The sequence below is a fragment of the Neoroseomonas lacus genome (assembly GCF_014644535.1).
Lineage (GTDB): Bacteria > Pseudomonadota > Alphaproteobacteria > Acetobacterales > Acetobacteraceae > Neoroseomonas > Neoroseomonas lacus.
Genome location: NZ_BMKW01000004.1, coordinates 340,328 through 395,063, shown reverse-complemented (window position 1 = coordinate 395,063; position 54,736 = coordinate 340,328). Strand labels below are relative to the sequence as shown.

57 protein-coding genes (2 of these 57 cut by a window edge) are annotated in these 54,736 nt (G+C 68.5%); 32 read left to right on the top strand and 25 right to left on the bottom strand.

Annotation, left to right across the window (positions count from 1 at the left end; genetic code table 11):
• Both IEY36_RS10465 and IEY36_RS10460 read left to right on the top strand, forming a co-directional pair.
• A protein-coding gene (locus IEY36_RS10465; RefSeq protein ID WP_188966991.1) for a Bug family tripartite tricarboxylate transporter substrate binding protein crosses the window boundary here: on the top strand, positions 1–439 show its 3' portion. 533 nt of this gene lie to the left of the window's left edge; the window shows 439 of its 972 coding nt (coding positions 534–972); its start codon lies beyond the left edge, outside the window; the stop codon is at positions 437–439.
• A gap of 130 nt (positions 440–569) precedes the next feature.
• Positions 570–1,991, top strand: coding sequence for a DUF1254 domain-containing protein (locus IEY36_RS10460; RefSeq protein ID WP_188966990.1), 1,422 nt, complete (start codon positions 570–572; stop codon positions 1,989–1,991).
• Positions 1,992–2,045: 54 nt separating this feature from the next.
• Here the strand turns inward: IEY36_RS10460 and IEY36_RS10455 are convergent, their stop codons facing one another.
• A complete protein-coding gene (locus IEY36_RS10455) occupies positions 2,046–2,744 on the bottom strand; it encodes an alpha/beta fold hydrolase (RefSeq protein ID WP_188966989.1) in 699 nt (232 codons plus the stop codon).
• A gap of 398 nt (positions 2,745–3,142) precedes the next feature.
• On the opposite strand from IEY36_RS10455, the gene IEY36_RS10450 reads away from it, so the two are divergent.
• The 3 genes from IEY36_RS10450 to IEY36_RS10440 all read left to right on the top strand — a co-directional run bounded on the left by IEY36_RS10450 (position 3,143) and on the right by IEY36_RS10440 (position 8,032).
• Positions 3,143–4,915: a DEAD/DEAH box helicase gene (locus tag IEY36_RS10450; RefSeq protein WP_456307047.1), complete on the top strand. Its 1,773-nt coding sequence runs from the start codon at positions 3,143–3,145 to the stop codon at positions 4,913–4,915.
• Positions 4,916–5,112: 197 nt separating this feature from the next.
• Positions 5,113–6,309: an acyl-CoA dehydrogenase gene (locus IEY36_RS10445; RefSeq protein ID WP_188966988.1), complete on the top strand. Its 1,197-nt coding sequence runs from the start codon at positions 5,113–5,115 to the stop codon at positions 6,307–6,309.
• A 430-nt stretch (positions 6,310–6,739) separates the two neighbouring features.
• Positions 6,740–8,032 carry a class I SAM-dependent RNA methyltransferase gene (locus IEY36_RS10440; protein ID WP_188966987.1) on the top strand — a complete coding sequence of 431 codons (1,293 nt, stop codon included), beginning with the start codon at positions 6,740–6,742 and terminating at the stop codon, positions 8,030–8,032.
• Here IEY36_RS10440 and IEY36_RS10435 read toward each other — a convergent pair.
• Positions 8,005–8,907 carry an FkbM family methyltransferase gene (locus IEY36_RS10435; protein ID WP_188966986.1) on the bottom strand — a complete coding sequence of 301 codons (903 nt, stop codon included), beginning with the start codon at positions 8,905–8,907 and terminating at the stop codon, positions 8,005–8,007. The genes IEY36_RS10440 and IEY36_RS10435 overlap by 28 nt on opposite strands.
• A 301-nt stretch (positions 8,908–9,208) precedes the next feature.
• Between IEY36_RS10435 and IEY36_RS10430 the strand changes: the two genes are divergently transcribed.
• The 7 genes from IEY36_RS10430 to IEY36_RS10400 all read left to right on the top strand — a co-directional run bounded on the left by IEY36_RS10430 (position 9,209) and on the right by IEY36_RS10400 (position 15,147).
• On the top strand, positions 9,209–10,186 hold the full coding sequence (locus tag IEY36_RS10430; protein WP_188966985.1) for an MBL fold metallo-hydrolase: 978 nt from the start codon (positions 9,209–9,211) through the stop codon (positions 10,184–10,186).
• A 77-nt stretch (positions 10,187–10,263) separates the two neighbouring features.
• On the top strand, positions 10,264–10,590 hold the full coding sequence (locus tag IEY36_RS10425; protein WP_188966984.1) for a hypothetical protein: 327 nt from the start codon (positions 10,264–10,266) through the stop codon (positions 10,588–10,590).
• Positions 10,591–11,121: 531 nt separating this feature from the next.
• Positions 11,122–11,757 (top strand): TetR/AcrR family transcriptional regulator, encoded by a 636-nt coding sequence (locus IEY36_RS10420; protein WP_229681240.1) that lies wholly within the window; start codon positions 11,122–11,124, stop codon positions 11,755–11,757.
• Positions 11,754–12,701: an HlyD family secretion protein gene (locus tag IEY36_RS10415; protein ID WP_188966983.1), complete on the top strand. Its 948-nt coding sequence runs from the start codon at positions 11,754–11,756 to the stop codon at positions 12,699–12,701. The genes IEY36_RS10420 and IEY36_RS10415 overlap by 4 nt, the downstream gene beginning before the upstream one ends.
• Positions 12,698–13,618, top strand: coding sequence for an ABC transporter ATP-binding protein (locus IEY36_RS10410; RefSeq protein WP_188966982.1), 921 nt, complete (start codon positions 12,698–12,700; stop codon positions 13,616–13,618). Before IEY36_RS10415 ends, IEY36_RS10410 begins: the two co-directional genes overlap by 4 nt.
• Positions 13,615–14,754 (top strand): ABC transporter permease, encoded by a 1,140-nt coding sequence (locus IEY36_RS10405; protein ID WP_188966981.1) that lies wholly within the window; start codon positions 13,615–13,617, stop codon positions 14,752–14,754. Before IEY36_RS10410 ends, IEY36_RS10405 begins: the two co-directional genes overlap by 4 nt.
• An 84-nt stretch (positions 14,755–14,838) precedes the next feature.
• Positions 14,839–15,147, top strand: a complete 309-nt coding sequence (locus IEY36_RS10400) for a putative quinol monooxygenase (RefSeq protein ID WP_188966980.1) — start codon at positions 14,839–14,841, stop codon at positions 15,145–15,147.
• Here IEY36_RS10400 and IEY36_RS10395 read toward each other — a convergent pair whose 3' ends face one another.
• Genes IEY36_RS10395 through IEY36_RS10360 form a run of 8 tightly spaced genes read right to left on the bottom strand, consistent with a single transcriptional unit; the run spans position 15,148 to position 21,642 of the window.
• Complete coding sequence (locus IEY36_RS10395; protein ID WP_188966979.1) at positions 15,148–15,516, bottom strand: HesB/IscA family protein; 369 nt, start codon at positions 15,514–15,516, stop codon at positions 15,148–15,150. It lies immediately after the preceding gene.
• 11 nt (positions 15,517–15,527) lie between these two features.
• Positions 15,528–15,914: an SUF system Fe-S cluster assembly protein gene (locus IEY36_RS10390; RefSeq protein ID WP_188966978.1), complete on the bottom strand. Its 387-nt coding sequence runs from the start codon at positions 15,912–15,914 to the stop codon at positions 15,528–15,530.
• Complete coding sequence (gene sufU / locus IEY36_RS10385) at positions 15,907–16,380, bottom strand: Fe-S cluster assembly sulfur transfer protein SufU (RefSeq protein WP_456307046.1); 474 nt, start codon at positions 16,378–16,380, stop codon at positions 15,907–15,909. The genes IEY36_RS10390 and sufU overlap by 8 nt, the downstream gene beginning before the upstream one ends.
• Complete coding sequence (locus IEY36_RS10380) at positions 16,377–17,624, bottom strand: aminotransferase class V-fold PLP-dependent enzyme (protein WP_188967035.1); 1,248 nt, start codon at positions 17,622–17,624, stop codon at positions 16,377–16,379. Before IEY36_RS10380 ends, sufU begins: the two co-directional genes overlap by 4 nt.
• Positions 17,624–18,916 carry a Fe-S cluster assembly protein SufD gene (gene sufD, locus IEY36_RS10375; protein WP_188966977.1) on the bottom strand — a complete coding sequence of 431 codons (1,293 nt, stop codon included), beginning with the start codon at positions 18,914–18,916 and terminating at the stop codon, positions 17,624–17,626. The genes IEY36_RS10380 and sufD overlap by 1 nt, the downstream gene beginning before the upstream one ends.
• Positions 18,913–19,659: a Fe-S cluster assembly ATPase SufC gene (gene sufC / locus IEY36_RS10370; protein ID WP_188966976.1), complete on the bottom strand. Its 747-nt coding sequence runs from the start codon at positions 19,657–19,659 to the stop codon at positions 18,913–18,915. The genes sufD and sufC overlap by 4 nt, the downstream gene beginning before the upstream one ends.
• A gap of 1 nt (position 19,660) precedes the next feature.
• Positions 19,661–21,157, bottom strand: a complete 1,497-nt coding sequence (gene sufB / locus IEY36_RS10365) for a Fe-S cluster assembly protein SufB (protein ID WP_188966975.1) — start codon at positions 21,155–21,157, stop codon at positions 19,661–19,663.
• A 14-nt stretch (positions 21,158–21,171) separates the two neighbouring features.
• Entirely contained in the window at positions 21,172–21,642 is a 471-nt protein-coding gene (locus IEY36_RS10360) for an SUF system Fe-S cluster assembly regulator (RefSeq protein ID WP_188966974.1), read from the bottom strand.
• A 132-nt stretch (positions 21,643–21,774) separates the two neighbouring features.
• Here IEY36_RS10360 and IEY36_RS10355 point away from each other — a divergent pair, with 132 nt between their 5' ends.
• The gene (locus tag IEY36_RS10355) at positions 21,775–22,659 is read left to right on the top strand and encodes an alpha/beta fold hydrolase (RefSeq protein WP_188966973.1); all 885 of its coding nucleotides are present in this window, start codon (positions 21,775–21,777) and stop codon (positions 22,657–22,659) included.
• A gap of 175 nt (positions 22,660–22,834) precedes the next feature.
• Here the strand turns inward: IEY36_RS10355 and IEY36_RS10350 are convergent, their stop codons facing one another.
• Genes IEY36_RS10350 through IEY36_RS10330 form a run of 5 tightly spaced genes read right to left on the bottom strand, consistent with a single transcriptional unit; the run spans position 22,835 to position 27,122 of the window.
• Positions 22,835–23,290 (bottom strand): GNAT family N-acetyltransferase, encoded by a 456-nt coding sequence (locus IEY36_RS10350; protein WP_188966972.1) that lies wholly within the window; start codon positions 23,288–23,290, stop codon positions 22,835–22,837.
• Positions 23,287–24,585, bottom strand: a complete 1,299-nt coding sequence (locus IEY36_RS10345; RefSeq protein ID WP_188966971.1) for an SAM-dependent methyltransferase — start codon at positions 24,583–24,585, stop codon at positions 23,287–23,289. Before IEY36_RS10345 ends, IEY36_RS10350 begins: the two co-directional genes overlap by 4 nt.
• A gap of 4 nt (positions 24,586–24,589) precedes the next feature.
• Entirely contained in the window at positions 24,590–25,549 is a 960-nt protein-coding gene (locus tag IEY36_RS10340; RefSeq protein WP_188966970.1) for an ABC transporter substrate-binding protein, read from the bottom strand.
• 48 nt (positions 25,550–25,597) lie between these two features.
• On the bottom strand, positions 25,598–26,365 hold the full coding sequence (locus IEY36_RS10335; protein ID WP_188966969.1) for an ABC transporter permease: 768 nt from the start codon (positions 26,363–26,365) through the stop codon (positions 25,598–25,600).
• Positions 26,355–27,122: an ABC transporter ATP-binding protein gene (locus tag IEY36_RS10330; protein WP_188966968.1), complete on the bottom strand. Its 768-nt coding sequence runs from the start codon at positions 27,120–27,122 to the stop codon at positions 26,355–26,357. Before IEY36_RS10330 ends, IEY36_RS10335 begins: the two co-directional genes overlap by 11 nt.
• 123 nt (positions 27,123–27,245) lie before the next feature.
• Between IEY36_RS10330 and IEY36_RS10325 the strand changes: the two genes are divergently transcribed.
• From IEY36_RS10325 to IEY36_RS10310, 5 genes are read left to right on the top strand one after another with little or no spacing between them, the layout of a single operon-like run.
• On the top strand, positions 27,246–28,160 hold the full coding sequence (locus IEY36_RS10325; RefSeq protein ID WP_188966967.1) for an SDR family NAD(P)-dependent oxidoreductase: 915 nt from the start codon (positions 27,246–27,248) through the stop codon (positions 28,158–28,160).
• Positions 28,161–28,169: 9 nt separating this feature from the next.
• Positions 28,170–28,619 (top strand): hypothetical protein, encoded by a 450-nt coding sequence (locus IEY36_RS10320; RefSeq protein ID WP_188966966.1) that lies wholly within the window; start codon positions 28,170–28,172, stop codon positions 28,617–28,619.
• 13 nt (positions 28,620–28,632) lie between these two features.
• Positions 28,633–30,684, top strand: a complete 2,052-nt coding sequence (locus IEY36_RS10315) for an acetate--CoA ligase family protein (protein WP_188966965.1) — start codon at positions 28,633–28,635, stop codon at positions 30,682–30,684.
• Positions 30,685–30,705: 21 nt separating this feature from the next.
• Complete coding sequence (locus IEY36_RS30590; RefSeq protein ID WP_229681239.1) at positions 30,706–31,518, top strand: nitroreductase family protein; 813 nt, start codon at positions 30,706–30,708, stop codon at positions 31,516–31,518.
• Positions 31,511–32,182, top strand: coding sequence for an NUDIX hydrolase (locus tag IEY36_RS10310; RefSeq protein ID WP_229681238.1), 672 nt, complete (start codon positions 31,511–31,513; stop codon positions 32,180–32,182). The genes IEY36_RS30590 and IEY36_RS10310 overlap by 8 nt, the downstream gene beginning before the upstream one ends.
• Positions 32,183–32,475: 293 nt before the next feature.
• On the opposite strand, the gene IEY36_RS10305 is transcribed toward IEY36_RS10310, so the two are convergent.
• Positions 32,476–32,673, bottom strand: a complete 198-nt coding sequence (locus IEY36_RS10305; RefSeq protein WP_188966963.1) for a hypothetical protein — start codon at positions 32,671–32,673, stop codon at positions 32,476–32,478.
• Between the two features lie 144 nt (positions 32,674–32,817).
• Here IEY36_RS10305 and IEY36_RS10300 point away from each other — a divergent pair, with 144 nt between their 5' ends.
• Positions 32,818–33,657 (top strand): transporter substrate-binding domain-containing protein, encoded by an 840-nt coding sequence (locus IEY36_RS10300; RefSeq protein WP_188966962.1) that lies wholly within the window; start codon positions 32,818–32,820, stop codon positions 33,655–33,657.
• The gene (locus IEY36_RS10295) at positions 33,657–34,397 is read left to right on the top strand and encodes an amino acid ABC transporter ATP-binding protein (RefSeq protein WP_188966961.1); all 741 of its coding nucleotides are present in this window, start codon (positions 33,657–33,659) and stop codon (positions 34,395–34,397) included. The genes IEY36_RS10300 and IEY36_RS10295 overlap by 1 nt, the downstream gene beginning before the upstream one ends.
• 8 nt (positions 34,398–34,405) lie before the next feature.
• Here the strand turns inward: IEY36_RS10295 and IEY36_RS10290 are convergent, their stop codons facing one another.
• Entirely contained in the window at positions 34,406–34,990 is a 585-nt protein-coding gene (locus IEY36_RS10290; protein ID WP_188966960.1) for a hypothetical protein, read from the bottom strand.
• Between the two features lie 83 nt (positions 34,991–35,073).
• On the opposite strand from IEY36_RS10290, the gene IEY36_RS10285 reads away from it, so the two are divergent.
• From IEY36_RS10285 to IEY36_RS10275, 3 genes are all read left to right on the top strand, one after another.
• Positions 35,074–35,754 (top strand): amino acid ABC transporter permease, encoded by a 681-nt coding sequence (locus IEY36_RS10285; protein WP_188966959.1) that lies wholly within the window; start codon positions 35,074–35,076, stop codon positions 35,752–35,754.
• Between the two features lie 5 nt (positions 35,755–35,759).
• Complete coding sequence (locus tag IEY36_RS10280) at positions 35,760–36,434, top strand: amino acid ABC transporter permease (RefSeq protein ID WP_188966958.1); 675 nt, start codon at positions 35,760–35,762, stop codon at positions 36,432–36,434.
• 73 nt (positions 36,435–36,507) lie between these two features.
• Complete coding sequence (locus IEY36_RS10275; RefSeq protein WP_188966957.1) at positions 36,508–37,476, top strand: Bug family tripartite tricarboxylate transporter substrate binding protein; 969 nt, start codon at positions 36,508–36,510, stop codon at positions 37,474–37,476.
• 86 nt (positions 37,477–37,562) lie between these two features.
• On the opposite strand, the gene IEY36_RS10270 is transcribed toward IEY36_RS10275, so the two are convergent.
• Both IEY36_RS10270 and IEY36_RS10265 read right to left on the bottom strand, forming a co-directional pair.
• Positions 37,563–38,030 (bottom strand): DUF3237 domain-containing protein, encoded by a 468-nt coding sequence (locus IEY36_RS10270; RefSeq protein ID WP_188966956.1) that lies wholly within the window; start codon positions 38,028–38,030, stop codon positions 37,563–37,565.
• 43 nt (positions 38,031–38,073) lie between these two features.
• Positions 38,074–38,490, bottom strand: coding sequence for a rhodanese-like domain-containing protein (locus IEY36_RS10265; protein WP_188966955.1), 417 nt, complete (start codon positions 38,488–38,490; stop codon positions 38,074–38,076).
• A 150-nt stretch (positions 38,491–38,640) separates the two neighbouring features.
• On the opposite strand from IEY36_RS10265, the gene IEY36_RS10260 reads away from it, so the two are divergent.
• The 5 genes from IEY36_RS10260 to IEY36_RS10240 all read left to right on the top strand — a co-directional run bounded on the left by IEY36_RS10260 (position 38,641) and on the right by IEY36_RS10240 (position 46,154).
• A complete protein-coding gene (locus tag IEY36_RS10260; protein ID WP_188966954.1) occupies positions 38,641–39,264 on the top strand; it encodes a TetR/AcrR family transcriptional regulator in 624 nt (207 codons plus the stop codon).
• Positions 39,265–39,322: 58 nt separating this feature from the next.
• Positions 39,323–40,405 (top strand): efflux RND transporter periplasmic adaptor subunit, encoded by a 1,083-nt coding sequence (locus IEY36_RS10255; RefSeq protein WP_188966953.1) that lies wholly within the window; start codon positions 39,323–39,325, stop codon positions 40,403–40,405.
• A 12-nt stretch (positions 40,406–40,417) separates the two neighbouring features.
• The gene (locus IEY36_RS10250) at positions 40,418–43,489 is read left to right on the top strand and encodes an efflux RND transporter permease subunit (RefSeq protein WP_188966952.1); all 3,072 of its coding nucleotides are present in this window, start codon (positions 40,418–40,420) and stop codon (positions 43,487–43,489) included.
• A 102-nt stretch (positions 43,490–43,591) separates the two neighbouring features.
• Positions 43,592–45,220: a long-chain-fatty-acid--CoA ligase gene (locus IEY36_RS10245; RefSeq protein WP_188966951.1), complete on the top strand. Its 1,629-nt coding sequence runs from the start codon at positions 43,592–43,594 to the stop codon at positions 45,218–45,220.
• 79 nt (positions 45,221–45,299) lie between these two features.
• Entirely contained in the window at positions 45,300–46,154 is an 855-nt protein-coding gene (locus IEY36_RS10240) for an alpha/beta hydrolase family esterase (RefSeq protein WP_188966950.1), read from the top strand.
• Here IEY36_RS10240 and IEY36_RS10235 read toward each other — a convergent pair.
• On the bottom strand, positions 46,147–46,977 hold the full coding sequence (locus IEY36_RS10235) for a sulfite exporter TauE/SafE family protein (protein WP_188966949.1): 831 nt from the start codon (positions 46,975–46,977) through the stop codon (positions 46,147–46,149). The two genes, IEY36_RS10240 and IEY36_RS10235, sit on opposite strands and share 8 nt — an antisense overlap.
• Positions 46,978–47,051: 74 nt before the next feature.
• Here IEY36_RS10235 and IEY36_RS10230 point away from each other — a divergent pair, with 74 nt between their 5' ends.
• Both IEY36_RS10230 and cuyB read left to right on the top strand, forming a co-directional pair.
• The gene (locus IEY36_RS10230; protein ID WP_188966948.1) at positions 47,052–47,813 is read left to right on the top strand and encodes a sulfite exporter TauE/SafE family protein; all 762 of its coding nucleotides are present in this window, start codon (positions 47,052–47,054) and stop codon (positions 47,811–47,813) included.
• On the top strand, positions 47,810–48,517 hold the full coding sequence (gene cuyB / locus IEY36_RS10225) for a cysteate racemase (protein WP_188966947.1): 708 nt from the start codon (positions 47,810–47,812) through the stop codon (positions 48,515–48,517). Before IEY36_RS10230 ends, cuyB begins: the two co-directional genes overlap by 4 nt.
• Positions 48,518–48,790: 273 nt before the next feature.
• On the opposite strand, the gene IEY36_RS10220 is transcribed toward cuyB, so the two are convergent.
• From IEY36_RS10220 to IEY36_RS10210, 3 genes are all read right to left on the bottom strand, one after another.
• Positions 48,791–49,003, bottom strand: coding sequence for a dodecin (locus IEY36_RS10220; RefSeq protein WP_188966946.1), 213 nt, complete (start codon positions 49,001–49,003; stop codon positions 48,791–48,793).
• A gap of 474 nt (positions 49,004–49,477) precedes the next feature.
• Complete coding sequence (locus tag IEY36_RS10215; RefSeq protein ID WP_188966945.1) at positions 49,478–49,717, bottom strand: hypothetical protein; 240 nt, start codon at positions 49,715–49,717, stop codon at positions 49,478–49,480.
• A 90-nt stretch (positions 49,718–49,807) separates the two neighbouring features.
• Positions 49,808–50,881 carry a tartrate dehydrogenase gene (locus tag IEY36_RS10210; protein ID WP_188966944.1) on the bottom strand — a complete coding sequence of 358 codons (1,074 nt, stop codon included), beginning with the start codon at positions 50,879–50,881 and terminating at the stop codon, positions 49,808–49,810.
• A gap of 128 nt (positions 50,882–51,009) precedes the next feature.
• On the opposite strand from IEY36_RS10210, the gene IEY36_RS10205 reads away from it, so the two are divergent.
• Positions 51,010–51,369 (top strand): hypothetical protein, encoded by a 360-nt coding sequence (locus IEY36_RS10205; protein WP_188966943.1) that lies wholly within the window; start codon positions 51,010–51,012, stop codon positions 51,367–51,369.
• Positions 51,370–51,610: 241 nt separating this feature from the next.
• Here the strand turns inward: IEY36_RS10205 and glcE are convergent, their stop codons facing one another.
• Positions 51,611–52,795 carry a glycolate oxidase subunit GlcE gene (gene glcE, locus IEY36_RS10200; protein WP_229681237.1) on the bottom strand — a complete coding sequence of 395 codons (1,185 nt, stop codon included), beginning with the start codon at positions 52,793–52,795 and terminating at the stop codon, positions 51,611–51,613.
• Positions 52,796–53,038: 243 nt separating this feature from the next.
• Positions 53,039–54,487, bottom strand: coding sequence for an FAD-linked oxidase C-terminal domain-containing protein (locus tag IEY36_RS10195; protein ID WP_188966942.1), 1,449 nt, complete (start codon positions 54,485–54,487; stop codon positions 53,039–53,041).
• Positions 54,488–54,614: 127 nt separating this feature from the next.
• Between IEY36_RS10195 and IEY36_RS10190 the strand changes: the two genes are divergently transcribed.
• Positions 54,615–54,736: the 5' portion of a hypothetical protein gene (locus IEY36_RS10190; protein ID WP_188966941.1), read on the top strand. Its footprint extends 256 nt past the window's final position; the window shows 122 of its 378 coding nt (coding positions 1–122); the start codon lies at positions 54,615–54,617; the stop codon falls past the right edge of the window.

Genomic DNA, 54,736 nt, shown 5'->3' with positions numbered 1-54,736 from the left:
CTGCGAATTCATTCATTACCGCGGCAGCCCGGACGCGCAGCGCGACCTGATCGCCGGGCGCGTGCCTGTGATGTTGGACGGGCTGCCGACCTCCCTGCCCGGCATCACCAGTGGCCGGACGCGCGGCGTGGCGGTGACCTCGCTGCAGCCGAGCGCGCTGGCGCCGGAACTGCCCGCGATCGCCTCGCGCCTGCCAGGGTTCGAGGCGCTGTCCTGGATCGCGGTGGGGGCACCGGCCGGGCTGCCGGAACCGCTCGCTGCAAGAATTGAGGCGGCAGTGGCCCAGGCGATGGCCGACCCGGCGCTGCTGGCGCGCTTCCGGGCGCTGGGGGTGGAGCCGGTGGCATCGGGTCGGGTGACACTGGCGGCGCGCATCACTGCGGAAGATGCGCGGTGGGGGGCGCTGATCCGCGAGGTCGGCATTACGGTGGAGCCGTGATGCGCCGGCGTGCCGGAAACGGATAGGGCTTCAGGGATGCGGCACCGTTGCGGCGCTGCTACGGTTGCGATCACGGCACGGGTCACCACGACGCCGAGTCCACGCCGCTGTCACAATCGAGGCCCGTCGCATGAAGAAACGCGACCTGATCCGCGCATCCGCCCTGGCCGGCGCCACTCTCGGCCTGCCGCGCCTCGCGGTCGCGCAGGCCAGCCGCCCCGGCATCGTCGGCGCCTTCGAAATCGCCGAGGCGGCCTTGGTCTTCGGACTGCCGATCGTGATGAACTACACTGTAATGTACGAGTTCGCGATCGACCGGAACAGCGGGCAGTTCAAGGCGCCCTTCAACACCATCTGGAACGATGCGCAGGTCTTCACCTGGCGCGACACCGCCGTTCCGACGCCGAACAGCGACACGCCCTATTCGATGAGCTGGCTCGACCTGCGCGCCGAGCCGGTGGTGATCTCGGTCCCCGACGTGCCGGCCGGGCGCTACTTCTCGGTCCAGGTCTGCGACGGCAACACCTACAATGTCGGCTACATCGGCAGCCGCACCACGGGTCAGGGCGCGGGCACTTGGATGGTCGCCGGCCCCGAATGGCAGGGGGCGACGCCGCTCGGCATCAAGGGCGTGATCCGTTCCACGACACAATTCGCGCTGACGATCTTCCGTACCCAACTCTTCGGCGCGGACGACATGCCGAACGTCGTGGCCGTGCAGCGCGGCTACAAGGTGGAGCCTCTCTCGGCCTTCCTACGCCAGCCCGCCCCGCCGGCCGCGCCCGAGATCAGCTGGCCGCGCATCAACGCCGAGCTCGCCAAGCGCCACTTCTTCGACTACCTGGCCTTCGCGCTGCAGTTCAACGCGCCGCAGCCCAACGAGGCGGCAGTCCGCGCGCAGCTGGCGACGATCGGCATCACCGGCACAGGTGCCGCGCTGCCGTCCTCGCTGATCGACCGGCTCGAGCTCACCGCCGGCGCCATCGAGGGCGAGCGCAAGGTGGAGGCCGCGGTTGCCGCCGCCGGCGTGGCGATGAATGGCTGGCGCGTCACGCCGATCCCCGGCGCGCCCGAGGCCTATAACGGCGACTGGATGCTGCGCGCGGTCGCCGCCAAGGCCGGCATCTACGGCAATTCCACCGAGGAGGCGACGTATCCCTTCACGCGCCGCGACGCGGCGGGGGCGGAACTCGATGGCAGCAAGGGCCGCTACACGCTGACCTTCGCAGCGAACCAGCTGCCGCCCGTCAACGCCTTCTGGTCAGTGACGATGTACCATGGTGGGAACCAGTTGCTGGTCCAGAACCCGATCGACCGCTACCTGATCAACACGCCGATGCTGTCGCAGATGAAGCGCAATGCGGATGGCGGGGTGACCCTGCACATCCAGAAGGACGATCCCGGGGCCGAGCTGCGGCCGAACTGGCTGCCGGCACCGAATGGGCCAATCTACATCGTCATGCGCCTCTACTGGCCGAAGACCGAGCAGCCGTCCCTGCTGCCGATCGGCCAGGGCCAATGGCAAGCGCCCGGGATCGTGCGCGTCGGATGACGGTCACCGAGCGCGCGTCGGCCCAGGGCCGCGCGAGGTGGATGCGGCCCGCGCCTAGGCAGTGAGCCAGGCGGCGAGCGCGGCGTTCACCGCCTCGGGCGTCTCCATCGTCGGCAGGTGCCCGGCATCGGTGAAGTGGCGCAGCCGCGCGCCGGGGATCAGCGCGGCCATCTCAGCGGCGAGCGGCGGCGGGGTCAGCGCGTCGTCCTGGCCCACGCCCACCAGCGTCGGCACCGCGATGCGCGACAGATGCGGCCGGGAATCGATGCGGTGCATGATCGCTTCCTGCTGGCGCAGGAAGGCTTCCTTGCCGACGCGTTCGGCCATCTCCATCACCTCGTCGGCGAGCGGACCGTCGAGGCGCGAAGGGTGGATGAGCGAGGGCAGCAGCCGTGGCGTGACCCCGCGGAACTGGCCGGAACGGGACAGCGAGATCAGGCCGCGGCGGCGGCGCTTCTGTTCGTCGGTGTCGGCGCGGGCGCCGGTGTCGAACAATGCCAGGCGCGTCACCCGCCCGGGCGCCTGACGCATGATCTCGAGCGCGACATAGCCGCCCATCGACAGGCCGGCGAGGGCGAAGGGGCCCGCCAGCGCAGCGAGGGCGCGGGCGGCCATCGCCTCGATCCGGTCATCGAGAGTGAGGTCGGCGACCACGGGTATCGCGAGCGGCGCCAGGGCGGCGACCTGATCGCGCCACAGCCGGGCGTCGCAGAGCAGGCCGGGCAGCAGGAGCAGGGAGGCAGGGCGGGTCATGGACCGGCTCTATCGCGGCGCGGCCGGCCCGTCCATGTGGCGCGAGGCGCGGAAAACCTTGATCTTCCGCCCAAAGCGGCGCATATCCGGCGCGCTCGTGGATTGGCGGGCCGGATAGCCGGCCCCGGAGTGCGCCCTGACCGGGGCTCGGCCACCCACCGCACCCCGCTATCGGCCCCGCTACGGCGGGCCCATGGAAAAGAGCACCGTTGAACGAGCTTCCTCTTACGGCCGCGGAAGCGGCCGACGCCCCGGCTCAGCCGGATACCGCCCCCGAGGCCATTGTGGCTGTGACCGGGACCGACACCGCGCCCCCCGCGGCCGAGCCGGTTGCCGCCGAACCGCCCGCCAGATCCGCGCCGGTGGAGCCGCCGGCTACCCAGCCTGACCTGCTCGCCTTGGCTGGTGCGCCAGCCGTCGAGGTCATCGCCGCGCCGGATACCGAGGATGACGTCCCGGAGTATTCCGAAGAGGAAGATGAGGAGGAGGACGAGCGCCCGCGCACGACCTTCGCCGATATCGGCCTGTCGCCGGAGTTGCTCCGCGCCGTCGAGGAATCGGGCTACATCCACCCCACGCCGATCCAGGAACACGCGATCCCCTGGGTGATGATGGGCCGCGACGTGCTGGGCTGCGCGCAGACCGGCACCGGCAAGACCGCATCCTTCGTGCTGCCGATGCTCGACATCCTGACCGGCAGCCGGGCCAAGGCGCGCATGCCGCGCTCGCTGATCCTGGAGCCGACGCGCGAACTCGCGCTGCAGGTCGCCGAGAATTTCGAGAAATACGGCAAGTACCTCAAGCTCAACCATGCCCTGCTGATCGGCGGGGAGAGCATGAACGACCAGCGCGACGTGCTCGAGAAGGGCGTCGATGTGCTGATCGCGACGCCGGGCCGGCTGCTCGACCTGTTCGACCGCGGCCGCATCCTGATGGCGGATGTGAAGTTGCTGGTGATCGACGAGGCCGACCGCATGCTGGACATGGGGTTCATCCCCGATGTCGAGCGCATCGTCTCGATGATCCCGAAGATCCGCCAGACGCTGTTCTTCTCCGCCACCATGGCGCCCGAGATCCGTCGCCTGGCCGATGCCTTCCTGTCGAACCCAAAGGAGATCACCGTCTCGGCGCCGGCCTCCGTCGCAACGACGATCGTGGCCGGCCTGGTCTATGTGCAGCCGCACGATAAGCGCGAGGCACTGCGGCGCATGATCCGCGTCGAGAAGGTGCAGAACGCGCTGATCTTCTGCAACAAGAAGATCGAGGTCGACATCCTTTACAAGTCGCTGAAGAAGCACGGCTTCTCCGTCGGCGCGCTGCATGGCGACATGGACCAGTCCACCCGCTTCGCGACGCTCAACGCCTTCAAGGCGAATGAACTGCAGCTGCTGGTGTGTTCCGACGTCGCGGCGCGCGGCATCGACATCGGCGGGTTGAGCCACGTCTTCAACTTCGACGTGCCGTTCCGCGACGAGGACTACGTGCATCGCATCGGCCGCACCGGTCGTGCGGGCCGCGAGGGCCACGCCTACACCATCGCGACCGCCGATGACGCGCGCAACGTGGCGGCGATCGAGAAGCTGACCGGCAAGCCGATCCCGCGCATGGCCGTCGAGGGTCTCGACGTCGTGCCCGAGGAAGAGATCGAGGAAGCGCGCAACGCGCCCAAGGGTCGTGGCCGCGGCCGTTCCGCCGGGCCGGCCAAGGGCCGTGGCGGTGATCGCCGTGAGGGCGGGCGGTCTTCGTCCACCCGGCGTGACGGCCCCACGCGCGAACGTGCGCCGCGTGCCGCCGCGGCCCGCGAGGCCGCCCCTGCGCGTGAGCGCGAGGAGGTGGTCGCGGAGGCTCCGCGCCCTCGTCGCGAGCGGGCCGAGCGTCCCGAGCGGACGGAACGCCCCGAGCGAGGCGACCGCGCCGAACGCAGCGCACGCATCGAGCGCGAGACCGCCGAGCCGGCGCGCCAGGACCGTGATCCGCGCCGCGAGCGGGAGCGCGACCGTGAGGCGCCGCGCGGCGAGCGCCGGTATCGCCAGGAGGATCTTGGCCCGTCGGTGGTGGGCTTCGGCGACGCCGTGCCGGCCTTCATGCTGATCCCGTTGCCGCGCCCGCGCGCTGACAAGCCTTCCGACGCGCCGGTCGCCGACAGCGCACCCGAGACCGAGGCTGCCTGACTGTGACGGCTGCAGGTGCGAAGGCGCCGAAGGTCTGAATCACGCTGTCAGACAATTGGTTGGAGCGTGATGCATGAACGAAGGTGAACGCATCACGCTCTAGGTCTACACGTACCGGGCGTGATATGCGCCCGGCTCCACCATGACCCGTATGCCGGACGGAGTATTCCCGCCGGCCGATTGCCGGAGGACGCCCCATGAACGTCGTCGCCAAGCCCGCCCGTGCGCAATTCGTGTGGGACGACCCGCTGCTGCTCGATGAAGCGCTCACCGAAGACGAGCGCATGATCCGCGACAGCGCGCGGGATTTCTGCCAGGAAAAGCTGCTGCCGCGCGTCCAGGAAGCCTTCCGCAAGGAACACTTCCACCGCGAGATCATGAATGAGTTCGGCGAGATGGGCTTCCTCGGCGCCACGCTGGACAGCCATGGCTGCGCCGGTGTCGGCTATGTCGCCTACGGGCTGATGGCGCGTGAGGTCGAGCGCGTCGATTCCGGCTATCGCTCGGCCTTCTCCGTGCAGTCCTCGCTGGTGATGTACCCGATCCACGCCTTCGGGTCGGAAGCCCAGAAGGACAAGTACCTGCCCAAGCTGCGCACCGGCGAATGGGTCGGCTGCTTCGGCCTGACCGAGCCCGATGCCGGCTCCGACCCGTCCTCGATGCGCACGCGCGCGAAGGCGGTCGATGGCGGCTACATCCTGTCCGGCTCCAAGACCTGGATCACCAATTCCCCGATCGCCGATGTCGCCGTGGTCTGGGCGAAGGATGATGACGGCGTGCTGCGCGGCTTCGTGCTCGAACGCGGCATGAAGGGGCTGACCTTCCCCAAGATCGAGGGCAAGTTCTCGCTGCGCGCCTCCGTCACCGGCATGATCATGATGGATGACGTGTTTGTGCCGGAGGAGAACAAGCTGCCGGGCGTGAAGTCGCTGGCGGGGCCGTTCCAATGCCTCAATCGCGCGCGCTACGGCATCGCGTGGGGCTCGCTTGGTGCGGCCGAGGATTGCTGGCACCGCGCGCGCGACTACACGATGAATCGCAAGATGTTCGGCAAGCCGCTGGCGGCGACGCAGCTCATCCAGAAGAAGCTCGCCGACATGATGACCGAGATCACCCTCGGCCTGCATGCCGTGCTGCGTGTCGGCCGGCTGATGGACGAACACAAGGCGGCGCCGGAGATGATCTCCCTGGTGAAGCGCAACAATTGCGGCAAGTCGCTCGATATCGCCCGCGTCGCCCGGGACATGCATGGCGGCAACGGGATCGTGGACGAGTACCATGTGATCCGTCACGTGATGAACCTCGAGACGGTCAACACCTACGAAGGCACGCATGACGTTCATGCGCTGATCCTCGGCAGGGCGCAGACCGGTCTGAACGCTTTCGGCGGCTGAACCGAGGCTGCTCCGTTCGGCGGGCATGCACCCCCTCGAGCGGCGCCACTTGGCGCGAGACTGTTCCAGGTTCCGGTTGCCGGTTTCCTGGAGCAGATCCCGATCGGGTGAAATCGCCTGATCGGCTGACGATGTTCGCCAGAACCATTGGCCAGAAAGGGTTCCGTGGGCCGTCGGGAACGGCAGCGGCCCTAGAGCCGCTGGCCGGCGCCGGTGCGGGCGTTCACGTCGTCATGCTGCCGGCTGGCGCGATGACAATGGTCTACGCCGACAGGCTTCCGCTGACCCGACCCGGCATCACGCGAATGAGTGACGCTGGTGATCGCAACAGGGTTGGCGCGGCTACACTCCCGGCGGAAGCGCCCCGGCCGCTCACCTTTCGCGACGGCGCCCGGGCGCGCCGCCGCATTCTCATCGAGGCCCCCACATCATGCGCCTGACAGTCACTGCCATCGGCGCCGGCGGCGACGGCATCGCCCGCACGGAGGCCGGCCCGGTCTTCATTCCCCGCGCCCTGCCGGGCGAGGTGGTGGAAGCGCGCCTGATCGGCAAGCGCGGCGATGGCCAGGCCGGCGTGGTCGAGGCGATCCTCACCCCCTCCCCCGACCGGGTCGCGCCGCCCTGCCCGCATTTCGAACAGGGCTGCGGCGGCTGCGCCGTGCAGCATTGGGCGCCGGCCGCCCAGGCCGGCTGGAAGCGCGACCGGCTGCGCGAGGCGCTGGCGCGCGCCGGCTACCCGGATGCCGCCGTGGCGGAGACCATGACCACCCCGCCCGGCCGCCGCCGGCGTGCCGACTTCGCGGTGCGGCGCGGGCCGGATGGCGTCGCCCTCGGCTTTCACCTGGCCGGCAGCGCGCAATTGCTCGACCTCGCCGGCTGCACGGTGCTCGACCCCCGCATCACCGCCCTGATCGGCCCGCTGCGCGAGATGCTGCGCCGGCTCGCGGCGCTGCGGCGGGACGGCTCGGTAGTGGTGAACTTGCTCGATACCGGGCCTGACCTAGTGCTGCGCACCGATGGGCCGTTGACCGCGGCCGAGCGGGTGACCCTCGCCCATTTCGCGACGCAGGCCGGCATCCCGCGGATCGCCTGGGCGCTAAAGGATGGCGTGGCGGAAGTGGCCGTGCAGAGCGGGCCGGCGACCATCCTGCTGTCGGGGGCCGAGCTTACTCCTGCCCCGGGCGCCTTCCTGCAGGCGAGCCCGGAGGGGGAGGCCGCGATCATCGCCGCCGTGCTGGCGGCATTGCCGGCCAGGCTAGTCGGGCGCGGCCGGATCGCCGACCTGCATGCGGGGCTTGGCACGCTGTCGGTACCGCTCGCCGCGCGCGGGCGCGTCACCGCCTTCGAGAGTGAGGCCAGCGCCGTCGCCGCGCTCGGCACCGCCGCCGGGCGCGCCGGTGTGCGCGTCACGGCGCAGCGGAGGGATCTCGACCGCCAGCCGTTGACGGTGGCGGAACTCGCCGGCTTTGCCGCGGTGGTGTTGGACCCGCCCTATGGCGGCGCGCCGGAACAGGTGCCGCTGCTGGCGCGCAGCGCGGTGCCGGTGGTGATTTATGTGTCGTGCAACCCGGCGGCGCTGGCCCGCGATGCGAAGGCCTTCGCGCAGGCGGGCTGGGCGTTGTCAGCGGCGACGCCGATCGACCAGTTTGTGCATTCGGCGCAGCTGGAGGCCGTGGTGGCCTTCACGCGGACGCCTCAGCGCGGTTCGATGCGCGACAGGTAGAGCGTGGTGACACGGCGGCGGGCGAGCACGTCCTCGACCGTGCAGGGCTTCGCCAGGGAATCGCCGTCGACAAAGCGCAGCGGGTAGCGGGCCGACAGGGCTTCGAGCAGCGCCGGCGCCTCGGCGCAGAGATTGGCGTCGAAGTCGAGCATGATGCGCAGGCCGGGGCTGCGGTCGAGCAGGCCGCCAAGACCGGCGACGACGCGGTCAGGCTGCGCGGTGGCGCCGATGCGCAGGAAATCCACGCTGCCGGGCTCGATGTCCTGCAACGCCTTGGCCGGCGCGGTGCAGTGGGTGCGGCTGGCTTCGGTGGTGAAGGCGCTGGCGAAGCGGCCGTTCTGCGGTCCGACCAGCAGGGCCGGCACGTTCATCGTGGCGTGCGGTGCCTCGGCGGCGGCGACGCGCTCGGTGGTGATGATGCGGCCGAGGCCGTTCACATGGACGTTGCGCCGCAGCAGCCAATGCAGCCAGGGATTGGCCTCGAGCGCCACGACCCGGCCCTCGCTGCCGACCAGGTCCGCCAGCACCAGGCTCCAATAACCGTAGATGGCGCCGACATCGTAGGCGGTCTCGCCACGGGCGACGTTGCGGCAGACGAATTCCGTCACCCAATACTGCCAATAGCCGTCGAGCAGGAGATGGGGCGCGATACCGACATCGGCGGCGTCGACGAACATCTTGAAGCGGCCAAGGACGCGACACAGCACGGAGCCATCGGGCAGCGGCACGGTCTGGGTTCGGTCACGGATGAGCGCCTCAATCTCGCGTCGATTGCCGGTACGCAGCAATTCCTCGAGCGTCGCGATGTCGCGGCGGCCGACCTCGGCGCGCACGGCCTCCATGGTCGCGCGCAGCACGGCGATCTCGCCACGCATGCGGAACAATTCCTCGTGCGTTCCATGGATCGCCCCGCGGCTCTGGCGGGGCGTTGTTGCGAAGAGCCAGGACAGAAAGCGTGGTACGACGCCTGCACGAGGAGCTTCGTCCAATTCCATCGGTAGCGGTGGATTGTCCTTCGGCACCGGTATTCCTTGGTCTTTTGCAGGATGTTGTCTGCCCAGCAGTAAAATCTCACCACAGGGCGATGGTTGCAAGGCATTGCGCCATAGTGGCGTCTTGTTTGACGGCAACCCCGAACCATCCTGAACAGTGATCCATCACGAGGGAGTCAGCCTGATGGCCATGAATCGCCGCCACGCCTTGTTCGCCGGCACGGGGCTCGTCGCCGCGCCGCTGCTGTTCCGCCCTGCCGCCGCACAGGTGCCCGCGGTAGCGGCCGCGCCGGCCCAGGGGCCGGGCTTCTATCGGTTCCGCGTCGGCGGGAACCTGGTGACGATGGTGCATGACGGATTCTTCGCACGGCCGCTGGAAGGCTTCGTGCGCAATGCGCCGTTGCCGGAGGTGCAGGCCGCGGCCGCGGCGGCCTTCCTGCCGGCCGATCGCCAGGTGATCCCGTTCACCATCACCTTCGTGCAGCGCGGCGACACCATCGCCGTGTTCGACGCCGGCAATGGCGTGACGCCTGCGGGGGCGACGAATGGGCGAATGATCGCCAACATGGCCGCGGCCGGGATCGACCCGGCCCGCGTGACGCATGTGATCCACAGCCATTTCCATGGCGACCACGTCAACGGGTTGCTGAACGCGGCGGGCGGTCGCGCCTTCCCCAACGCCCAGGTGCTGGTGCCCGCCCCGGAATGGGCGTGGTGGACCGATGCCGGCAACACCACCCGCAGCCCCGAAGGCCAGCGCGGCACCTTCGCCAATGCGGCGCGGTGCTTTGCGCCCTATCAGGGCAGCGTGACACCGTTCCAGACCGGGGCCGAGGTGATCCCAGGTATCACCGCCATTGCCGCGCCGGGCCATACGCCGGGCCACACCATCTTCCGCATCGCCGATGGCGACCAGCAGATGATGTTCGTCGCGGATATCACCAATCGCCCGGAGATCATGATGGCCCATCCGGAGTGGCAGATCGTCTTCGACTTCGATGCCGACTTGGCGGCGGCATCGCGGCGGCGCGTGCTCGACATGGTGGCGACCGACCGCATTCGCATCACCGGCTACCACTTCCCCTTCCCGGCCAACGGGTATGTGGCGCGGGCAGGCGCCGGCTACCGCTTCGTTCCGGCGGATTGGTCGAGCGCCGTCTGATCGCCATGCGGTGGTAAGGCTGATGTGGCGGAAGGGGGGCCGGCCGGTCTAGGCTTCGTGGCCCAGAGGATCCTGCGATGCGACCCTTCCGCCCTCTCGTCTTCACGTTGATCACATCCTTGGCGCTGCTGCTGGCGCGGCCGGCGGCGGCTGATTCGATCGACGGGCATTGGTGCACGGAACGTGGCATGCGCCTGAGCATCAGCGGTCCGAGCATCGTCACCCCCGGCGGCGCACGGATGCAGGGCGAATATGGAAGGCATGACTTCGCCTATGATGCGCCACCCGGCGAACCGGGCGGCGGCGGCCGCGTTGTCATGCGCCTCCGCGGGGAAGATCTGATGCAGGTACAGGCGGCCGGGCTTGATCCGCTGTGGCGGCGCTGCGGACCGGCGACGAGCTAGGGTCCTCGCCGCCCCCATTCGTGGAGTTCCAGCGCGTGGGGCGAAAAGGCAGGCCGTTGCCGACAAGGGCCGGAAGCCGGAGAACGAGGCCCGTAGAGCGTCAGGCGGCAGGACATGACGGCGGTTCACCGGCGTCGGTACCGCTTCGGCCCGCGTGATGCGTGCATCTCGACCGCCAGGCGTCACGCCAATTGGACAGGGTTCGCGCCGGCCGGCCGCTGATCCGCCGCCGATCATGGCAAGGCAGGTGGCGTCGCGCTGGCCGACGGGGCGTCATGCGCCCGCCTGCCGCACCTCGGCCATCAGGCGTCGTCCTTCCTGCCGGCGTTGATATGCGGCGGCTTTGTCCGGCCGGATGGCGCTGCGTGCGCGTGTGGCCGATGTGGCGCGCGGTCGTTTCCTGTCGTTCGATCACACATTCCGCGTCACGGCGCGGGCCGCGCTGGGCGCAGCACGTCGGGCGACGGGTTTCACTTGACGCAATTGACCCTCCTCTCTAATGACTATCCAGTCAGTCATTAGAAGGCCGTCATGCTGGCCGCCCCACGTCCCCGACAGCGCCGCAAGGAAGCCCGACCGGCCGAATTGCTCGATGCCGCGCTCGACACCTTTCGAGAGAAGGGCTTCGCCGCGACGCGCATGGAGGACATCGCCTCCCGCGCCGGCGTGTCGAAGGGCACGATCTACCTCTACTTCCCCTCCAAGGAAGCGGTCTTCGAGGCGCTGGTGCGCAGCAACCTGTTGCCGGTGATCGAGCGCCTCCAGGCGGCGATGACGACCGAGGCCGGTTCCGCCACCGCCCGGCTGGGGATATTGGTGCAGGCCTTCTCGCGGGTGACGGCGGACCCGCGCCTGGTCGCCTTGCCCCGGCTGGTGCTGGCCGAGGCCGGCAATTTCCCCGACATGGCCCGCTTCTATCGGCGGGAAGTGGTGGCGCGTGGCCTCGCCCTGGTCGCCGGCATCCTCGAACAGGGGATGGCGGCGGGCGAGTTCCGCCCGCTCGACCCACAGCTCACGGCCCGGTTGTTTCTTGCCCCCATGGTCCTCAGCGCGCTGTGGCGCGCGACCTTCGCCGCGGTGGAGGATGCCCCACTGCCGACGGAGAGCATGCTCGGGCTGCATCTTGAGCTGTTCCTGCGTGGCATCGCCCCGGAGGCCGCGTCATGAAGCGGATGGCCTGGCTGCTCGTGGCACTGACGATCGCCGGCTGCGACAAGCCGCCGGACGAAGGCAGTTTCCAGGGCTATGTCGATGCGGACTACCTGCGCATCGCGGCCCCCGAGGCCGGTTGGCTGACCGCGGTGCCGGTGGCGAATGGGGCGCAGGTCGCCGCCGGCGCGCCGTTGTTCAGCCTGGACGACGCCCTGCAACGCGCGACGGCGGCGCAGGCCCGCGCCACGCTGGAGAAGGCGGAAAGCGACCTCGCCGACCTGCTCAAGGGCGCACGGCCGGAGGAGATCGCCTCGATCGAGGCGCAGCTCGCCGAGGCGGAGGCGTCGCTTGAACTGGCCCGCCAGCAGCTCGCGCGGCAGGAGACGCTGGCGCGCACCCGGGTTGCGTCAGAACAGACGCTCGACCAGGCGCGCGCGGCGGCCGAACAGGCGGAGGCTCGACGCAACCGCATCCGCGCCGACCTGGCGACCGCGCGACTGCCGGCGCGGGCGGACCGCATCGCCGCAGCCCGCGCGGCGGTCGAGGCGGCGCGGGCGGCCCTCGAACAGGCCGAGTGGCACCTGACGCAGCGCAGCGTCAACAGCCCCGCCGCCGGCGTGGTGGATGACGTCGTGCGGCGCAGCGGCGAATGGGTGCCCGGCAGCGGCACCGTCATCAGCCTGCTGCCGCGCGATGCGACCAAGGTGGTGTTCTATGTGCCCGAGGCTAGGCGCAATGCGGCACGGTTGGGCGAGACGGTGGCGGTCGAATGCAGCGGCTGCCCGCCCAGCCTGACGGCGCGCATCAGCCGCGTGGCGCAGGAGGCCGAATACACGCCGCCCGTCATCTACAGCCGCGAGACGCGGGCCAAGCTGGTCTGGCGCATCGAGGCGGTGCTTGCCGACGTCCCCGGCGCGCCGTCGCCTGGTCAGCCGGTGAGCGTGCGCCTCCGGCCATGACTGCGCCCGTCATCTCCGTCCGCGGCCTGACCAAGCGCTATGGCGACAAGGCGGTGGTGGACGGCTTCGACCTCGATGTCGAACGCGGGCAGATCCATGGCTTCCTCGGACCCAATGGCAGCGGCAAGACGACCACGATCCGCATGTTGTGCGGGTTGCTGGTGCCCGATGGCGGGTCGGGGACATGCCTCGGCCACGACATCCTGACGCAGTCCTGGGAGATCAAGCAACGCGTCGGCTACATGACGCAGCGGTTCAGCCTGTATGAAGACCTGACCATTCGCGAGAATCTCGACTTCGTCGCGCGGCTCTACGGGCTGGCGCAGCGGCGGGCGATGGTGACGGAAGCGCTTGACAGGCTGGGCCTGGCGGCGCGCAGCGGGCAGCTCGCCGGCACACTGTCGGGCGGGTGGAAGCAACGCCTCGCGCTCGCGGCCTGCGTGCTGCACAAGCCGGACCTGCTGCTGCTCGATGAGCCCACCGCCGGCGTCGATCCCAAGGCGCGGCGGGAATTCTGGGACGAGATCCATCTGCTCGCCGAAGGCGGCATGACGGTGCTGGTCAGCACCCATTACATGGATGAGGCGGAGCGCTGCCACCGCATCGCCTATCTTGCCTATGGCAAACTGCTGGCGGTCGGCAGCGTGGCGGAGGTGGTGCGCGGCTCGGGCCTGTCGACGTGGCATGTCAGCGGGCCGGAGCGGCGCATCGGCGCCTTGGCGCGGGACCTCGCCGGCCGGCCGGGCGTGGAGATGGTGGCCCCCTTCGGTGCCACCTTGCATGTCAGCGGGCCGGACGCGACGGCGTTGGAAGCGGCGATCGCACCCTTCCGCGCCGAGGCGACGCTGCGCTGGAGCGTGTCGGAGCCGTCGCTGGAGGATGCCTTCATTCACCTGATGGCGGGTGCGCAGCCGTGAGCGGCCCCTATTTCGCCTGGCATCGCCTGGTCGCCGTGGTGGTGAAGGAATTCATCCAGATGCGGCGGGACCGGCTGACCTTCGCGATGATGGTCGGCATCCCGATCATCCAGCTGATGCTGTTCGGCTATGCGATCAATGCCGATCCGCGGCATCTGCCCATCGCGGTACTGAGCCAGGACAACAGCAGCTTCAGCCGCGCCATCGTCGCCGGCATGCAGACCAGCACGTATTTTCGTGTGACGGTCATCGCGCGGGATGCAGCGGAGCTCGACCGCCTGCTGGCGCGGGGCGAGGTGCAATTCGCCGTCGAGATCCCCGTGGGTTTTGGGCGAAGCCTGCTGCGCGGCGACCATCCTGCGCTGTTGGTGATGGCCGACGCGACCGACCCGGCGGCGACCGGCAATGCGGTTGGCGCACTGGACCGGATCCTTGAATCGTCGCTGGCGCCACTGCTCGAAGGCCCGCTGGCGACGTTGCAGCGGGGGCCGGGGCCGGTCGATCTGCGCGTGCAGCGCCGCTACAACCCCGAGGGCATCACGCAGTACAACATCGTGCCAGGGCTGATGGGCACGATCCTGACGATGACGATGATCATCATGACCGCGCTCGCCATGACGCGCGAACGCGAGCGCGGCACGATGGAGAACCTGCTGGCGATGCCGGTTCGCCCGGCCGAGGTGATGTTCGGCAAGCTCGCGCCCTTCATCCTGGTGGGCGGCATCCAGGTGATGGTGATCCTGACCGCGGCGACGCTGGTCTTTAATGTGCCGATGGTGGGCCAGCCGATCGTGTTGGCGGTGGGGCTGCTGGTATTCCTGATCGCGAACCTGGCGGTGGGGTTCCTGTTCTCGACCGTCGCGCGCAATCAGCTCCAGGCGATGCAAATGAGCTTCTTCTTCTTCCTGCCGTCGATCCTGATGTCGGGCTTCATGTTCCCGTTCCGCGGCATGCCTGATTGGGCGCAGGTGATCGGGGAGGCGCTGCCGCTGACGCATTTCCTGCGCGTGGTGCGCGGGGTGATGCTGAAGGGGAACGCCATGGCCGATACCTGGGTCGATATCTGGCCGATGCTGGTGTTCCTCGCGGCGGTCTCGGTCCTGGCGCTGGCGCGGTACCGGCAAACGCTGGATTGAACGCGCCGTCCGATAACCTCCGAGGTCATCGCGACAGGATACGGCGATGCTACCTTGGCGCTTCCGAAGCCGGGAGCCCCGACCATGACCGTCGCCTATGTTATCGGCTTCAAGGTACGGCCACAGCAGCAGGACCGGTTCATGCAACTACTGACCGGCGTGCTGGACGCGATGCGCGAGGAGCGCATGTTCGTCTCGGCCACGCTGCATGAGGATCCGACAGCGCCGAACCGCTTCCTGCTGCACGAGGTCTGGCAAGATCACCAGGACGTGCTGGACGTTCAGATGTCCCGCCCATATCGACAGGCTTGGCATGACGCGCTGCCCGACCTGCTGGACGGGCCGCGCGAGGTGTCGATCTGGACGCCGATCCGCACGGACCGACGCGGCTGATCAGACGTGGAAGCTTTCGCCGCAGCCGCAGCGGCCCTTCTCGTTCGGATTGGTGAAGGTGAAGCCGGCGGTCATCGCCTTCACCTCGTAGTCCATCACCGTGCCGATCAGGAACAGCGTCGCCTTGCGGTCGATCAGGACAGTGACGTCCTTGTCCTTGATGACCTCGTCGGAGGCCGCGGGTTCGTCGGTCCAGGACAGGTCGTAGGACAGGCCGGAACAGCCGGTTGTCTTGACCGCGATGCGCAGCAGCTTGCCATGCTCGCCCTTGGCATAGAGCGCACGCAACCTGTCGGCCGCCGTGTCGGTCAGCGTCATCAGCGGTGGCAGGGCGCGCCTGGCGCGCGGGGCCTCGATGGTGGTGCTCATCGCGTGGCTCCTCAGTACATGTTCAGGGCGAGGCGGGCATCCTCGCTCATGCGTGACTGATCCCAGGGCGGGTCCCACACGACCTCGACCTCGACATCGCTCACGCCTTCCACGGCGCGGACGGCGTCCTCGACCTGGCTCGGCAATTCCTGCGCCGACGGGCAGGCCGGGGTGGTCAGCGTCATCTCGACCTTGACCTTGCCGTCATTCTCGATCTCGATCGCGTAGATCAGGCCGAGTTGGTAGATGTCGACAGGAATTTCCGGGTCATAGACGGTGGAGATGGCGCCGATCACGGCGTCCTCATCCACCTTCGGCACGGGCGGCTTCACCTCGCCGTCGGGCGTCCAGGACGCGCGGGTTTCCGGCGTCGGATTCACGGTGGCGTCGTCATTCACTGCTCACCTCCTTCGTCCCGTCCAGCGCGGCGTTCAGCGTATGCCAGGCGAGCGTCGCGCATTTCACGCGGGACGGAAATTCATGCACACCGGACAGTGGCGCCAGGCGTTCCATCTCATCCGCCAGATCGGCGCCGCAATCGGGGCAGGTGCCAGTCATCGCGAGTTCGCGGAATCTTGCGCCCAGTTCCTTCGCCTGCGCCGTCGTCTTGCCCTTCACCGTCTCCGTCATCAACGAGGCTGAGGCGGTGGAGATGGCGCAGCCGCGTCCCTGGAAGGCGGTATCCTCGATATGGCCATCGGCCGTCAGCTTTACAAACAGCTCGATGCGGTCGCCGCACATCGGGTTGTCGCCGCGGGCCGTGGCGGTCGCGTCTTCCAGTCGGCGGAAATTGCGCGGCTTGCGGCCGTGGTCGAGGATCACTTCTTGGTAGAGGTCGCGCAGGTCATCAAACAGCCCGCTCATTTGAAGAACTCCCGCGCCTCGGTGAGCGCCCGGGCCAGAAGGTCGATCTCCTCCTTCGTGGTGTAGAGGCCGAAGGAGGCGCGCGTCGTGCCGTTCTCCAGTCCGAAGCGGGCGTGCAGCGGCTCGGCGCAGTGGCGGCCGGCGCGCACGGCGATGCCCGCACGGTCGAGCAACGTCGCGAGGTCATGCGGATGCGCGGCATCGAGCGCGAAGGAGAAGACGCCGCCGCGATCCTGCGAGGCACCGAGCAGCGTCAGGCCCGGCACCTGGGTCAGGCGCGACGTGGCGTGGTCCACCAGAGAACGTTCATGCGCCTCGATCGCCGACATGCCGATGGCGGTGACGTAGTCGATGGCGGCATGCAGGCCGACCGCCTCGATGATGGCGGGCGTGCCGGCCTCGAACTTGGCGGGCACCGGCGCCCATTCGGATTTCTCGAAGGTGACATAGCTGATCATGTCGCCGCCACCGAGCATCGGCGGCATGCGATCGAGCAGTTCGAGCCGCGCCCACAGCACGCCGATGCCGGTCGGGCCATAGAGCTTGTGGCCGGTGAAGCAATAGAAGTCGCAGCCGATCGCCTGCACATCGACGCGGCGATGCACCGCGGCCTGGGAGCCATCGAGCAGCACCTTCGCACCATGCGCATGGGCCAGCGCGACGATGCGTTCGACTGGCGTGACGGTGCCGAGGACATTCGACATATGCGCGATGGCGACGAGGCCGACCTTGCCATCGGCAAGCTTCGCCTCGAGATCCTCCATGTCGAGTTCACCGCTGTCGGTGACGCGGCAGACGCGCAGTTCGTTGCCCTTGTCGTCACGCAGCATCTGCCACGGGACGATATTGGCGTGGTGTTCGAGTTCGCTGATCAGCACCGCCTGGCCGGGCTTCATCACGCCACGGCCCCAGCTATGGGCGACGAGGTTCATCGCCTCGGTGCTGTTCCTGGTGAAGACGATCTCGCGCGTATCGCCAGCATTGATGAAGCGCGCCGTCGCTTCGCGCGCAGCCTCATACGAGTTCGTCGCCAGTTCCGACAGCCGGTACGCGCCGCGATGGACGTTGGCGTAGGCCGTTTCCATGCAGCGGACCATCGCGTCGATCACGGCGCGCGGCTTCTGCGCGGAGGCCCCGGAATCGAGGAAGACCAACGGGCGCCCTCGCGCCTGCGGCTGCGACAGAATCGGGAAATCCTGCCGGATGCGCATGACGTCGAAGGTGGCGGGCGCCAGCGTGTCCATCACGCCACCGCCGCCTGGCGCGACCACCAGGCATCAAGCGCACGGGTCAGCGCCCCGCGCAGGGTCTCATCCGTCACAGTCTCGACTGCCTCATGCAGGAAGGCCTCGACCAGCATGGCCTTGGCCTGGGATTCCGGAATGCCGCGTGTGCGCAGGTAGAACAGGCTGTCGGCGTCGAGAGCGCCGACCGTCGCGCCGTGGCTGCACTTCACGTCATCGGCGTAGATTTCGAGCTGCGGCTTGCTGTCGATCTCGGCCTCTTCCGACAGCAGCAGCGCCTGGTTCATCTGGTAGCCGTCGGTCTTCTGCGCTTCCCGCCGCACCAGGATCTTGCCCTGGAAGACGCCGCGCGAGCGGCCGGTGAGCACCGTCTTGTAGGTCTGCCGGCTGGCGCAGTCGGGGGCCGCGTGGTCGAGCGATGTGGTGGTGTCCACATGCTGTCCGTCGGCGGCCATTTGGGCACCGTTCATGTGGCAGGCCGCCTTCGGGCCGGTCAGGGCGGCGTGGATTTCATTGCGCGTCAGGCGCGGGCCGGCGGCCACGGTGAAGTTGTCGTAGGTGCCGGCGGCCGCGATGGTCGCGTAGATGGTGGACAGGTGGAAGACGGTCGCTTCCTCCTGCAGCAGGCGACCATGCGTCAGGGTGGCACCCTCGGCGACCTCGATCTCGAAGACCGGGTTGTGCAGGCATTGGCCGCGACCGGTCGCGGTCTCGATCAGCGTCAGCGTCGCCCCGGCACCAAGGCGGACCAGGTGGCGCGGATGGAAGGCGAAGGGCCGGCCCGGATCGAGGGCGATGGAGACGAGTTCCAACAGCCCACCATCGACGCCCTCGGGGATGTCGATGAACAATCCGTCCTCGAACAGCATCGTATTGAGCGCGGCGAGCGGTTCCCGCTCGGGCTTGGCCAGCGCGCCAAGATAGGGCTCGGCCTCGTTCAGGTTCTGGGCCAAGCCGAGCGCGCGATAGGCCAGCCCGTCCAGCGTCGAGAGATCCTCGCGGAAGCGACCATCGACGAAGACGGCACGATGCGGGGCATTCGGCACCGGCAGGGCGAGCGCACCCTCGACCATGGTCAGCGGCTCGGCGAAATGCGCCTGCGCGACGACGCCGAGGTCGGTGTACTTCCACTGCTCGACCCGGCGGGTCGGGAAGCCACGCGCGGCGAAATGCACGGCGGCATCGGCGCGCAGCGTGTTCAGCCAAGGCTTGCGCGCGCCTGGCAGATGGTCCTTCAGGCCTTCATAGCGCGCGAGGAAGCCCGCCGCGCCGGTGGGTGCCGCCGTCGTCATGCCGCGGCCTGGACGGACGCATAGCCCTGCGCCTCCAGCTCCTTCGCCAGCTCGGGCCCGCCGGACTTCACGATGCGGCCGGCCATCAGCACATGCACGCGGTCGGGCACGATGTAGTCGAGCAGCCGCTGGTAATGGGTGATGACGAGCGCCGAGAAATTCGGCCCACGCATGGCGTTCACACCGTCAGAGACGATCTTCAGCGCATCGATGTCGAGGCCGGAATCGGTCTCGTCGAGGATCGCCATCGATGGTTGCAGCAGCGCCATCTGCAGTATCTCGTTGCGCTTCTTCTCGCCGCCGGAGAAGCCGACATTGACGCCGCGCTTGAGCATGTCCTCGGGCATCGACAGCGCCGTCATGCGCTGACGGGCCAGCTTGAGGAACTGCATGGCGTCGAGCTCGCTCTCGCCACGCCCCTTGCGGACGGCGTTGAGCGCGGTGCGCAGGAAGGTTGCGTTGCCCACGCCCGGCAGTTCCACCGGATACTGGAAGGCGAGGAACAGGCCGGCGGCGGCACGTTCCTCCGGTTCCATCGCCAGGATATCCACGCCGTTCAACGTGGCGGTGCCGGCCGTGACCTCATAGCCCTCGCGCCCGGACAGCACATAGGAGAGCGTCGACTTGCCCGAACCGTTCGGGCCCATGATGGCGTGCACTTCGCCGGTCGGCACTTCGAGGTCGATCCCCTTCAGGATCTCCTTGCCGTCGATTTCGGCGGTCAGTCCTTCGATACGCAGCATTTTAACCGACGCTCCCTTCGAGCGAAATCTGCAACAGCTTCTGCGCTTCCACCGCGAATTCCATCGGCAATTCCTTCAGAACCTCACGGCAGAAGCCATTGACGATGAGGCCCACGGCTTCTTCCTGCGTCAGGCCACGCTGACGGCAGTAGAACAGCTGGTCCTCGGCGATGCGGCTGGTCGTCGCCTCATGCTCGACCTTCGCGCTGACGCAGCGATTCTCGATGTAGGGCACCGTATGCGCGCCGCAGAGGTCGCCGATCAGGAGGCTGTCGCACTGCGTGAAGTTGCGCGCGGCGGTCGCCTTGGCCCCGATGCGCACCAGGCCACGATAGGTGTTCTGCCCATGCCCGGCACTGATGCCCTTGGACACGATGGTCGACTTCGTGCGCGGCCCGATATGGAACATCTTCGTCCCGGTATCGGCCTGCTGGTAGTTGTTGGTGATGGCCACCGAATAGAACTCGCCCACGCTGTCCTCCCCCTGCAGGATGCAGGAGGGGTACTTCCAGGTGATGGCTGAGCCCGTCTCCACCTGTGTCCAGGAAATCTTGGACCGTGCGCCGCGGCATGCGCCGCGCTTGGTGACGAAGTTGTAGATGCCGCCCTTGCCCTCGGCATCGCCGGGGTACCAGTTCTGCACGGTGGAATACTTGATCGTCGCATCGTCCATCGCGACAAGTTCGACCACCGCCGCATGAAGCTGATTCTCGTCACGCATCGGGGCGGTGCAGCCCTCCAGATACGAGACGTGCGAGCCTGCATCCGCGATGATCAGCGTGCGCTCGAACTGCCCGGTGCTCTTCGCATTGATGCGGAAATAAGTGGACAGTTCCATCGGGCAGCGCACGCCCTTTGGGATGTACACGAAGGACCCGTCGGTGAAGACGGCACTGTTCAGCGCGGCGAAGAAATTGTCGCCCTGCGGCACCACGGAGCCGAGATACTTCTTCACCAGATCCGGGTGGTTCTGCACCGCCTCGCTGATCGAGCAGAAGATGATGCCCTCCTTGCCCAGACGCTCCTTGTAGGAAGTCGCAACGGAGACGCTGTCGAACACCGCATCGATCGCGATCGGCATGCGCCCTTCGGCGGGGGTGGAGCCCGCGCCTTCGACGCCGGCCAGGATCTCCTGTTCACGCAGCGGGATGCCGAGCTTGGCGTAGGTCTTGAGCAGTTCCGGATCGACCTCGTCGAGCGACTTCGGCCCGACCTTCTCCTTCGGCGCGGCGTAGTAGTAGCTGTCCTGGTAGTCGATCGGCGGATACTTCACCGCGGCCCAACGCGGCTCCTCCATCGTCTTCCACACGGCGAAGGCGCGCAGGCGCCATTCCAGCAGCCAAGCCGGTTCGTTCTTTTTCGCGCTGATGAAGCGGACGATGTCCTCGTTCAACCCCTTGGGGGCGAACTCCATCTCGATGTCAGTCTCGAAGCCCCACTTGTAGGTGGACTCCGTCATCGACTGGACGGTCTCGATGGTCTCGGTGACGGCAGGCATTGGTCTTCTCCGTCCTACTCGGCGGCTATGGGCGTCAGGCGCGGTGCAGGGACAAACTCGGGATGCGGCACGATGGCCGGCACGCCGGCAAGGTCAGCCATGGAAATGCCCGACAGCGCGCGGCGGATGGCATCATTCACGGGGTCCCACCGGCCGCGCACGGGGCAGCGCGCCTCCGCATCGCAAAACCCGGCGGCATTGTCCACGCAGGCGGTGAGCGCGATGGGTCCATCTATCGCCGCGATCACGTCGGTCAATGGCATCTCGGCCAAAGGGCGGGTCAGGCGGTAGCCGCCCGACGCCCCGCGCCGGCCCTCGACCAAGCCGGCATGGGCCAGGGTCTTGAGAACCTTGGAGACCGTGGGTTCGCCAAGGCCGGTGGCGGCAGCGAGAACCGGGGCGGTCAGCACGCCGCCATCCTCGGCTTCCTCCAGCCTAGTCAGCACGACCACGGCATAATCGGTGAGTTTTGACAGCCGCAACACGGCCGTTGCCCTCCTGAAACAGGACCCATTTGGTACGGTTTCAGATGCGCTCGGGACTCGCCGAAGTCAAGGCGTCTGGACGCATCCGCGCGGCACCCCCATCCTGCCGCCGCAATCGCAGGAGAATGCTCGATGCCGACGATCCGGACCGATGATGGCGTGGACCTCCACTACGAGGAGGCCGGGTCCGGTACCCCAATGGTCTTCGTGCATGAATTCGCCGGCGATGCGCGGTCCTGGGAGCCGCAGATGCGCTTCTTTGCTCGCCGCTACCGCTGCGTCGCCTTCAATGCGCGGGGCTATCCGCCCTCAGCGGTGCCGTCGGACCCAAAGGCGTATTCGCAGGACCTGGCGACGGATGACATCGCGGCGGTGATCAAGGCGCTTGGCCTCGCACCCGCGCATGTCGTCGGGCTGTCGATGGGCGCCTTCGCGACGCTGCATCTGGGGCTGCGGCATCCGGGGCTGGCGCGCAGTCTGGTCGCGGCGGGCGTCGGCTATGGCGCCGCGCCGGGCAAGCGCGACCAGTTCCGCGCCGAGACCGATGCCGCCATCGCGCGCATCCGTGCCGAGACGATGGCGGAATTCGGCAAGACCTACAGCCGCGGCCCGACCCGCCTGGTATTCGAGGAAACCGACCCGCGCGGCTATGCCGAATTCCAGGCGCAACTGTGCGAGCATTCCACCGAAGGTTCGGCACTGACCATGCAGGGCGTGCAGCGCGAACGCCCCTCGCTGTTCGACCTGGCCGACGGCTTCGCCGCCTATACCACGCCGACGCTGATCATCGCCGGCGACGAGGACGACCCCACGCTGGAACCGGCGCTGTATCTGAAGCGCACCATCCCGACCAGCGCATTGCTGGTGATGCCGAAATCCGGTCACACCATGAACCTGGAGCACCCGGACGCCTTCAACCGCGCGGTGCTGGACTTCGTCACACAGGTTGACGCCGGGGCGTGGAAGCGGCGCATCCCGGAGAGCCTCAGCGGGTCGATCATCGCGGCGAAGTCGTAGGGCGCGCGCGCCGGCCGGGATCCGCCCCGTCCGGTGCGTCAATCCGGGAAGCGGTCCTGCCATCGGACGAGGGGCGCGGCAGAGGCATCTCGAAGATCGACATGCGACGCTCTCCGAGGCGGGGAACATCAGCATAGCGTGGCCCCGTGGTCGCGTCGGCGTGCAGGGCCGTGATTCAGCGCCGCAATATGGTCTTCATCCCCTCATGGCTCGCGACGAAACCGAGGGTTTCATAGAAGCGCTTCGCATCGGCGCGCGATTTGTCGGTGGTGAGTTGCACCAGCCGGCAGCCGCGTGCGCGGCACTGGTCCATCGCCCATACCATCATCCGCCGGCCGAGACCGCTGCCGCGTTGGTCGGCGCCGATGCGCACGCTCTCGATCTGGCCGCGCCATGCGCCGCGATGGGAGATGCCCGGGATGAAGGTCAATTGCAGGCAGCCGACGATGCGGCCACCCACCTCGGCCACCGCCAGCAGCTGGTTGGGGTCCGCTGCAATGGCGGCAAAGGCGGCGTCATAGGCCGGGTCGCCCGGCCGTTCACGCGCCGCGCCGAGCACATCGTCGGCGAGCAGCGCGATAATCGCCGGCACATCGGCCGCCGTCGCCGCGCGGAAGACCGCGTCGCTCATGCGTAGAGGTCGGCCCGCGTCAGCGGCAGTCCCGAAGGCCCGCGCGCCCGCTTCGTCGCCAGCGTCTGGTAGATGCCGACCGTGCCGCGCTCGAAGGCCAGAGCGCAGCCGGCCAGGTAGGTCATCCAGATCTGCGTCTTGGCGTAGCCGACCTCCTGCGCCGCGGCCTCGCGATTGGCGTACAACCGTTCGGTCCAGGCTCGGCAGGTGCGACCGTAATGCTCGCGCAGCCCCTCGACATCGTGGATCTCGAAGCCGTTGCGCTCCAGCGCGTCGTGCTCGGCGCCAATGTGGTCGAGTTCGCCGCCGGGGAAGATGTAGCGGGTCAGCGCCTCGAATTCCGGGCGTTTCTTGCGGAAGGTCTTTTCGTCGCGTTTCATCGGCCGGGCGATGGCGTGATGCAGATAGGCGCCGCGCGGGCGCAGCAATTCACGGATGCGCGCGAAATATCCCTCGCGATTGTCGAGGCCGACCGCCTCATACATGCCGACGCTCGCGACCTTGTCGAAGGGTTCGGCCTGCAGCGTGCGGAAGTCGGTCAGCTCGATGGTGACGCGGTCCTCCAGGCCGAGGCGCTTCACCTTGTCCACCGCGTAGGCGTATTGTTCCTCGGCCAGCGTCACGCCGTGCGCCTTGACGCCGTAATGCCTGGCCGCGTGGCAGACCAGCCCGCCCCAGCCGCAGCCGATGTCGAGCATCCGTTCGCCGGGTTGCAGGCGGAGCTTGCGGCAGACGATGTTGAGCTTGGCGATTTGAGCTTCCTCCAGCGTCGTCTCGGGCGTGGGGAAGTAGGCGCAGGTATAGACCATCTCCGGGCAGAGAAAGAGCGCGTAGAAGGCGTTCGACAGGTCGTAGTGGAAATGCATCAGCGCCTTGTCGTCGCGCCCCTGCCCGTAGCGCGCCGCGTCGCCGGGGCCGGAGAAGGCGTGGTTGCCGCCCCCCTTGCCGGGCCCGAAGGCGAAGGGCAGCAGCGCGCGGGCGACCTGCATCTTGTCCAGTCGCTTGAGCAGCCCGCGCCGGCCATGTTCCGCGCGCGCCGCGAGGTCGAGCAGCGTGCCGCCCTCGAGCGCGATGTCGCCGGCCGCCATGGCTTCGATCAGCGTCGACAGGCGAGGCCGGCGGACCATGCGCGTCAGCACCGCGGGGTCGCGGATGGCGATGGCCAAGTCGCCGCTCGGCGCTGGGCCAAGCGGGACCTCGGAACCGTCCCACAATCGCAGCGTCAGGTCTGCCTTGAGTTGGCCGGCGACATGGGCCGCCAGTCGCCGGACCCCTTCGGTGCGCTTATCGGTCATGTCGTCAGATCCGCACGCGGTCGGGCGCGACCCAGCGCAGCGGCTCGGTCCAGATCACATCCGCCGTGGTTACCGGGCGTTCGAGCCGGTTCATGCCGCGCAACTGGTCGATGGCGAGCTGGATATTGGCCACGCTGTCGGCCGTCAGGTTCATGCGATAAGCCACCTTGGTCATCAGTTCGGCGACCAGGACGCGGTCCTGGCGCAGGAAGCGCGCGACCTGGCGGGCGGCGTCCTCCTTGTTGCTCTCGATGAATTCCTGCGCCTGGATCAGCGACTTCATCAGCTTCTCGGTGGTCGCCCGGTTCTCGGTCGCCCAGGCCTTGTTCATGTAGACGAAGTTGCGGACGATCTGGATCGCCTCGTTGTTTACCAGGATATGCGTGTTGGGGATGGCGCGTTGCGCGCGGGTCGGCCAGGGCTCCCACACCGCGAAGGCGTCGATGTTGCCGCGTTCGAGAGCCGCGACCATCTCCGGCGCCTCGACATTGACGATGGTGTAGTCGGCCGGGTTGAGGTTCAGCTTGGCGACGACGGACAGCCAGAAGGTCTCCGACCCGGTGCCGCGCGCGACGCCGACGCGCTTGCCCTTCAGCTCCTCCATGGTGGTGATGCCGCGGGCCAGCACGCTGATCCAGCGCAGCAGCGCGGTGCCCTCGGCGACCGCGACGATGTTCGGGTCGCGCACATTGGCCGAGACGCCGGCCTGTTCCGCGCCATAGGCGGAATTGACCTGGTTGCCGATCAGGAAGGCGATCATGGCGCTGCCCGAGGGGCCGGTATTGACCGTGACGTCGAGCCCATTGCGCTCGAAGAAGCCGCCTTCCTTGGCGACGTAATAGGGTGCGAAAGAGGGGTCGACACCGGTCGCGATGGTCACGCGGGTCGGGGACTGGCCGGCGGCGGGCAGGATGTACGCACCGGCGGCGGCTACTGGCAGCGCGAGGATGGAGCGACGACTCATCGTGTTTCTCCCTGTTGGTCGATTGGTGGCGTCACGCCATAGGCGTGCTCAGACTGTCGCATTGAACCGCCCGGCGAAGATTCGAATGAGGAAACGGAACACCCGGTCAGTCGCGAAACCCAGCAACCCCAGCGCGACCAGGGCGACGAAGATGTCTTCGATCTGCATGAACAGGCGTGCATCCCACAGCAGTTTGCCCAGGCCGTCATTGGACGCGATCAGCTCCGCCGCCACGATGGTGACGAAGGCATTGGCCATCGCCAGCCGCATGCCGGTGAGGATGTAAGGCACCGTCGCCGGCAGCGCCACCAGCGCGAACACTTGCAGCCGCGACGCGCCGAGGCATTGCGCCGCGCGGATCTTATCGCGCCCCACCGCACCGACGCCGGCGGCGGTGCTGATGACGACGACGAAGACGGTGGTGTACGCGATCAGGAAAATCTTGCTTTCCTCCCCGATGCCGAACCAGATCACCGCGACCGTGATCATCGCTACGGCAGGGATGAAGCGGAAGAACTCCGTCCAGGGTTCCAGCAGCCAGCGAACGACGCGGAAGGACCCGATGGCGAGGCCGACGGGGATGCCGATCGCCGAGCCCAGCGCGAAGCCCAGCAGGATGCGCCGCATGGAGGCGACGATCTGTTCCTGCAGGATGTTGTCCTCGATCAGCACGACGGCGCGTTCGAAGACCGGCCAGGGCGGCGGGAACAGGATGGATTTCACCAGCAGCGTCGCCGCCAGGTGCCAGATCAGGAACAGCAGCGCGAAGCCGGCGACATAGCCCGCGACGGTGGCAAGCCGGCTGTCAGTGCGCACCGTGGATCTCGTCATGAATCAAGGCATGGACGCTGCGGAAGGCCGCCATGAAGGCATCCGAGGTGCGTTCGCGCGGGAAAGGCAGGTCCACCGGCACCACCGCCTTCAGCGTGCCGCCGGGCCCACGCTTCATCACACCGACACGCGTCGCCAAGGCTACGGCTTCCTCGATGTCATGGGTGATGAACAGCACGGTCTTGCGGGTTTCCGCCCAGATGCGCGACAGCTCGCCCTGCAGCACGGCGCGCGTCATGGCGTCGAGCGCACCGAAGGGCTCGTCCATCAGCAGGATGCGCGGGTCATTGGCCAGTGCGCGGGCGATCTGGATGCGCTGCTTCATGCCACCCGAGAGTTCCGACGGGTGCTTCGCCCCCTGCCCGGTCAGCCCGACCATGTGCAGGTAATGTTCGGCCTTGGCGCGGCGCTCGCGCCGGCCCATGCCACGCAGGCGCAGCCCGAAGCCGATATTGTCGAGCGCCGTCAGCCATTCATAGAGGCTGTCATGCCCCTGGAAGACCACGCCACGGTCGGCCCCGGGCCGATCGACCGGCGCCCCGCCGAGCAGGATCCGCCCGGCACTTGGCTGCTCGAAGCCTGCGACCATGTTCAGCACAGTGGTCTTGCCGCAACCGGAGGTGCCGAGCAGGCAGAAGAACTCCCCATCGTCGAGGTCGAGCGAGAAATCGCGCACCGCCTCCCACGCGCCCGTGCGGCCGCGATAGGTCTTGCCCACGCCTTGCAGCGACACCAGCGACACTGAAGTCCCCTTTTTTCGGTGGATGCCATGTTAGGGCCGGATCGCATCCCGGCAACCCGGCTTCACGGCTCGCGGGGCCGGGGCTAGAAGGTCAGCAGGCTAAGACCGAGGAGGGAACGCCATATGCCGAATATGCTCGAGGGCAAGGTTGCGATCGTCACGGGGGCCGGCAACGGCATCGGGCGCGAGATCGCCATCATGATGGCCGGCCAGGGGGCGAAGGTCATCATCAACGACGTCGGCGCCTCCGTGTCGGGTGAAGGCCAGGACGCGACGCCGGCGCAGCAGACCAAGGCGATCATCGCCCAGAACGGCGGCACCTCCGAGATCTCGGCCGACAGCGTGGCCGGTTGGGCCTCGGCGCAGAAGATCGTGCAGGCCGCGATGGATCATTTCGGCCGCATCGACATCGTCGTGAACAATGCCGGCATCCTGCGCGACCAGATCTTCCACCGCATGACGGTCGAGGAATGGGATGCGGTGATCGCAGTCCACCTCAACGGGTCCTTCTACGTCTCGCGCGCGGCGGCGACGCATTTTCGCCAGCAGCAGTCCGGCGCCTATGTGCACATGTCCTCGACCTCGGGGCTGATCGGCAATTTCGGCCAGGCGAACTACTCGGCGGCGAAGCTCGGCATCGTCGGGCTGTCGAAGTCGATCGCGCTCGACATGTCGCGCTTCAACGTCCGGTCGAACTGCATCGCGCCCTTCGCCTGGTCGCGCATGACGGGCACTATCCCGGCCGAGACGCCGGAGCAGAAGCGCCGCGTCGAGCGCATCATGCAGATGACACCGGACAAGAACGCGCCGCTGGCGGTGTTCCTGGCCTCGGATGCGGCGAAGGACGTGACCGGGCAGATCTTCTCCCCGCGCATGAACGAGCTGTTCGTCTACAGCCAGATCCGCCCGATCAAGTCGGTGCACCGGTCGGAAGGCTGGACGCCGGAAGCGATCGCCGAATACGCGCTGCCGTCGCTGGCGCAGGGCTTCTCGAAGCTCGAGCGGTCGGGCGACGTGTTCTCCTGGGATCCGATCTGAGGATCGACGATGCGGCGGGTGCTGGCCCTGGCGTTCTGCGCCGTCGGCTTCCCCGCCGCGTCGCAGGTGCCGCCGGTGGTGCTGGACGCGGTCCAGCGCCTGCCGGCGACACGCACGCTCGAAGCGGTGTTGCGCGACGCGGCCTGCGTCTTCTCGCCGGTCGCGCGGCATCTCGACCGGCTGCCGGCCGCGACACCCTGGGTGCGGCCCGATGCCGTGGTGCTGTTCGGCGACCTGCCGAGCCTCGAAACCGGCCGACGCGCGGCGGTGCTCCGCCCGACGCGTGAAGTGCTGGCCCGCGCCACGACGCGGCAACGCATCGCGGAGGGCGACATCACGCTGCACGACCTCGACCTCGCTCTGCTGCCGGCCGACGCACCGATACCTGCCTTCCTCGCCATCCATGTCGCCCCGCCCACCGAACCGCCTGACGGTTGCGTCGCGCAGGGGCCACGCTGAACCGGACGCCTCCATGACCGCCCTGGCCCCTGCCCTGCTGAACCCACGCCGCATCGCGCTGGTTGGTGCATCAGCGGACCCGACGCGGCTGACGGCACGCGCGCAGGTCTATCTGCGCAAGCATGGCTTCGATGGCGAACTGTATCCGGTGAATCCCCGCGCCGAGACGATCCTTGGCGAGAAGTCCTATCCCTCGATCGCCGCCATCCCCGGTCCGGTCGACCTCGCCTATCTGCTGCTGGCGACCGAGCATGTCGAAGGCGTCATCAACGACGTCGCGGCCAAGGGTATTCCGGTCGCCTGCATCCTGGCCGACGGTTTCGCCGAGGCCGGGCCGGAAGGCGTCGCGCGGCAGGAGAGGCTGCTCGCCACGGCGAAGGCGGCGGGGGTGCGCATCCTCGGGCCGAATTCGATGGGACTGATCAACCTCAATGCGCGCAGCGCCTGTTCGGTGAATGCGGCGCTGGAGGCGGAAAGCCTGCCCGCCGGGCGGCTCGCGCTGGTGTCGCAGTCGGGCTCGATGCTCGGCGCGATCATGGCGCGCGGGGCGGCACGCGGCCTTGGCTTTTCGCATCTGATCAGCACTGGCAACGAGGCCGACCTGACCGCCAGCGAGATCGCCGGGGTGCTGGTGGACGACCCGCAGACCGATGCGATCCTGCTGTTCCTCGAAGCCATCCGCCGCGCCGACCTACTGGAGGAAGCCGCCCGGCGCGCGCATGCCGCCGGCAAGCCGATCATCGCCTACAAGCTGGGCCGGTCCTCCTTCGGGGCGGAACTGGCCAACAGCCATACCGGCGCGCTGGCAGGGTCGGATGCGGCGGCCGACGCCTTCTTCCGCGCCAATGGCATCGCCCGCGTGACGATGATCGAGGCGCTGCTCGAAGCTCCCGCCCTGTTCGTCTCCCGCAAGCCGATCACCGCACCGCACCGTGCCGTCTCGGTGATGACGACGACGGGCGGCGGCGGCGCGATGGCGGTCGATGCGCTCGGCGTCGCCGGCATCGAGACGCGCGCGCCCGACGAGGCCGCCGTGGCGGCGCTGAAAGCCGCCGGCCTGCCGCATCATGGCCGGATGATCGACGTGACGCTGGCGGGGACGCGGGCGGACAAGGTGCAGGCGGCGCTGACGGCGCTGGCGGCCGACCCGCAGACGGACTTGGTGCTGTCGGTGGTCGGGTCCTCCGCGCAATTCCGTCCGCATGACGCGGTGGCGGGCATCGTCGGTGCGGCGCAATCGGGCCTGGCCAAGCCGGTCGCGGCTTTCCTGGTGCCGCAGGCGGATGTCTCGCTGCGCATGTTGGGCGAAGCTGGCATCCCGGCCTTCCGCACGCCGGAATCCTGCGCCGATGTGGTGCGCGCCTATCTCGACTGGCAGGTGCCGCGCGCGGCGCCGGCCGCGGCGGCCGTCGCCCACACCCTGCCGGCGCGGCCGGATGAGGCGGATGCGCGCAAGCTGTTCGCCGCGCTTGGACTGGACACCGGCATCGCGGTGATGGCCTCGCCCGAGGCGGTGCCGGAGGGCATGCGCTATCCGGTGGCGCTGAAGATCCTGTCGCCCGACCTTGCCCACAAGACCGAGGTTGGCGGCGTGGCGCTGGGCATCGCCGATGCTGTCGCATTGAAGGTGGCGGCGACGGAGATGCGCGCCCGCGTCCAGGCGAAGGCTCCTGGCGCGACCATCACCGGCTTTCTAGTGCAGCCCATGGCGAAGGGGCTGGCGGAGGCGATCCTCGGCTTCCGCCGCGACCCCGAGACCGGCCCGGTCGTGCTGGTCGGCGCCGGCGGCGTGATGGCCGAGTTGCATCGCGACACCGCGCTGCGCTGCGCCCCGGTCAGTGAGGCTGAAGCGCGCGCGATGATCGAGGAAGTGAAGGGGTTGAAGCCACTCGCCGGTTGGCGTGGCCTGCCCAAGGGCGACCTCAACGCGTTGGCGCGGGCGATCGTCGCCGTCTCGCGCCTGGCCGCCGTGGCGGAGGTGGCGGAGGCCGAGATCAACCCGCTGATCATCCATGCCGAGGGCCAGGGCGTCACCGTCGCCGATGCCTGGGTGGTCCGGTCGTGAACACCGTGCGAGGCTGCCGCCATGACCCCCGATGACCTGATCCGCGCCCGCTTCGGCACCCTGCCCTTCGCACCGCCGCTGGAGATCCCGCCGGCCCTTGCGGCATTGCTCGACCGTCGCGTGACGCGGCGCTACCGGGCCGAGGCGGTCGACGACGCGCTGCTCGACACCGTGCTGGCGGCGGCGCAATCGGCGCCGTCGAAGTCGGACCTGCAGCAATTCTCGATCATCGTCACGCAGGACCCGGCCAAGATCGCCAAGGTGGCCGACTGGATCGGCAGCATGCCCTGGATCAAGGACGCGCCGGTGCTGCTGCTTTTCTGCGGCGACATGCGCCGCGGCCAGCGCGCCTGCGAGCGTCACGGGCGCACGCACGCGAACAACAACATGGACACCTTCCTCAACACCGCGGTGGATGCAGCGCTGGCGATGGGCATGGCGATCGCGGCGGCCGATGCCGCCGGGCTCGGCACCTGCCCGATTTCCTATGTGCGCAGCCATATCGAGAAGGTCGCGCCACTGTTCGGCCTGCCCGACGGCGTCTATCCGGTGGCCGGGCTGACGCTGGGTTGGCCGGAGGCGCGCAACGAGCCGACGCCGCGCCTGCCGCCCTCGGTCGTCGTCCATCGCGAGATCTATGACGATGCGGGCCTGCCGACGGCGCTGGCCGAGTATGACGCGCTGCGCCCGAAGCAGAAGCCGCGCTACCCGGATGTGCACGGGCCCGCGCCGGAAGGCTGCACCTGGTCGGAGAATTCGGCGCGGCAGCTTTCCGTGCCGGAACGCTTCGGCTTCCGCACCTGGCTGCGGCTGCGGGGCTTCGCGCTTGACTGACCCGACGGCGGACAACCCCGGTGGCGCAGATGTGGAAGGCCGGTCGCGCCGCATCGTGAAACCGCGCGACGCGGCGAGCCTGATCCTGTGGCGTATCGGCCCGTCAGGCCCGGAAGTGCTGATGGGCCAGCGCCACGCGAAGCATCGCTTCATGCCCGATGTGATGGTGTTCCCCGGCGGCCGCGTCGATCCGGACGACCATCGCCAGCCCGCCGTCAGCGAATTGCAGCCCGTCGTGCGCGCCATGCTGGAACGCCGCGCGACCCCGGCCCGCGCGCGCGCCCTGGGCATTGCCGCGGCGCGTGAATTGTTCGAGGAAACCGGCCTGGTGCTGGGCGAACGGCGCGGCGATGGTGTCGCGGCCGACCTCGCCGCGTTGCATTACGTCTGCCGCGCGGTCACGCCGGGGGGCCGACCGATCCGTTTCAATGCCCGTTTCCTCGCCGCCCCCGCCGAGGCCGTGCATGGCGAGATCGCCGGATCGGGGGAGTTGGAACATCTCGGTTGGTTCACGCCGGAACAGGCGCATCGCCGTCGGGTGGCGGACATCACCGGCAAGGTGCTGGTGGAATTCCTCGATTGGCTGGAGATGACGCCCAGCCTGCGGGAGGCGCGCGCGCTGGTGGTTTATCGCGGCATGGACAATCGTCATCTGGAGCGCTGACGGCGCGGCGGGGGCGCAGCACCAGCATGCGGCGGCATGTGCGGGATTGCCGGACCGAACGACTGCATCACTCGTTCAGATGCGATGCCGCCGTGCATCTCGGGCCGCATCGGGCGCTCGGCGCGGGGTCGCCACGATGCGGGTCAGTCCGGCCGGAGAGCGTCCCGATGGGGAGTTGATGGCGGCTGTCGACCCTCGGCGAGGGAGGCTGCGTGCCGCGGCCGGTGGGCCGGCATGCCGACGACACGCATGCCGGCGGCACCAGCCCCCCGCCAGCGAGCGTCGTGGTCCGGCTATTCCGCGCTGTGCCTGCGGGATGGTTCCAGCCACATCAATCCGCCCAACATCAAGGCAGTGCCGCCCAGCGCCAGCACGGCGGCGGCGGCCAGCGGGATGCGCCCCGGCGCCGTCGCGTCACCGATCAACAGCGCCACCAGCAAGAGGTTGCCCAGGAACCCGGTTGCGATCAGCGTGATGGGAATGAGTGGCATGGGGGTTGCTCCGTTCAGCGCTGGTTGAACACCCTCGCCGCGGCACCACCGGGGTGGTGATAAGGCAGTTTTGTGGCGGAGCCTGCATGGACAGCAGGGCGGCCATCTGAAAATGTTGCACGGCATCAACACGGAGGATTTACAATGCGCAGGCTCATCGCCGCCGCCTTGCTCTCGGCCATCGCCGCCGGGCCGGCCCTTGCCCAGACGCAGCCGCCCCTGCGCTGCGGCGTGGATGGCACCTTCGCCCCGCACGCCTTCCCCTCACTCCAGGGCGGCGTGCAGGGCTTCCAGATCGACCTGTTCCGCGAAGTCGCGCGCCGGATGGGCCGGGAGATCGTGATCGACAGCGCCGCCTTCTCGGGCCTGATTCCGGCGATGAATGCGGGGCGGTATGATTTCCTTTGCGCCCCCACCACGGTCACCCCGGAACGCGCCCAGGCGCTGCTGTTCACCGAGGGCTATCTGTGGACCGAGTTGCAGTTCGGCATCCGTCGCGGCACCCCGCCGATCCGTTCGGAGGAAGACCTGCGCGGCAAGACCATCAGCGTGAACAAGGGCACGCCGTATGAGCAATGGGTCAACAACAACCGCGAACGGCTGAACCTGACGCTGCTCGCCTTCGACAGCCAGGCCGATGCGGCCCAGGCGGTCATCCAGGGCCGCGCCTATGCGAACCTGTCGGGCAATACGGTGATCCGCTACTCGGCGTCGCGCTCGCCGCTCTATGTCGCCGACTACGTCCTGCCGGGCACGCGCTTCCACTGGGGCACGCCGTTCCGCCGCGATTCCGGCGCGATGCGCAACCAGGTCGAGGACATCATCACCTGCATGAAGCGTGACGGCACCGTGGCGCGGCTGTCGGAGAAGTGGTTCGGTTCCGCCCCCGGCCCCGACCAGGCCGAGCGGATCGAATTCCCCGGCTATGGCGTGCCCGACCTGCCCGGCTTCGACCCGACCCCGCAGAACCCGAACTGCGGCTGATGACACCCCCGATCGTCGAGGCGCGCGCGATCCACAAGCATTTCGGGCATCTTCATGTCCTGAAAGGCGTGGATTTGCGCGTGGCCGAGAAGGAACTGGTCTTCCTGATCGGCCCCTCGGGGTCGGGCAAGTCCACCTTGCTGCGCTGCCTGAACCGGCTGGAGGACCCGTCCTCCGGCTCGGTCGTGGTGGACGGCATCGACATGCTCGACGCGCGCACGGACATCAACAAGGCGCGCCAGCGCATCGGCATGGTGTTCCAGTCCTTCAACCTTTATCCGCACATGACCGCGCTCGGGAATGTCGCGCTCGCCCTGCGCAAGGTGCAGGGGATGGGCCGCGCCGAGGCGGAGGCGAAGGCGCAGGAAGCGCTCAAGCGCGTGCACCTGGCCGACCGGGCCGACCATTTCCCGCTGCAACTCTCAGGCGGGCAGCAGCAGCGCGTCGCGATCGCGCGCGCCATCGCGCTGGAGCCGCGGGTGATGCTGTTCGACGAACCGACCAGCGCGCTCGACCCCGAATTGGTCGGCGGCGTGCTGGCGGTGATGCGCGAGTTGCGCGAGGACGGCATGACCATGGTTGTGGTCAGCCACGAGATGGGCTTCGCCAAGGCGGCGGCCGACCGCGTCGTGTTCATGGCCGATGGGCTGATCGTCGAGGAAGGCGTGCCGGGCGATTTCTTCGATGCGCCGAAACACGCGCGCACGCGCGCCTTCATATCGCAGATCGAGCGGCATTGATGCCGCGCTCAGGTGTCGATGCCCTCGCATTCGCGCGCGGGGCGGGTGAAGGCGAACCAGCCGCGCGGGCCGCGCAGGCAGCCATTGGTCCAGTTGCCCTCGATGACGCGGCCGCGCAACACCAGCTTGCCGCGGCCGTTCGGGTGGGTCAGGCGCCAGCCGCCTTCATAGACGATGCCGGCTTCGGGGATCTCGACCCGACCCGAGACGAAATGGTCGTCGCGGAACATGCCCTCCTGCGTCACGCGGACCTGCTTGCCGGCGGTGATGGTCAGGCGGCCCGAGCCCTCGTTCTTGCCGCCGCGCAGGCTGCCTTCGTAGATCATGGCTCGTTCGTTGCCGTCCTCGCGCCAAGTGATCACGGCGCGGCCCTCGCCTTCGGCCGGACCTTCCGGGCAGGGGCCGGTCCAGGAGGCGCTGGTGATCTCAACCCCCGCGCGCAGGCCGCTCGCCCACAGCCAGCAGCCATCCTCGCCATGGCTGACGAAGCCGCCTCGCCCGCCGGGGACCATGCGCTGATCCTCCGGCGGCGGGCCGGCGGCCATGCAGAGCAGGGCCAGGGCGGCCAGGGTCGCGGTCTTCAATGGCTGCATCCGGTGCATCCTTTCATCGCCGGCAGGGCACCGTGCCCCCGCCGCCGTCATCATAGCGCAGCCCGGCGCGGCAGGCGCGCGCCATGACCGGCTGGGAACGCTTCACCGACAGCTTCTTCAATGCCCGGGTCATGGCGCAGTACCTGCCCAAGATCATCGAGGGCTTCGGGCTGACCGTGGTGCTGGCGCTGTGCATCATCGCCGCCGGGCTCACGCTCGGGCTGCTGCTGGCACTGCTGCGTGCCTTCGGCATACGGCCGCTGAACTGGCTGATCATTTTCGTTGTCGATCTGTTCCGCGCCTTGCCGCCGTTGGTCATTATCGTGCTGTTGTTCTTCGGCCTGCCCAATGCCGGGATCGAGTTGTCGGGTTTCGTCGCCGCCTGGCTGGCGCTGACGCTGGTGCTGATGGCCTTCACCGAGGAGATCTTCTGGGCCGGCATCACCTCGGTGGCGAAGGGGCAATGGGAGGCGGCGCGTTCCACCGGGCTCGGCTTCGTGCAGACGCTGGGCTATGTCGTGCTGCCGCAGGCGCTGCGCATCACCATCCCGCCGCTGACGAACCGCACCATCGCCATCACCAAGGGCACCGCGCTGGCGTCCGTGGTCGCCGTGCCGGACATCCTGGGCGCGGCGAATGCCGGGGTGTCGTTCTCCTTCAACCCGTCGCCGCTCACCCTCGGCGCCATAGCCTATCTGGTGCTGTTCCTGCCGGTCGTCGTGTTCGGTCGATGGATCGAAACGCGCTTCGCGTGGAAGCGGTGAGCCCCATGGACCTGTTCATCGAGACCTTCTTCAACTGGCAGATCGTCCATGATGCCTGGCCGATCCTGTGGCAGGGATTGCAGGCGACGTTACTGCTCTCAGCGCTGGTGGTGCCGCTGGGGATGATCGGCGGCATCATCATCGCGGTACTGTCCACCGTTCACTCCCCTTGGGTGAAATGGCCGCTGCGGGTGTGGGTGGACACCTTCCGCGCGCTGCCGCCGCTCGTGCTGCTGATCTTCATCTTCGCCGGGCTCCCCTTCATCGGGATTGATGTCGGGCCCTGGGGCGCGGTGGCGATCGGCTTCTTCCTCAATACCGGCGCCTATTACGGCGAGATCCTGCGCGCCGGCATCGAGAGCGTGCCGCAAGGGCAGCTGGAAGCGGCGCGATCGACCGGCCTCACCCGCGGACAGACGATGCGCTACGTCGTGCTGCCGCAGGCGGTGCGCAACGTGTTGCCCGACCTCATCTCGAACACGCTGGAGGTGGTGAAGCTGACCTCCATCGCCTCCGTCGTCGCGCTGCCGGAATTGCTGTTCCAGGCACGCCAGGCGCAGTCCGTCACCTACAATGCCACACCGATCATGGTGGCGGCGGTGGTTTATTTCATCCTGCTCTGGCCGGTGGTGCGGGTGTTGTCGCAGTTGGAGAACCGGCAGTTGGCGGGACGCCGCTGATCGGGCGATGATGCGTCGACCGCGCCACCAGAGCACGGCCGACCATCATGAACGCCCAGGAATGATACGCTCCATGACCTTCAGCATCGGACGCCGGCCGCTCGCCGGCGCATTGGCGAGCCTTGCCGCGCTTCCCGCGTCCGCCCTGGCGCAGGGGGCGGCGCGGCCGATCACCATCGTCGTCCCCTTCGCGCCTGGCGGCAGCACGGACATCGTCAGCCGGCTGCTGGCCGAGCGGATGACGACGGTGCTCGGCCAACCGGTGCAGGTGGAAAACCGCCCCGGCGCGAACACCGTGATCGGCGCAGAATACGTCGCGCGGTCGCGGCCGGACGGGCTGACCCTGTTGATGGCCGCCGGCACCACCCTGACCATCAACCCCGTGATCGTGCCGAACCTTCCCTACAAGGTGGAGGACTTCGCCCCCGTCATGCTGGCGACGACCTTCCCCTTCGCCATCATCACCAGGCTCGAGGGCGGGCCGGTCGACGTGCCGGCCTGGGTCGCGGCGGCCAAGGCGCGCCCCGGGCTGATGACCTACGGCACGAATGGCCCGACCACGCTGACCAATGTGGCAATGTTGATGGTGATGGAACGCCTCGGCATCACGATGCAGGACGTCACCTATCGAGGAGATTCGGCGCAGCTCACGGCCTTCCTGGCCGGCGACATCGACATGCTGATCGTCGCCGGCGGCACCGGTCAGCCGGTCTACCGCAACCGGCAAGGACGGCTGATCGCCTGGACCAGTGAGCGGCGGGTGGAATCGACGCCCGACGTGCCTTCCATCGCGCAATATGCCCCAGGGCTCGACGTGCTGTCGTGGTTCGGGCTGCTCGCTCCCGCCGGGACGACGGCGGACTTCGTGCTGCGGGTGAATGCCGCGGCGAACCAGGCGCTGCAGGATGCCCGCATTCGCGAACGCCTGACCACCGATGGGCAGTTCCTTGCCGGCGGCACACCGGATGATTTCGCGGCCTTCCTGAAGCGGTCGGACGAGCAGTGGCGGCCGATCCTGCAACGGCTGGATGTGCCGCGGTAGACGTGAAGGGCGGGGGAGCGAACTCCCCCGCACCCCCTCTTTTTTTGTCGGTTACCTGGGCAGCACTGGCGCGGCGGGGGCGGCCATCAGGCGATGGCGTAGACGTCGTAGGTCGGGCCCGAAGGGGGGCGCTGGCCGATGCCCACGGCGATCACCTTGTTCATCCAGGCGAATTCCGGTGAGCCGGTTTCGAAGCGGATGGCGGTGCGGAAATAATACTCCGAGGGATCGGTCGGCTGGCCGCTGTTCATTCGGGCCAGCACCTCGGCCGGGCCATGACGCAGGCCGGTGTAGTGCATGTAGACGATGGCACCCGAGGTCGATTTCAGCGTCAGCCGAACATCCATATGCGCGGTGCCGTCAGGGAAGACGCGCAGCCAGTCGGCCGCCGTGCCGGGCACCAATTCGCCGGTGAAGCGCGGGCCCTCAGCTGTGCCGCCCGTCACCGGAATGATGCGCAGCTCGCCATTGGTCGCGGTGCCAGCCATCTGCGGCGCGCCGGCAGACAGCGCCAAGCGGAACAGGAACTCGGATGTCAGCGGCAAGGTGGTCATGGCGTTCTCCCCCATTGAATGGTGAGGGGAGAATGCCCGCGCTTCAACGTTGCCGCCAGGGCAGGCCGTCGGCCTTCCAGCCGGCGACGGTGCCGCGATGGCCATCCGCATCGGCCGGGCCCTCGAAGCCATCGGCCACGTTGAAGACATGCGGGAAGCCCGCCGCCTGCGCCGCCTGGCCCGCCGCCAGCGAGCGCGCGCCGGACCGGCAGATGAAGAAGATCTTGTGCAGCGAAGTCAGCCCCGCCTTGTGCAGATGGTCGGCGAAATGCCCGTTCACCTGCATGGTCGGGTAGATCTGCCAGGGGATGAGCACAGGCTGCTTGCCTACCGCGGCGAGGTCCGGCAGGCCGACGAAATTCCATTCCGCATCGGTGCGGACATCGACCAGCGCAGTATCGGCATCCTCGGAGAGGCGCCGCCAAGTCTCTTTCGGGCTGATATCCGGAACGCCTGCCACAGTGCGGCTCCTTGCGGGAAAATGCTGCTATCAAAATGGTACGGTGGTGCAGCAAGGGCAACAGCCACGATGGTGTCATTGCTTCCATCCGCGGCAGGCCGACCGTATGATGCTCTGACGACTGACGGATTCTTTCAGACCATGAATCGAATGAGCCCAGGCACCCAGGAAGATCGCGCAGCCGCTACGCGGCTGAACATTCTCGACGCCGCCGAGGCGCTGTTCCGCTCCATGGGATACCAGAAGACGGCGGTGGCCGACATCGCCCGCGAACTCCGCATGTCGCCAGCCAATGTCTATCGCTTCTTCGCCTCGAAAAGCGCCATCAACGAGGCGATCGCCGAGCGGTTGCTGGCCGGCGTCGCCGGAGACCTCGACGCCATCGCCAATGGTCCCGGCGCCGCCGCCGACCGCCTGCGCGGCATGATGCGTCTGCTGCACGCCCGCCACATGGCGCTTTTCTTCAAGGAAAAGCGCATGCACGACATGGTCACCGCGGCCATGGCCGAGCACTGGGGCGTGGTCGCCGCCTTCATCGCCCGGGTCGAAAGCGCGCTCGGCCGGGTGTTGGCCGATGGCGCGGCGCGGGGGGAATTCGGGGCCCTCGACGCCGCCGCGACGGCGCGGATGATCAAGCAGGCGACGCTGTGCTGGATGCACCCGGTGCTCATCGCGGAGAGCCTCGCCAAGAATCTGACGGATGAGATCCGGATGGCCGGGGAGCTCGAATCGATGCTCGACTTGCTGATCAAAGGATTGAGACCTGATCACTGACGATTATTGACTTTTCTCACTCAACTTGGATAACCTGGCCACTCCCAGGAGATCCGCCATGCGCGTCCCCGTCCTTGCCCTTACTGCCCTCGCCCTCCTGGCCGGCTGTCGCGACCCCGGCCCCCAGGCCGCCGAGGCCGAGGCGCCAAAGCCCATCCAGGTCGCCGAAATCCGCTTCGCCCCAGCCGAGCAGCCGCGCGCCTTCGCCGGCGTGATCCGCGCCCGGCGCGAGGCCGACCTCGCCTTCCGCGCCGGCGGGCGCATCGCCGCGCGGCTGGTCGACATGGGCGCCACGGTGACCGCGGGGCAGGATCTCGCCCGCATTGACCCGACCGACATCGCACTTTCGGTCCGCGGAGCCGAGGCGGACCTCGCCGCCGCCGAAGCCGAGGCGCGCCGGGCGCTGGCCGAAGCCGGCCGCTCGCGCACCCTGCTCGTCGCCGGGCATGTCGCCGCCGCCTTCGACGAACAGCGCCAGACCACCGCGCGCAGTGCGGAGGAACGCGTCGCCTCCGCCCGGGCCGCGCTGGAATTGGCACGCAACCGGCTCGACCACACCATCCTGCGTGCGCCGTCGGATGGCGTCGTCACCGCCATCCTTGCCGAGGCCGGCCAGGTGGTCGGCGAGGGCCAGGTGGTGATGCGCATGGCCGACCCGGCCGAGCGCGAATTGCTGGTGCAGGTGCCCGAAGGCGCCCTGCCCGACCTCGCCACCGCGCGGGCGGAGGCTCTGCTCTGGGCCAGACCCAGCGAGCCGATCGCCGCCCATCTGCGCGAGGTGGCGCCCCAGGCCGATGCGACGTTGCGCACTTATGCCGTGCGCTTCGCCCTGCCGGATGCGCCGGGCTGGGCCGCGCTCGGCATGACTGGCACGGTGCGGCTGCGCGCCGAATCCGCGCCGGTCGCGCTGCTGCCCGCCTCGGCCCTGCTCGATCGCGGCCAGGGCCCGATGGTGTGGAAGGTGCAGGGCAGCCGCCTCGTCGCCGTGCCGGTCGAGGTCGCCCATCTCGGCGAGGCGCAGGTGGCGCTGCGCGGGGCGCTGGCGGAAGGCGACAAGGTCGTCGCGCTCGGCCCGCAACTGCTCGATGCCGGCAGCCAGGTGCGCGTGGTGCAGACCCGCGCCGCCGCGACGCTGCGCTGAGGCTGCGCCTCCATGGGCTTCAACCTTTCCGACTGGGGTGTGCGCAACGGTGCGCTGACCTTGTTCCTGATCATCATGCTCGGCGCCGCCGGGGCCTTCGCCTATCTGCGGCTTGGACGGGCGGAGGATCCGGGGTTCACCCTCAAGGTCATGGTGGTCACCGCGCAATGGCCGGGTGCGACCGCCGAGGAGATGCAGCGCCAGGTCGCCGACCCGATCGAGAGCCGCTTGCAGGACCTGGCGTATCTCGACCGTGTCGAGACCTTCACTCGCCCCGGCCAGGCGGTGATGACCATCGTGCTGCGCGACACCACGCCACCGCGCGAGGTGCAGGCCCTTTGGTACCAGGTCCGCAAGAAGGTCGGCGACATCCGCCAGGCGCTGCCCAGCGGGGTGCTTGGGCCCTTCTTCGACGATGAGTATTCCGATGTCTGGTCGGCCATCTATGCCGTCAGCGGGGCGGAGAATGCCGAGTTGGTCCGCCAGGCGGAGGCGATCCGCGCACGGCTGCTGCGCGTGCCCGGCGTGGACAAGGTGAAGATCTTCGGCGAGCAGGCGCAGCGCATTCATGTCGAGGTCGCCCATGCGCGCCTCGCCAGCCTGGGTGTGCAGCCGCAGGCGATCATCGATGCGCTGGCGCGGCACAACCCGGTCGCCCCAGCGGGAGTGGTGGAAGGCAGCGACACCCGGCTGCATCTGCGCGTCGATGGCGGCTTCGACGGGCTGTCCGCGATCCGCGAGGTCCCCATCGCAGCCGGCGGGCGCTCGCTGCGCCTGGGCGACATCGCCGAGGTCTCGCGCGGCTATGCCGACCCGCCCTCGAGCGGCATCCGCCAGGGCGGGCAGCCGGCGGTGCTGGTCGCCGTCGCCAAGCAGCCGGGGGTGAATGTGCTGACGCTGGGTGCCGACCTCGCCGCGGCGATGGAAGCGCAGCGTCGGGTCACGCCGGTCGGCATCACCGTCACGCCGATCGTCGACCAGGCGCATGTGGTCGAGGAAAGCGTCGCAGAATTCCTGTTGAAGTTCGTCGCCGCGCTGGGCGTGGTGATGGTGATCTCCTTTCTCTCGCTCGGTGTTCGCGCCGGGATCATCGTCGCGCTGTCGGTGCCGCTGACGCTCGCCATCGTCTTCCTGCTGATGCTGGCGACGGGGATGGAGCTGGAACGCGTCACCCTCGGCGCGCTGATCCTCTCGCTTGGCCTGCTGGTGGACGATGCGATCATCGCCATCGAGACCATGGTGGTGAAGCTGGAACAGGGATGGACGCGCGCCAAGGCGGCGACCTTCGCCTGGACCTCGACGGCCGGGCCAATGCTGTCGGGCACGCTGGTGACGGTCGCCGGCTTCCTGCCGGTCGGCTTCGCGCGTTCCTCGGCCGGCGAGTATGCCGGCGGCATCTTCTGGGTGGTCGGCTTCGCGCTGATCGCCTCCTGGGTGGTCGCCGTGCTGTTCACGCCCTGGCTCGGGGTGAAGCTGCTGCCGAGCCCCAAGCCAGGGTCGCATCACGAGGCCTATGACGGGCACGGCTATCGCCTGCTACGTCGCGTGGTCGGCTGGTCGGTGTCGCACCGGCTGGTCGTGATCGGCGGGACGCTGCTGGTGATGGTCGCCGGCTTCGCCGCGATGGGGGTGGTGCGCAAGCAGTTCTTCCCGACCTCGGCGCGGCTCGAACTGCTGGTCGATGTGAACCTGCGCCAAGGGGCGAGCTTTGCCGCCACACTCGAGGCCGCACGGCGCCTCGAACAGGCGCTGGAGGGCGACGTCGATGCGCGGCTGGTGACGACCTATCTCGGCCAGGGCTCGCCGCGCTTCTTCCTGGCGCTGAACCCCGATTTGCCGAACGAGGCCTTCGCCAAGCTGGTGGTGCAGGCGCGCGACGTGCCCGCCCGCGAACGCCTGCGCGAACGGCTCATCGGCCTGGTGCAGGACGGGTTGGTGCCGGAGGCGCGGGTGCGGGTGTCACGGCTCGATTTCGGCCCGCCGGTCGGCTACCCGGTGCAGTTCCGTGTGCATGGCGACGACCCTGCCGCGCTGCGCACCGCCGCCGAGCAGGTGCTCGCCGTGATGCGCGCGACGCCGGGCACGCGCGACGCGTCGCTGTCCTGGAGCGAGCGCGCGCCCTCCCTGCGCCTGGAACTGGACCGCGCCCGCGTGGCCGAACTCGGCCTGTCACCGGCGCAGGTCGCCTCCTCCCTGCAATTGCTGCTGACCGGGGCGACCGCGACGCAGTATCGCGAGGGCAATCGCCTGATCGATGTGGTGTTGCGCGCGCCGGCGAATGAACGGTTGACGACGGAGACGCTGGCCGACCTCTCGCTCGCCACGCCGGCCGGTCCGGTGCCGCTGTCGCAGGTCGCGCGGCTGGTGCCTGTGTCGGAGGAACCCATTCTGTTCCGCCGCAACCGCGAGGCCTACATCACCGTACGCGCCGATGTCGCACCCGGCCTGCAGGGCCCCGATGTCTCGGTCGCCGTCGCGGCACGGCTGCGGCCGGTGATCGATGCCCTCCCCGTTGGCCTGCGCATCGAGACCGGCGGCGCCACCGAGGAATCCGGCAAGGCCAATGCCGCGCTGTTTGCCATCTTCCCGGTGATGGTCGCGGCAATGCTGGTGCTGCTCATGGCGCAGCTGCGGCATTTCGGGCGCACGGCGATGGTCTTCGTCACCGCGCCACTCGGCATACCCGGCGCGGCCTTCGCGCTGTTGGCGATGGATGCGCCCTTCGGCTTCGTCGCGCTGCTCGGCGTCATCGCGCTGGCGGGGATGGTGATGCGCAACACGCAGATCCTGGTGGACCAGGTGCGCCAGGATCTCGAGGCCGGATGCGACCTGCGCACCGCCATCATCGAGAGCACGGTGCGCCGCACCCGGCCGGTGCTGCTGACCGCGCTCGCCGCCGTGCTGGCCTTCATCCCGCTGACGCATTCGGTGTTCTGGGGGCCGATGGCGATCGCCATGATCGGCGGCCTGTCGCTCGCGACGGTCGCGACCCTGATGGTGGCGCCCGCGCTCTACGCCCTGGCGCTGCCCTGGCGCCGCCGGGCGGCGGCGAGAGCCGGGCTGGCCTTCGCACCGGCGGAATGACGCGTCCGGCGCGTCAGCCCTTCCTGGCGCCCCCCTGAATCGGTGTAGCCTGTCCGACGGAAGGCCCGCCGCCAAGGCGGGCCACGCGGGGAAGGATACGCCATGCTTGGCCTGATGCAGGATTGGCCGCTGCTGATGCATACGGTGCTTGACCATGCCGCGGTCCAGCATCCGCACCGGGATATCATCAGCCGATCCGTGGAAGGCCCCTTCCACCGCACCGATTACGCGACGCTGCGCGGTCGCGCCCTGCGGGTGGCCCAGCGGCTGGTGAAGGACGGTATCCAGGCGGGCGACCGCGTCGCAACATTGGCCTGGAACACTTGGCGGCACCTCGAAGCGTGGTACGGCATCGCCGGAGCCGGCGGCGTCTATCACACCGTCAATCCGCGGCTGTTCCCCGACCAGATCGCCTGGATCATGAACCATGCCGGGTCGCGCATCCTGATGCTCGACCTCAGCTTCGTGCCGATGGTGCAGGCACTGGCCGACAAGCTGCCGCTGGTCGAGCGCTTCGTCATCCTGACCGACGCCGCCCATATGCCGGAGACCTCACTGCGCGACGCCATCGCCTATGAGGACTGGATCGCCGGGGTCGATGGCGACTTCGCCTGGGTGCGGGTGGAGGAGAACGCCGCCGCGGGCATCTGCTACACCTCCGGCACCACGGGCGACCCCAAGGGCGTGGTCTATTCGCACCGCTCGAACGTGATCCACGCGCTGGCCTGCAACCAGGTCGATTGCTTCGGACTGGGTGCGGCCGACCGGGTAATGCCGGTGGTGCCGATGTTCCACGCCAATGGCTGGTCGCTTGCCTTGTGCGCGCCGATGGTGGGTGCCGCGATGATCATGCCGGGGGCGAAGCTCGACGGCGCCTCGGTGCATGAAGTCATCGAACACGGCCGGGTGAATTTCTCCGCCGCCGTGCCGACGGTGTGGATGATGCTGCTGCAGCACCTGGAAGCCACCGGGTCGCGCATCGACACGATGGATCGCGTGGCGATCGGCGGGTCGGCCTGCCCGCCCGCCATCACCAAGGCGTATCAGGAGAAATTCGGCGTGCGCGTCGTCCATGCCTGGGGGATGACCGAGCTCTCCCCGGTCGGCACGCTTTTCGCGGTGAAGCCGGAGGTTGCGCACCTGACCGGTGACGCCATGCTCCGCCTGCAGGCCAAGCAGGGCACCCCGCCCTACACCGTCGAGATGAAGATCACCGACGACAACGACAGATCACTGCCCTGGGACGGCACCACCTTCGGCCGGCTCAAGGTAAAGGGGCCGGCGATCAGCCGCCGCTATTTCCGCCGCGAGGAGGAGGAGATCCTCGACGCCGAGGGCTTCTTCGACACCGGCGACGTCGCGACCATGGACGAGAACGGCTACATGGAGATCACCGACCGTTCCAAGGACGTGATCAAGTCGGGTGGCGAGTGGATTTCCTCCATCGCGCTGGAGAATGCCGCGGTCGGCTATCCAGGCGTGGCCGAGGCCGCCGTGGTGTCGATGAAGGACCCGAAATGGGATGAGCGGCCGCTGCTGATCCTGGTGATGAAGCCCGGCGTGCTGTCGCCCTCGCTGGCCCAGATGCGCGACTTCCTCGCCGACAAGGTCGCCAAATGGTGGCTGCCGGATGACCTGGTGGTGGTGGATGAGATCCCGCACACCGCCACCGGCAAGATCCTGAAGATGAAATTGCGGGAGATGTTCAAGGACCACCAAGCCCCGGGATAAGGCATGGTTGCGCTTCGTCGCACACGACGAGCACTCGGCGTGGCAGGGTGCGGAAGCCACTGCCGTGCCGGAGTCTACCTTGCCACGCCTGTCCCTGCTGCTTGCCCTGCTCCTGCTCGCCACCCCCGCCCTGGCGCGGGAGAGGCTGCGCGACCGCGTCGCCCGCCGGCCCGCCGCCCCCGTGCTGATGGACCCACTGCCCGGCACGGAGCGCATCGCCATCACGGTCGATGGCGCGACGCGACATTACCTGCTGCATCGGCCGCCTCATGCCGATGGGCCGCGACCGCTAGTGCTGGTGTTCCATGGCATGGGCGGCCAGGGGGCGCGGGTCGAGCGGCTGTCGCGCTTCTCCGCGATTGGGGACCAGGCGGGCGTCATCATCGCCTATCCGGAAGGCGAGGAGGGCACCTGGCGCGTGCTGCGCGACCCGCGCACCGAGATCACCTTCACCCGCGCCGTGGTCGCCGACATCGCCGCCCGCACGCCGGTCGACCAACGGCGCATCTTCGCGGCGGGGATCTCGAACGGTGCGATGATGTCGGCCGCGCTGGGCTGCTTCGCGCCCGACCTTGTCGCGGGGGTGGGGTTGGTTTCTGGCGGCTATGTCTCGCCCTGCCGCAACAACCCCCATGGGCCGGCCATCCTGTTCAACGGCACCGCCGACACCACGCTGCCGATGCAGGGCGGCCGGCTGATGATGCCGGTGCGCGACTTCGCCGCCGCCTGGGGGTCGGGCGCGGGCTGCCAGGCGAGCGCCGAGGCGCTGCCGGCACGGGCGGGGGCGCGGGTGGAACGCTTCGCCTGCGGCGGCGCCGAGGCGGTGTTCTGGACCATCCCCGGCGGCGGCCATGTGTGGCCCGGCGGGCCCGGTGCCCCGCCGGTGCCGGATGCGACTCAGGAAATCTGGCGCTTCTTCACGGCGATCAGGTGAACAGCTTCCAGAACATCCGCAGGCTGGTCACCAGCAGGAACACCGCGAAGGCGCGCTTGAGCCACAGCGGCGGGATGGTGTGCGCCAGATGCACGCCCCAGGGTGTCGCGAGGATCGAGGCCGGCGCGATCAGCGCGAAGCCGATCAGGTTGACGTAGCCGAGCGACCAGGGCGGCAGCAGCGGGTCGCTCCAACCACCCCAGATGAAGCCGATCGTCGCCGGGATCGAGATGATCAGCCCGAAGGCGGAAGCGGTCGCCACCGCCGAGCGGATCGGCGCGCCGAACATCGAGAGCAGCGGCACGCCGAGCGTCCCGCCGCCGATGCCCATCATGGCGCTGACCGCGCCGATGCCGATGCCGATGGCGGCGCGCGGCGGGCCTTCCGGCACGGTGTCGGTGATTTTGAACTCGACCCCGGTGAAGCCCATGTTGAGCGCCACCATCAGCGCCACCACGGCGAACACCGCCGTCAGCCCCTCCCCCTTCACATAGACGGCGAGGAAGGTGCCGAGTGCCACGCCGGCCAGCATCGCCGGCCAGATGGAACGCAGCAGCGCCACATCCATCGCACCTTTGGCGTAGTGCTTGCGCGCCGACTGGATCGAGGTGGGGATGATGGTGGCGAGCGAGGTCGCCACCGCCAGTTTCATCTGGATGGTCTCGGGGATGCCGAAGATCGGGAAGACGCTGAACAGCAGCGGCACGATGACGATGCCGCCACCGACGCCGAGCAGCCCGGCCAGGGTCCCCGACACCAGCCCGGTCGCCGCCATCGCGGCGGCGAGCCCGAGAAGCCACAGGGGATCGTTGAGGTGTTCCATGGAAGCGCAGGTCCGGGATGGGCTGGGAAGGGAGGATGTGGCATACACGCTGACCCTTTCAGCGTCACCCCGCCTTGCCCTTCATCATCGACCCCTGGTTCTATATCCTGGCCATTCCGGCGGTGCTGATCACCGGCATCAGCAAGGGCGGCTTCGCCGGCGGGGCGGGCAATCTGCTGGTGCCGCTGATGGCGCTGTCGGTCCCCGCGCCGATCGCCGCCGGCATCGCCCTGCCGCTGCTGTGCGCGATGGATGTCTCCGGCCTGAAGGCCTGGTGGGGACGGTGGGACAAGCGCGAGATGCGCGTGCTGGTGCCCGGGGCGCTGGTCGGCATCCTGGTCGGCGGGCTCGCCTTCACGCTGTTCTCGGACCGCGCCATCAAGGCGATGGTCGGGCTGACCACCCTGGCCTTCCTGGCCCGCACGCTGTGGCTGCGGCGGCATCGGGAACCGCCGGCGCCCGTACCGCATGACCCGGTCAAGGCGGTGATCTGCGCGGCGGCGTCGGGCTTCACCAGCACCATCGCCCATGCCGGGTCGCCGCCGCTGGCGATCTATATGTATCCGCGGCAGTTGAACCGGCAGGTGATGGCGGCGACCAGCGTCGTCTTCTTCGGCATCGTCAACTATGTGAAGCTGATCCCGTATTTCCTGCTGGGGAACCTCTCGGCGACGAACCTCGCGACCAGCCTGGTGCTGCTGCCGCTGGCGCCGGTTGGGGTCTATCTCGGCATCTGGCTGCAGAAGCGGGTGCCCGATGCGTTGTTCTACCAACTGCTCTACGGTCTGCTGTTGGTGACGGGTCTGAAGCTGAGCTGGGATGGGATATTCGCATGAGCCATGCGCGGGTGCTGGGCGTGCTGGGCGGCATGGGGCCGCTGGCCGGGGCGACCTTCATGCAGCGGCTGACGCTGCTGACGCCGGCCGAACGGGACCAGGACCATATCCCCGCCATCCTGTGGTCGGACCCGCGGGTGCCCGACCGCACCGCCGCGCGGCTGTCGGGTGGCGAGGACCCGTTACCCGCGCTGCTGCGCGGCATTGCCGGGCTGGAGGCGGCCGGCTGCGGCGCCATCGCCATCCCGTGCAACACGGCCCATGGCTGGTTCGAGCCGATGCAGGCGGCGACGCGCCTGCCCATCCTGCACATCGTGGAAGCCGCGGCCGATGAACTGCTGCGGCTTGGCATCGCCGGCGGCCCGATTGGGCTGATGGCGACCAAGGGCACGCTGGCGATGCGCCTGTATCAGGCGCGGCTGGAGGGCCGGGGCTATGACTGCCTGGTGCCACGCGAGGCGGAGATGGACCGCATCGTCATGCCGGCGATCGACCTGGTGAAGGCGAACAAGGTATCGGAGTCCTACGCGCCACTGGCCGAGGTGGCGCGGCGGCTGATCGAGCGCGGCGCGCGAGCGGTGGTGTTGGGCTGCACGGAGATCCCGCTTGGCATTTCGGCCGGACCGGCGCTGCCCTTCCCGGTGGCGGATACCATCGACGCGCTGGCGCGGGCGGCGATTGCCTGGGCGAAGCCGGCTGGGTGAGGCAGGCCGCCGGAGAGGCAATCGTCCCCTCCCTGGACCTCACCCCACCCGGGTTCCTGGATCGCCAGACACGGCTTGCGACCGATCGCCGCCATGATTTGGCTCCAGATCCGAGCCGCAATACACCGAGCAACGGCCGTGACGTGGCTAGCCGGTCACGCACTGAAGCCGAGCGACAACGGCGGCGAACATGGGCGTGCCCGTCGCCGTCCCGCCTGTGCTTGGCAGGATGCCCGCCTTGCACGCCACGCCGCTGCAAGGATGGGCGCCGCGTCACGCTTCGACGCGGAATCCAACCTTGATGCTGACCTGGTACTGGGCGACTTTGCCATCCTGGACACGACCGCGTATTTCGCCGACCTCGAACCATTCAATGTGGCGCAGCGTTTTTGCCGCCCGGCCAATGGCGGTTTCGATGGCGTCGCTGACCGATTTCTTGGAACTGCCAACCAGATCGGTCCTGCGGTAGACAACTTCGTCTTCCATGGTCGCCTCCATGATTTGGCCCGCACTTGGGCAAGGCCAGCCTAGCACCGCGATCGAAGCACTGGTGCACGACATGTGTGGCGATAGCCAGCGTGACAGCAATTGGGATCGGCCCCACCACCGGCTGCTGGAAATTCGGGAAGACCCCGCGGTGCCGTGAGGTGTTCGAGGTGCGGCGACGACAAGCGGATGGTGATCGAGTGCCCCGCCGTCAACGATACGATGTGCATCCTCGGCGACGGCTGCCTGGGGGCGACGTTGCTGAAGGCATGTCGCCACGCGCCGCGCTCTTCCGCGAGGTGGCTGAATTGAAGTCACACGGATCCAAGGGCCCTGAGTGGAATCTCTCAGGCGGACGAAGATGCTCGCTCAAACAAAGGGTTGGCATGCATTGCGTGAACGCGGTCGAACGCCATGCGATCCAGCCTGCGCCGGCGGTGTTCGGGAGGGCATGGCCTCCCAGCTCAGCTTCCCTCAGTCGCAGTCGCAGCCGTCGGTCGGCCCGGTATCACCACGGACGACATGGTGGTCGATCCATTCGGCCACCAGCCGGCGCGCCTCATTCACCGAGGATTCCGGGTGATGGATGCGATACAGCGCCGTGCAGGCACCGAAGGCGCTCATATCGGCCGATCCCTGCTCGCGAAGTTCGCGATAGGCGGTCACGACGGCGCGTTCGCAGCGCCGCGCGATATGGCTGAACTCCTGGGCCATGCGGCCACCTCCGACGGGGTCTGTTGCGAATCACTCGCAATAGATGGTCAAGGTAGCCGCTGTTCCGCCGCGGTTCAAGTCACGCCGGCGTCACGCCGCCGAGACAGCATCGGCGATGGCCTTGCCGACATCGACGGTGCCGGCCTGGCCGCCCATGTCGCGGGTACGCGGGCCGCCCTCGGCGAGCAGCTTCTCGATGGTCGAGACGATGCATGCGGCGGCTTCCGCCTCGCCCAGATGTTCCAGCATCATCGCCCCGGACCAGATCTGCCCGATCGGGTTGGCGATGAACTTGCCGGCGATGTCGGGGGCCGAGCCGTGCACCGGCTCGAACATCGACGGATAGGTCTTTTCCGGGTTGATGTTGGCCGAGGCCGCGATGCCGATCGAGCCGGCCACCGCCGGGCCGAGGTCGGAGAGGATATCGCCGAACAGGTTGGACCCCACCACCACGTCGAACCAGTCCGGATGCTGCACGAAATGGGCGCAGAGGATGTCGATGTGGAACTGGTCGGTCGTCACCTCGGGGTAGTTCTTCGCCATCTCGGCGAAACGTTCGTCCCAGTACGGCATGGTGAAGGTGATGCCGTTCGACTTGGTCGCCGAGGTCACCTTCCGCCGCTTGCGCGTCATCGCCAGTTCGAAGGCGTATTTCATGATGCGGTCGCAGCCGATGCGCGTCAGGATCGATTGCTGCGAAGCGAATTCGCGGTCGGTACCGGGGAACATCCGCCCGCCGACGGAGGAATACTCGCCCTCCGTATTCTCGCGCACTACGTAGAAATCGATGTCCTCCGGCCCCCGATTGGCCAGCGGCGACTTCGAGCCCGGCAGCAGCTTGCACGGCCGCAGGCTGACATACTGGTCGAATTGCCGGCGGATCGGGATCAGCAGGCCCCACAACGAGACGTGGTCCGGCACGCCCGGCCAGCCCACCGCGCCGAGGAAGATGGAATCGCTGTCCTTCAGCTTGTCCATACCGTCGTCGGGCATCATCTTGCCGGTCTGGACGTAGGTTTCGCAGGACCAGTCGTAATGCGTGAGGTCGAGCTCGAAGCCGAAACGGCGCGCCGCCGCGTCGAGCACGCGCAGCCCCTCGGGCGTGGTTTCCTTGCCGATGCCATCGCCGGGGATGACGGCGATGCGGTGCTTGCGGGTTGCCATGGGCGTCTCCTCACGTATCGGCGCGCACCGTAAGGACACGCGGGGAGAGCGCAAGGTCACGGCGCGCAAACACGATTGGCGTGATTATCGTCGGCGCATTCCGTCGACCAATCGAAGGGAGCCGTGACATGGTCCTCCGAGGTGCCGCCATCCTCATGCTGGGCCTCGGCCTGGCCGCCTGCGGCGACGACGTCACCGAGACGCATCCGCCAGCGCATGATGGCAGCCGGACCCTGAGTCGCGCCGAACTGCGCTGGTGCATGTTCAACGATATCCGCATCGAGGCCGCCCGCCCCGACATGCGAGGCGCCAAGCAGGGGCAGCTTCAGGCCTTCAACCTGGCGGTAGCGGAATGGAACAAGTCCTGCCGGCGCTATCGCTACAGCCGGTCCGACCGCGATGCCGTGCAAGGGCAGATCGACGCGCGTCGGGCGCAGTTGGAGACCGAAGGCAAGGCACAATTCGCGGTGCGGGAAGCCGGAGGGTAGGCAGGGTGGTCAGCATTCTGGCGGGCGGAAGCGCGGATGCGCATCGACGCGATGGGGAAAGCACCACCAAGATGCGGTCCTTGGACGATGGCGGCAACCCATCTGCGCGTCACAGCGGTTGAGCGCGCGACAGAACAGGTGGAGACAGGCGCCGTTGCGCCGCGTGCCACTGAATGGCGCCAGCGACGAATAGCCAGGCGGCCGACCAGTGTGCCGGTGGGCCAGGCAAGACCCCTTCGGTCTATGGCGCCGGGCCCATGCGACCAGGGTTGAGGATGCCAGCCGGATCGAGCGCGGCCTTCACGCGGCGCGCGATGGCAGCGAGCGGCGCGGGTTCGGCGGGCAGCACGGCTACGGTCAGGCGGAGCGCCGCGGGCGCGCGGAACAGCGTGCAACTGCCGCCGGTGACCGCTGCGGCGGCGACCAGTGCGGCATGGGCCTCGGCCGTGGCCGGCGCGGCAACCCAGACCAGGCCGCCCCCCCAGTCGAGCAGCGTGCGGCCGCCCAAGGTCTCGGCTGTCAGCGCGACCGCGGGTGCAGCGGAGGGGCGGACGGAGACGCGCCATATTGCGTCCTCGGGCTGGGCGGCGAGCGGGGCGGCGTCGCGGACCTCGCGCCAGAAGCTGCGGCTTGGGTCGCCTTCCAGCAGCGTGGCGGGGCCGAAGGGGGCCAGCGATTCCCGCAGCCGGCCCGCGCGATAAGTGACGGAAGCGGCGAAATCCTCCAGGCGCAGGGCGGCGATGGTCGGGGTGCCGGGCAGCAGTGCCGCGCCGGTGACGCTGAACGGGCTGCCGAGGCCGGCGGAGAGGGCGCGCACGCCGGTGGCGATGTCGGGGACCTCGATGAGGAGGGTCGCGGTGGCCTCGGGGGCGGGGAGCACCTTCAGGGTGATCTCGGTGATGACGCCGAGGGTGCCGTAGGAACCGGCGAGGAGCTTGCAGAGGTCAAGTCCGGTGACGTTCTTCAGCACACGGCCGCCGGAGCGCAGCACCTCCCCTGCCCCGTTGACGAAGCGGATGCCGAGGATGTGGTCGCGCATCGCACCCCAGGCGATGCGTCGCGGGCCGGAGAGGTTGGCGGCGATGATGCCGCCGAGGGTCGCGGGTTCGGTGGCGCCGAAGATGGCGCGGGTGTCAGGGGGTTCGGCGATCAGGTGCTGGCCATGTTCGGCGAGGGCGGCCTCGATCTCCGGGATCGGCGTGCCGGCGCGGGCGGAGATGATCAGTTCCGAGGGGCGGTAGAGGGTGATGCCGGTCAGGTTGCGGGTCGAGACGGTGCGGGCGGCCTGGACGGGGCGGAGGAGGCCTCGCTTGGTGCCGCGGCCCTCGATGGCCAAGGGTTCGCGGGCGGTGTGGGCGGCGGCGACGAGCATGGCGAGGCCGGCTTCGTCGGGTGGTGCGAGGGTGGTCTCGGCAGAGGCGGTCACACGTCGCTCCCAGGTGAAGGCTGCGATACGGCGGGTTGGCGGGCGGCCGTCATGAGGCGGCCGACGGCAGCGAGGGGGCGGTGGAGAAACATGAGGCAGCCAAGGCGGCTGGCCGGCGATCGGCGATCGACTGGCGGTTGGGGGCGGCGAGGCGGAAGGGGATGGTCATGCGGCGGCTGAGGCTCTCGGGGCGGCAATGGGCGTTCGTCCGGCGGGCCGTGGCGGCGAGGCGTGGGCCAGTCGTCATTCGGCGGCCAGGGGCGGCAGCAGGTCACCTTGCAGGGGGAAGACCTTCGCGGGGTTGAGGAGCCATTGCGGGTCGAAGGCCGTCTTGATGGCGCGTTGCTGGTCGAGTTCGCGGGCGGTGAACTGGACCGTCATGAGGTCGCGCTTCTCGACGCCGACGCCGTGTTCGCCGGTGAGGCAGCCGCCGACCTCGACGCAGAGCCTCAGGATGTCGGCGCCGAAGTGTTCGGCGCGGTGGAAGCTGTCGGCGTCGTTGGCGTCGAACATGATGAGGGGGTGGAGGTTGCCGTCGCCGGCGTGGAAGACGTTGGCGACGCCGAGACCGTATTGCGTGCTGAGTTCGCCGATGCGTTTGAGGACGAAGGGCAGCTCGCTGGTTGGGATGGTGCCATCCATACAGAGGTAGTCGGGGCTGATGCGGCCGACGGCGCCGAAGGCTCCCTTGCGGCCTTTCCAGATGGCGAGGGATTGCTCGGGGCTTTCGGCGACCTTCAGGCTGATCGGGTTGAAGCGTTCGCAGATGGCCTTGATGCGGTTCAGCAGGTCGTCCTGTTCGGCGGTGCTGCCTTCCACCTCGATGATGAGCATGGCTTCGGCATCCAGGGGGTAGCCGGCGTGGGCGAAGGCCTCGCAGGCGTGGATGCAGGGTTTGTCCATGAATTCGAGGGCGACGGGGATGATGCCGGAGCCGATGATGGCATCGACGGCGGCGCCGGCGATCTCGGTGCCGTTGAAGGCGGCGAGCATGGCGCGGGCGCCCTCGGGGCCGCGGAGGATGCGGACGGTGACCTCGGTGACCAGGCCGAGTTGGCCTTCGGAGCCGGTGATGAGGCCGAGCCAGTCGTAGCCGGCGGCATCGAGGTGGGCGCCGCCGATGGTGACGATCTCGCCTTCGATGGTGACGAATTTCAGGCCGAGGAGGTTGTTGGCGGTGACGCCGTATTTCAGGCAGTGGGCGCCGCCGGAGTTCATCATCACGTTGCCGCCGATCATGCAGGCGAGCTGCGATGAGGGGTCGGGGGCGTAGAAGAAACCGTCTCCGGAGACGGCGTTGGTGATGCCGATGTTGGTGACGCCGGCCTCGACCACGGCCAGGCGGTCATCAAGGTCGATTTCCAGGATGCGGTTCATGCGCATCAGGCCGATGACCACGGCGTCGGCCAGTGGGAGGGCGCCGCCGGAGAGGGAGGTGCCGGCGCCGCGGGGGACGATTCGCACGCCGTTCTCGTTGCAGTAGCGGAGGATGGCGGCGACCTGTTCCGTGGTGCGGGGCAGGACGACCGCGAGGGGCATCTGGCGGTAGGCGGCGAGGCCGTCCGTCTCATAGGGCTTGAGGCGGGTGGGGTCGCTGATGACGCCGTCACCGGGGACGATGGCGGAGAGGGCGGCGACGATCTCGGCGCGGCGGGCGAGGATTTCGGGCTTGGGCGGTGGCAGGGCGATCACGGCGGCGGTCCTCCGATTGGTCGGAAGATGCGCATCGGGGGGCGGTGCGGCAAGCGTTGCTTCGGGGTGGGGGGACGTTCAGTGTTCGTTGCGGTGCCGGCGGTGGTGCGCGGCGGGGAGGATGGCCATGAAACGGGTAATTCTGGCGGCGGCGATGGTGGCGGGGCTTGGCGGGCCGGCGATGGCGCAGCGGCAGGGCGGGTATGCCGTGGCGGGGCAGACGCCGGATGGGCAGCGGTATAGCGGGAC

Bases quoted from the DNA above. Each gene is read 5' to 3' on its own strand.
- IEY36_RS10395 (WP_188966979.1), bottom strand. From the start codon at position 15,516: ATGAGCACCACCATCGAGGCCCCGCGCGCCAGGCGCGCCCTGCCACCG.
- IEY36_RS10380 (WP_188967035.1), bottom strand. From the start codon at position 17,624: ATGGACACGCTGGCGCCCGCCACCTTCGACGTCATGCGCATCCGGCAG.
- IEY36_RS10460 (WP_188966990.1), top strand. From the start codon at position 570: ATGAAGAAACGCGACCTGATCCGCGCATCCGCCCTGGCCGGCGCCACT.
- IEY36_RS10315 (WP_188966965.1), top strand. From the start codon at position 28,633: ATGACCGCCCTGGCCCCTGCCCTGCTGAACCCACGCCGCATCGCGCTG.
- sufB (WP_188966975.1), bottom strand. From the start codon at position 21,157: ATGCCTGCCGTCACCGAGACCATCGAGACCGTCCAGTCGATGACGGAG.
- IEY36_RS10260 (WP_188966954.1), top strand. From the start codon at position 38,641: ATGAGCCCAGGCACCCAGGAAGATCGCGCAGCCGCTACGCGGCTGAAC.
- IEY36_RS10340 (WP_188966970.1), bottom strand. From the start codon at position 25,549: ATGAGTCGTCGCTCCATCCTCGCGCTGCCAGTAGCCGCCGCCGGTGCG.
- IEY36_RS10285 (WP_188966959.1), top strand. From the start codon at position 35,074: ATGACCGGCTGGGAACGCTTCACCGACAGCTTCTTCAATGCCCGGGTC.
- IEY36_RS10425 (WP_188966984.1), top strand. From the start codon at position 10,264: ATGCGACCCTTCCGCCCTCTCGTCTTCACGTTGATCACATCCTTGGCG.
- IEY36_RS10220 (WP_188966946.1), bottom strand. From the start codon at position 49,003: ATGGAAGACGAAGTTGTCTACCGCAGGACCGATCTGGTTGGCAGTTCC.
- IEY36_RS10400 (WP_188966980.1), top strand. From the start codon at position 14,839: ATGACCGTCGCCTATGTTATCGGCTTCAAGGTACGGCCACAGCAGCAG.
- cuyB (WP_188966947.1), top strand. From the start codon at position 47,810: ATGAGCCATGCGCGGGTGCTGGGCGTGCTGGGCGGCATGGGGCCGCTG.
- IEY36_RS10235 (WP_188966949.1), bottom strand. From the start codon at position 46,977: ATGGAACACCTCAACGATCCCCTGTGGCTTCTCGGGCTCGCCGCCGCG.
- IEY36_RS10245 (WP_188966951.1), top strand. From the start codon at position 43,592: ATGCTTGGCCTGATGCAGGATTGGCCGCTGCTGATGCATACGGTGCTT.
- IEY36_RS10440 (WP_188966987.1), top strand. From the start codon at position 6,740: ATGCGCCTGACAGTCACTGCCATCGGCGCCGGCGGCGACGGCATCGCC.
- IEY36_RS10305 (WP_188966963.1), bottom strand. From the start codon at position 32,673: ATGCCACTCATTCCCATCACGCTGATCGCAACCGGGTTCCTGGGCAAC.
- IEY36_RS10290 (WP_188966960.1), bottom strand. From the start codon at position 34,990: ATGCAGCCATTGAAGACCGCGACCCTGGCCGCCCTGGCCCTGCTCTGC.
- IEY36_RS10345 (WP_188966971.1), bottom strand. From the start codon at position 24,585: ATGACCGATAAGCGCACCGAAGGGGTCCGGCGACTGGCGGCCCATGTC.
- IEY36_RS10415 (WP_188966983.1), top strand. From the start codon at position 11,754: ATGAAGCGGATGGCCTGGCTGCTCGTGGCACTGACGATCGCCGGCTGC.
- IEY36_RS10420 (WP_229681240.1), top strand. From the start codon at position 11,122: ATGCTGGCCGCCCCACGTCCCCGACAGCGCCGCAAGGAAGCCCGACCG.
- IEY36_RS10350 (WP_188966972.1), bottom strand. From the start codon at position 23,290: ATGAGCGACGCGGTCTTCCGCGCGGCGACGGCGGCCGATGTGCCGGCG.
- IEY36_RS10325 (WP_188966967.1), top strand. From the start codon at position 27,246: ATGCCGAATATGCTCGAGGGCAAGGTTGCGATCGTCACGGGGGCCGGC.
- IEY36_RS10255 (WP_188966953.1), top strand. From the start codon at position 39,323: ATGCGCGTCCCCGTCCTTGCCCTTACTGCCCTCGCCCTCCTGGCCGGC.
- IEY36_RS10445 (WP_188966988.1), top strand. From the start codon at position 5,113: ATGAACGTCGTCGCCAAGCCCGCCCGTGCGCAATTCGTGTGGGACGAC.
- IEY36_RS10280 (WP_188966958.1), top strand. From the start codon at position 35,760: ATGGACCTGTTCATCGAGACCTTCTTCAACTGGCAGATCGTCCATGAT.
- IEY36_RS30590 (WP_229681239.1), top strand. From the start codon at position 30,706: ATGACCCCCGATGACCTGATCCGCGCCCGCTTCGGCACCCTGCCCTTC.
- IEY36_RS10430 (WP_188966985.1), top strand. From the start codon at position 9,209: ATGGCCATGAATCGCCGCCACGCCTTGTTCGCCGGCACGGGGCTCGTC.
- IEY36_RS10205 (WP_188966943.1), top strand. From the start codon at position 51,010: ATGGTCCTCCGAGGTGCCGCCATCCTCATGCTGGGCCTCGGCCTGGCC.
- sufD (WP_188966977.1), bottom strand. From the start codon at position 18,916: ATGACGACGGCGGCACCCACCGGCGCGGCGGGCTTCCTCGCGCGCTAT.
- IEY36_RS10210 (WP_188966944.1), bottom strand. From the start codon at position 50,881: ATGGCAACCCGCAAGCACCGCATCGCCGTCATCCCCGGCGATGGCATC.
- sufC (WP_188966976.1), bottom strand. From the start codon at position 19,659: ATGCTGCGTATCGAAGGACTGACCGCCGAAATCGACGGCAAGGAGATC.
- IEY36_RS10270 (WP_188966956.1), bottom strand. From the start codon at position 38,030: ATGACCACCTTGCCGCTGACATCCGAGTTCCTGTTCCGCTTGGCGCTG.
- IEY36_RS10320 (WP_188966966.1), top strand. From the start codon at position 28,170: ATGCGGCGGGTGCTGGCCCTGGCGTTCTGCGCCGTCGGCTTCCCCGCC.
- IEY36_RS10455 (WP_188966989.1), bottom strand. From the start codon at position 2,744: ATGACCCGCCCTGCCTCCCTGCTCCTGCTGCCCGGCCTGCTCTGCGAC.
- IEY36_RS10250 (WP_188966952.1), top strand. From the start codon at position 40,418: ATGGGCTTCAACCTTTCCGACTGGGGTGTGCGCAACGGTGCGCTGACC.
- IEY36_RS10295 (WP_188966961.1), top strand. From the start codon at position 33,657: ATGACACCCCCGATCGTCGAGGCGCGCGCGATCCACAAGCATTTCGGG.
- IEY36_RS10355 (WP_188966973.1), top strand. From the start codon at position 21,775: ATGCCGACGATCCGGACCGATGATGGCGTGGACCTCCACTACGAGGAG.
- IEY36_RS10215 (WP_188966945.1), bottom strand. From the start codon at position 49,717: ATGGCCCAGGAGTTCAGCCATATCGCGCGGCGCTGCGAACGCGCCGTC.
- IEY36_RS10300 (WP_188966962.1), top strand. From the start codon at position 32,818: ATGCGCAGGCTCATCGCCGCCGCCTTGCTCTCGGCCATCGCCGCCGGG.
- IEY36_RS10435 (WP_188966986.1), bottom strand. From the start codon at position 8,907: ATGCGTGGCGAGATCGCCGTGCTGCGCGCGACCATGGAGGCCGTGCGC.
- sufU (WP_456307046.1), bottom strand. From the start codon at position 16,380: ATGAGCGGGCTGTTTGATGACCTGCGCGACCTCTACCAAGAAGTGATC.
- IEY36_RS10410 (WP_188966982.1), top strand. From the start codon at position 12,698: ATGACTGCGCCCGTCATCTCCGTCCGCGGCCTGACCAAGCGCTATGGC.
- IEY36_RS10275 (WP_188966957.1), top strand. From the start codon at position 36,508: ATGACCTTCAGCATCGGACGCCGGCCGCTCGCCGGCGCATTGGCGAGC.